The organism is Pseudomonas sp. AP42 (genome assembly GCF_001728935.1).
Taxonomy (GTDB): Bacteria; Pseudomonadota; Gammaproteobacteria; order Pseudomonadales; family Pseudomonadaceae; genus Aquipseudomonas; species Aquipseudomonas lactis.
The window spans coordinates 1-43,107 of sequence record NZ_LYSO01000048.1; the positions used below are offsets into that span (position 1 = coordinate 1).

7 protein-coding genes are annotated in these 43,107 nt (G+C 64.8%); 5 read left to right on the top strand and 2 right to left on the bottom strand.

Annotated elements, in window-relative coordinates; genetic code table 11:
* Positions 1 to 103: 103 nt before the first annotated feature.
* Both A7K61_RS17655 and A7K61_RS17660 read right to left on the bottom strand, forming a co-directional pair.
* Positions 104 to 658, bottom strand: a complete 555-nt coding sequence (locus A7K61_RS17655) for a hypothetical protein (RefSeq protein ID WP_014718107.1) — start codon at positions 656 to 658, stop codon at positions 104 to 106.
* 72 nt (positions 659 to 730) lie between these two features.
* Positions 731 to 2,542 (bottom strand): monovalent cation:proton antiporter-2 (CPA2) family protein, encoded by a 1,812-nt coding sequence (locus A7K61_RS17660; protein ID WP_032897482.1) that lies wholly within the window; start codon positions 2,540 to 2,542, stop codon positions 731 to 733.
* Positions 2,543 to 2,954: 412 nt separating this feature from the next.
* On the opposite strand from A7K61_RS17660, the gene A7K61_RS17665 reads away from it, so the two are divergent.
* From A7K61_RS17665 to A7K61_RS17685, 5 genes are all read left to right on the top strand, one after another.
* The gene (locus A7K61_RS17665) at positions 2,955 to 14,342 is read left to right on the top strand and encodes an autotransporter-associated beta strand repeat-containing protein (RefSeq protein ID WP_069558034.1); all 11,388 of its coding nucleotides are present in this window, start codon (positions 2,955 to 2,957) and stop codon (positions 14,340 to 14,342) included.
* Positions 14,343 to 14,696: 354 nt separating this feature from the next.
* Positions 14,697 to 27,620, top strand: coding sequence for a non-ribosomal peptide synthetase (locus tag A7K61_RS17670; RefSeq protein WP_069558035.1), 12,924 nt, complete (start codon positions 14,697 to 14,699; stop codon positions 27,618 to 27,620).
* Positions 27,617 to 38,944: a non-ribosomal peptide synthetase gene (locus A7K61_RS17675; RefSeq protein ID WP_069558036.1), complete on the top strand. Its 11,328-nt coding sequence runs from the start codon at positions 27,617 to 27,619 to the stop codon at positions 38,942 to 38,944. The genes A7K61_RS17670 and A7K61_RS17675 overlap by 4 nt, the downstream gene beginning before the upstream one ends.
* Positions 38,945 to 39,751: 807 nt before the next feature.
* Positions 39,752 to 40,903, top strand: a complete 1,152-nt coding sequence (gene macA, locus A7K61_RS17680; RefSeq protein ID WP_034135256.1) for a macrolide transporter subunit MacA — start codon at positions 39,752 to 39,754, stop codon at positions 40,901 to 40,903.
* 3 nt (positions 40,904 to 40,906) lie between these two features.
* Positions 40,907 to 42,865 (top strand): MacB family efflux pump subunit, encoded by a 1,959-nt coding sequence (locus A7K61_RS17685; RefSeq protein WP_047710633.1) that lies wholly within the window; start codon positions 40,907 to 40,909, stop codon positions 42,863 to 42,865.
* Positions 42,866 to 43,107 lie beyond the last annotated feature (242 nt).

A 43,107-nucleotide genomic window follows, 5' to 3' on the forward strand; every position in this document is an offset into this window, starting at 1 on the left:
GGTTACTGGTGGCTGCGGCGAACTGCACAGTTGTGTAGAGACCTATGGCCATCGCGGGCAAGCCCGCTCCCACGTGGGTTTTGTATTGGCGGGAAGAGGGGGGTTACTTGCCGCCTGTAATCTGCTTCACCAACTGTGCATGCCCCTTCACATCATCCGCCCGGGAAATCGCCTGGATCACCAGCAAATGGTTGCCCGACCCCCCCAGGAATGTGGAGTTCAAGGTCTTGCCACCACCTTGGGTGGCGCTGCTGTCCACTTGGCGCAGGCCCAGGCCCTTGTAGGTGAGTTTCTTCTCGCCCAGTTTCTTGAAGTCGGGCAGGGCAGCGCTCTGGTCCTTGACGAAATCGGCCACGGCGCCGTCGAGGAACTGCGGGTCGTTATCCTGGATCGTTGCCCCATCGTTGCGCACGGTTTCGGCGACGATCACCACACTTTTCGTCGTTGAGTTGGCGTACAGGGTGCCTTGGGTGTCGGCGGTGCCGTCTTGCGCTGTGCCGGAGGGCAGGGTGTCGGCGCTGTAGGCCTTGGGCAGTTTGAAGGTGAACTTGCCACCCAAGGTGGAGATGGTCTGGGTGGTGGGCTTGGCAGCAGCGAACACGCTGCCGGCGGTGAGCGCGAGGGCCAGCAGCATTGCGGTCTTGGTGAACGTGGCCATGAAGCACTCCGGGGATGAACGAAATTGCGGCGTATTCTGTCAGAAAATTCGCAATCTCGTTCATCGGTCCCGTCACACTTTGTCGGAAGACTCTTCCTCAAGCCTGTCCATTTCAAACAAGCGCGCCAGTTCCGCACGGGCTTCCTGGGCGGTTTGCATGACCTTGGCCGCGTCGTCGTACACCGCGTGTTGGGCGGCGAGTACCTGTTGGTCGTGGGTCTTGAAGCGGTTGATGCGCGCATCGGCCTGGGCCTGGCTCAAACCAAGGCCCACCAGGGTACGGCGGCTCATTTCCAGGCTGGAGTAGAAGGTTTCGCGCACCGGTGAAGCGTCCAGGTCCACCAAGCGGTGTACGTGCTGGCGGTTGCGCGCACGGGCGATGATCTTCATGTGCGGGTAGAGGTTGCGCACCAACTCGGCGGTCTTGATGTTGATCTCCGGGTCGTCCATGGCGATGACGAAGAATTCCGCCTGATCGACTTTGGCCGCGTGGAGGATTTCCGGGCGTTGGGGGTCGCCGTAGAACACCGGCATGCCGCCAAAGCTGCGGGTCAGCTCGATGGTTTCCACCGAGGTATCGAGGGCGATGAACGAGATGTTCTGGGCGCGCAGGATACGCGCCACGATCTGGCCCATCCGGCCCATGCCGGCGATGACCACGCGGGGCGCATCGCTTTCGATGGCGCGGTATTCCTCGGGTACTTCCACCGGCTTGACCTTGGGCTTGAACAGCTTCGGGCACACCAGCAACAGCAGCGGGGTCACGGCCATGGACAGGGTGATAGTCAGCACCAGCACGTCGTACAGCTGCGGTTCGAACAGGCCCTGGTCGCGGCCGATCTTGAACACCACGAAGGCAAATTCACCCCCCGCCGCCAGCACCACGCCCAGGCGTAAAGCGCTTTCGCGATTGAGGTCGCCCACCATCCGCCCAACGGCGTACAGCAGTGGCAGCTTCAAGCCGATCAGCAGCAGGGTCAGGCCGATCACCACCAGCGGCGTGCTGAGCAGCAAACTGAGGTTGGCGCCCATGCCCACGCTGATGAAAAACAGGCCCAGCAGCAAGCCTTTGAACGGCTCGATCTGGGATTCCAGTTCGTGGCGGTATTCCGAGTCTGCCAGCAGCAGGCCGGCGAGGAACGCGCCCAGGGCCATGGACACGCCCACCAATTCCATCAGCCAGGCGGTGCCGATCACCACCAACAGCGCGGTGGCGGTGGACACTTCGCGCAGGCCGGTCTTGGCCACGATGCGAAACACCGGGCGCAACAGGTAGCGCCCGCCGATGATCACCACGGCGATGCTGCCCAGGATCTGCAACACGTGTTGCACGCCCTGAGCCTCGGTGGTCGGGTGATCGCTGCCGGCCAGCAACGGCACCATGGCGATCAGCGGGATGGCGGCAATGTCCTGGAACAGCAGGATGGCAAAGGCCAGGCGCCCGTGGGGTTGGTTGAGCTCCTTGCGTTCGGCCAGGCTTTGCAGGCCAAACGCCGTGGAGGACAACGCCAGGCCCAGGCCCAGCACGATGGCGCTGTTCCACGACTGGCCAAACAGCCACAGCGCGACCGCACCCATCACCACGCCGGTGAGCAGGACCTGGGCCAGGCCGACGCCGAACACTGCCTTGCGCATCACCCATAAGCGTTTGGGTGACAGCTCCAGGCCGATGATGAACAGCAACAGCACCACGCCCAGTTCAGAAAACTGCGCCACGCTTTGCGGGTTGCCGATCAGGCCAAGTACCGACGGGCCGATGATCACACCGGCGAACAGATAGCCCAGCACCGCACCCAATTGCAGGCGCTTGGCCAGGGGCACGGTCAGCACGGCGGCGAACAGGAACACCACGGCTGCTTGTAACAGGTTGCCTTCATGGGGCATCACGAACTCCAGCATTTGCATCGATCAACGGTAGGAGCGAGCGTGCTCGCGAAAAACGCAAGGGCACCGCGCTGTGTCTGGTTTGTCGCGTCATCGTTGAGGATTTTCGCGAGCAAGCTCGCGCCTACGGTGGGGGAGGATAGGGCGCTATTAGAGCGCTTTTTCACATTTGGAAACTTGTATTTTTGTCGCGACAGTCAATGGGTGTTGGCTCTCATCCCATTCTTACGCCGGTCTTACGAAAGTATTAATACCATTTAATTCAATGGCTTTCGCGCAGGTCTACTAACGTTTCGAAAAACTGGATCAGTAGTCACCACGGTCAGGTGTTTCGAATTCGATGCGTGTGGATCGTTGAAACAAGGCTTACACGCAGTCACGGATGAAAGGCTTGGACCACAAGGAGTAGAACGTGGATAGAAGACTTGCGACTGCCGCTTTACCTCGTATTTCTGCGCTTTCTCTTGCGATCCGCCTGGGAGTGGCCGGGTTGGTGATGGGGCTGGCGAGCCCGGATGTGTTCGCCGCCTGTAGCCCGGCGAGTCCCACCGCTGGAGCGACGGTGACCTGTACGGGTGTGCCGTCATTGCCGCTGTTACTCAATACCTTCAGCAGTGCAGTCAACAGCCTGACGGTCAACGTCAACGCGGGGGCGCAGCTCAATGCGACGTTGGGCGGTAAAGCACTGACCCTGACCGGCAACAACACGACGTTGAACAACGCCGGCACCATTGACCCGGCACTCCTCGGATTGGTTTCGGTGCTGAGCGGTGGTGTGGTGATCGGCAACACGGCAGCCAGCGTGTTGAATATCACCAACAGCGCCACCGGCATCATGCGCGGGACTGGCGCGTTGCTGGGGCTGAACCTGGCCTCGCTGGACGGCATGGCCCTGAACGCCACTAACGGCGCAGGCGGCACCACCACGATCGTTAACAACGGTGTCATTGGTTCTTCCTCTTTGCTCGGCCTGACGCTGTTCGCCTCCGATACCCCGGTGGTGGCGGTCCAGGGTGGCGGCCAGGTCAATATGACGAATAATGGCACCCTGACCGGGCGCGTGGCGTTCGAGAGCTCCACTACAGGGAACACCTTCCGCAACACCGGCACCATCTCTGGCGGCGTGTCGATGGGGACCGCCAGTACCAACACCTTTACGGCAGTCACGGGGTCGCAAGTGACCAACGGCGGCGGCATTGGCGTAAGCCTGGGCGGACTGATCGGAGTGAACCTCACCTTTGCGCCCACCGGCCAGGTGGACGGCGGGGCAGGCGGCAGCAACTCACTGATCCTTGAAAACACGACGGGTGTCGGTGGTGGCAGTACGGGTACCGGCACGGCCTCAAGCGCCAACTATGTCAACTTCAACAACCTGGCCATCAACAGCGGTACCTGGACCTTGCTAGGGCCGCTGGTCAGCGGTAGCACCACGCTCAATGGCGGCGTGGCGCAATTCAATAACAACGCGACATTCGGCAGCGGTGTGCTCACGTCCAACGGCGGCGCTATCGAAGCCACCACTAACAACCTGACACTGGCTAACCTGATGACCCTCGGAACCGGTGGCCTGACGGTGCAGGGGGCTGCTACCGGGCTGACCTTGAACGGCCTGATCTCGGGCAGCACTGGCTTGACCAAAGTCGGTACGGGCGAATTGATCCTCAGCGGCGCCAACACCTTCCAGGGTGGTACCACCTTGAACGCCGGCACGCTTACATTGGGCAATGCCGCAGCGCTAGGTACCGGTGCCTTGACCGTGGCGGGTGCGGGTACTTTGCAGAGCAATGCTGCGCTGACAACCAGCAATGCGATTACCTTGAACGCCAATCTGACCGTCGACGGCGTGAACCCGCTGACCCTTGGCGGGGTTGTCAGCGGTGGTTCCGGGTTGATCAAGGAGGGCGTATCGAGCCTGGCGCTTACGGGCAACAATACTTACACCGGCGCCACGGCCCTCAACGCCGGTTCGCTGGTGGTTGGCTCCAATACTGCGCTCGGCGCCAGTGTGTTGAACGCCTCGGCGGGTACCACGTTGGATGCCAGTGCAGCAGTGAGCCTGGGCAATAACCTCAACCTGGGCGGTAACCTGACCCTTGGCGGCAGCAACGCGCTGACCCTTGGCGGCGTGGTGGCGGGCCTTGGCGGGTTGATCAAGAACGGCCCGGCGGATCTGATCCTCAATCAAGCGAACACTTACCTGGGCAACACGGCACTCAACAGCGGCAAGCTGGTGATTGGCGCTACCGATGCCTTGGGTGCGGGTACGTTGAATGCAGCCGCAGGCACGACCCTGGACGCCAGCACCACTGCCACGCTGACTAACGCGATCAACCTGGCCGGTAACCTTGGAATCGGCGGCAGCGCCAACCTGACCCTGGGCGGCACGGTCAACGGTGCAGGCAGCCTGACCAAAGACGGCACGGCCGGCCTGACACTCAGCGGCAGCAATAACTTCCTGGGTGGCACTACCCTGAATTCGGGCAGCCTGACCGTCGGCAGCAACACGGCGCTTGGCCTGGGCAACTTGACCGTCGGCGGCGCCGCCACCCTTAACAGCACCTCGGCGGTGGCGCTGGGCAATAACATTGTCCTCAACGCCGGGCTGACCGTCGGCGGCGCCAATGCGCTGACCCTGGGCGGTGTAGTCAGCGGCGCGGGTGCGCTGATCAAGGATGGCCTGGCCAACCTGACCCTCAACGGCACCAACACCTTCAGTGGTGGCACCAGCCTCAACGCCGGCACGCTGACCTTGGGCACGGCAGGCGCCTTGGGCGCGGGTCCCTTGACGGTCGGCGGTGCGGCAACTCTGGATACCAGCGCGACCTTCACCCTGGGCAACGGGATTGCCTTGAATGGCGACCTGACGCTCGCGGGTAACAATGACCTCAACCTCAGCGGCGTGATCAGCGGCGCCAGTGCACTGATCAAAAACGGTTTGGCTGACCTGACCTTGAGCGGCAACAACACCTTTACCGGGCCATTGAATATTGTCTCCGGCAGCGTCACCACCGGCAGCACCGGTGCATTGGGCAGCACCTCTGGCGTTGATGTCAGCGCTGGCGCTGCGCTGAACCTGGGCGTCGATTCCAGTCTGGCCGGTCTCAGCGGTGCGGGTGGCGTGGCAGTCGGCGGCGGTTTGAACCTCACGGTGGGTGGCGTCAGCACCAGCAGTACCTTTGACGGTGACCTCAGTGGCGCGGGCAGCTTGATCAAGGTCGGCACCGGCACGCTCACGCTCAACGGAATCAATGGCATCACCGGTAACACGGCGATCAACGCGGGCACCCTGGATGTCGAGGGTTCTCTGGGCAGCGCGTTGGTCGACGTGAATAGCGGCGGCACCCTTACCGGCAGTGGCTCGCTATTGGGTACGGCGAATATCAATAGTGGCGGGCACCTGGCGCTGGGCAGTGGCACGACCTTGTCGGCGGGCGGCCTGAACATGAGTGCCGGGGCCAGTCTGGATGTGGCTCTTGGCGCGCCGTCGCTGACCTCGCTGATGAATGTCGGTGGCAACGTGAACCTGGCCGGCGACCTTAATGTGAGCGACGCCGGTGGCTTCGGCGCGGGTGTGTATCGCTTGATCAACTACACCGGCGGCTTGACCGGTGCGTTGAACGTCAACACGGTGCCGCTGGGCTTCGGCCTAGGTGATCTGCTGGTACAAACCTCCGTGGGCAGCCAGGTCAACCTGGTGGTAGCGGCGCCGAATATTCGGTTCTGGGACGGCAGCAACACCATCGCCAACGGCACTGTTGACGGAGGCAACGGCACCTGGACAGCGGGCGGCACCAACTGGACCTCGGCCGACGGCCTGTCCAACCAGACCTGGGGCGGCGGCTTTGCGGTGTTCCAAGGCGCGGCGGGCACCGTCAGTGTGAATGGCGTACAAACCATCACTGGCATGCAATTCGTCACCGATGGCTACAACCTGGTCAATGGCACCGGAGGGCAGTTGAGCACCGGCAGCGGCAACTTCGCCGTGCGCGTCGACCCACTGGCGACTGCCACCCTCGGCGTCGATATCACCGGTGCGGGCGTTCTGAACAAACTCGATACCGGCACGCTGGTGCTCAATGGCGCCAACAGCTACACCGGCGGCACCTTGCTCAATGGCGGCACGTTGGTGGTCGGCAGCAACACCGCGCTGGGCGCTGGCACGCTGACCGCTGCGGCGGGCACCACACTGGTTAGTAATGCCCCGGTGACCCTGGGCAATGATGCGGCACTCAGCGGCACCCTGACGGTCGGTGGCAGCAACGCATTGGCGCTCAATGGCGCCATCAGCGGCATCGGTGGCCTGGTCAAGAATGGCACGGCAGGCCTGACACTCGGCGGCACCAACACCTTCCTGGGCCCTGTGGCCTTGAACGCAGGCGGGCTGATCCTGGCCAGCAATACGGCGCTGGGCGCGGGCGTATTGAACGCCGCAGGCGGTACCACCTTGGACGCCAGCACGGCGGTCACCACCACCAACGCGATCAACCTGGTTGGCAACCTGGGCATCGGCGGCAGCGCTGACCTGACCCTCGGCGGCGCAATCAACGGTGCGGGCAGCCTGACCAAGGAGGGCACGGCCAATCTGATCCTCAGCGGCGCCAACGCCTACCTGGGTGGCACCACCCTGAACGCCGGTACGCTGACCTTGGGCAGCGCCACCGCCCTTGGTCTGGGCAACCTCACCGTGGGCGGCGCGGCGACCCTGGATAACACGGCCGCGCTGACAGTGGGCAATGGCCTCGTGCTTGACGCCAACCTTGCCGTTGCCAATAGCAACGACCTGACCCTGGGTGGCCTGATCACCGGCACGGCTGGCCTGACTAAAGACGGCGCAGCCAACCTGACCCTCAATGGCGTCAACACCTTCCAAGGCGGCACCACGCTCAACGCCGGTACGCTGACCCTGGGCACGGCAGCGGCCCTGGGTACCGGCGCCTTGAACGTAAACGGTGCAGCTACTCTGGCCAACAGTACACCGCTGGTATTGGCCAATGCGGTCAACCTCAATGCTGGCCTGACCGTGGGCGGTCTCAACAACAACCTGACCCTGGCCGGCGTGCTGGCCGGCAGCGGTAGCCTGGTCAAAACCGGCACGGCCGATGTGAGCCTGACCGGCACTAACACCTTCAACGGCCTGTTCGATGTGCAATCGGGCAGCCTCACCACGGTGGGCAATGGTGCACTGGGTGTCGGCGCTGGGGTCAACCTGGCGAGCGGTACTTCCCTCAACCTGGGCGGCAGCGCCAGCCTGGGCGCACTCACGGGTACCGGGCTTGCAACCGTAGGGGCCGGCAGCACCTTGAGCGTGGGCAACAATAATCTGGACAGCACCTTCAACGGCGTCGTGGCAGGCCTCGGCAACCTGGCCAAAGACGGCACGGGCGCCTTGACCCTCGGCGGCCTCAGCGTGGTGACCGGGGATGCCCAGGTCAACGCCGGCAGCTTGCTCGTCAATGGTTCCCTGGCCAGCGCCAATGTGGCGGTGGGCAGTGGTGCCACCCTCGGTGGTACCGGTACTTTGTTGGGCAACGTGACCATCGCCGACGGCGGCCACCTGGCCGTCAATTCCGGCGCGACCCTCACCACCGGTTCGCTGCTGCTCAATGCCAACTCCAACCTGGATGCAGGCCTCGGCGCGCCCGCCACTGGCGGCACCGCGCTGGTTCAGGTCAACGGCAACCTGACCCTGGACGGCACCCTCAACGTCACCGATATCGGCGGCTTCGGTGCGGGCATCTACCGCCTGATCGACTACACCGGTGGCCTGACCAACAACGGCCTGCTGCTGGGCAGCCTGCCGGTGAACATCCCGGCCAGCGACCTGGACCTGCAAACTGCGATCGGCAACCAGATCAACCTGCTGGTCAACGGCAGCACCAATGTGCAGTTCTGGGACGGCAGCCAAACCACCGGCAATGGCACCATCGAAGGCGGCAGCGGCACCTGGAGTGCAGGCGGCAACCAATGGACCGGCGTCAACGGTGCATTCAATACCGCCTGGACGCCTAACAGCTTTGCCGTGTTCCAAGGCACGGCGGGCACCGTCACGGTTGACGGCGCGCAAGCCATCACCGGTTTGCAGTTCGTCACCGATGGCTACACCCTGGCGGGCGGCGCCGCAGGCGCCTTGACCCTGTTCAATGGCGTGGGTGGCAACACCGCCGTACGTGTCGATCCTGGCGTCACCGCCACCCTCGGCGTGGCGCTTAACGGCGGCGGCACCCTGGCCAAGCTCGACACCGGCACCCTGGTGCTTAACGGTGCCAACAGCTACACCGGCGGCACCGCCCTCGATGGCGGCACGCTGGTGGTCGGCAATAACAGTGCCCTGGGCAGCGGCCTCTTGACCACCGCCAACGGCACCACCCTGGACAGCAACACCGCGGTCAGCCTCGCCAATGCACTCAACGTCAACGGCAGCCTCACCCTCGGCGGCAGCAATGCCTTGACCCTGGCCGGCACCGTGGCGGGTACGGGCAGCCTGATCAAGAATGGCATCGCCAACCTGACCCTCAGTGGCAACAACACCTATGCCGGCCCAACCGCACTCAACGCAGGCGGCCTGATCCTGGCCTCCAACAGTGCCCTGGGCAGTGGCGCCCTGAACGCGGCCGCTGGCACCACCCTCGACAGCAGCACGGCGGTCGCCCTGGCCAACACGGTCAATCTGGCCGGCAACCTGGGCATTCTGGGCACCGCCGACCTGAGCTTGAACGGCCTGGTCAGCGGTAGCGGTGGGCTGACCAAAACCGGCGCGGGCAACCTGACGCTCAACGGTGCCAATGCCTACCTGGGCGGCACGCAATTGAATGCCGGCTCCTTGACCCTGGGCAATGCGTCGGCCCTGGGCAGCGGTGCCTTGGCGGTCAATGGGGCAACCACCCTGGACACCAACACGGCGTTGGCCCTGGCCAATAACACCAGCCTGAATGCAGCGCTCACGGTCGGCGGTAGCAACGACCTGAGCCTCAACGGTGTGGTGGACGGCACGGGTTCGTTGACCAAGGCCGGTGGCGCCAACCTGACCCTCAACGGCGCCAACACCTACAGCGGCGGCACGGCGCTCAATGCCGGCACGCTGACCCTCGGCAGCACCACAGCCCTGGGCTCGGGCGCGTTGACCGTCGGCGCTGCGGCGACCCTGGCCAACAGCACGCCGCTGGTGCTGGCCAATGCGGTCAATCTTAATGGCGACCTCACTGTCGCTGGCAGCAACAACCTGACCCTCGCCGGTGTACTCGCTGGCAATGCAGCGCTGATCAAAAATGGCGCGGCGGACCTGCTTCTCACCGGCAACAACAGCTTCAGCGGCCCACTGACCGTGGCGGCGGGCAGCGTGACCACGGCGGGCAATGGTGCGCTGGGCACCACCTCCGGCGTCACCGTCGGCAGCGGTTCCAGCCTCAACCTGGGTGGCAACGCCAACCTCAACAGCCTGGCCGGCAACGGCACGGTGCAGGTCGCTGGTGGCGCTACGCTGGCGGTGGGTGGCAGCAACCTGGATAACAGCTTTGGCGGTGCACTCAACGGTGCCGGCAACCTGGATAAAAACGGCAGCGGGGTGCTCAACCTGAGCGGCACCAATGCCCTCAGCGGCGCGGCCACCGTCAACGGCGGCACCTTGAATGTCACAGGCTCACTGGCCAGCGGCACGGTGGCAGTCAACAGCGGAGCGACCCTGGCCGGCAGCGGTTCATTGGCCGGCGCGGTGACCGTGGCCGACGGTGGGCACATCGGCCTGGCCTCCGGCAGCACGCTGTCGGTGGGCTCGTTGGTGCTGGGCGGCAACTCGAACCTGGATGTCGGTCTCGGCACTCCGGTGTTGGGTGGCGGCACAGGCCTGCTGAATGTCGGCGGCAATCTGACCCTGGACGGCAACCTCAATGTCACCGATATCGGCGGCTTTGGCAGCGGCGTCTATAACCTCATCAACTACACCGGAGCCTTGACCGATAACGGCCTGGCTCTTGGCACACTGCCAGGCAGCGTGGTGCCGGGCGACCTGCAAGTGCAGACCGCGATCACCAACAAGGTCAACCTGCTGGTGACCGCGCCCAACACCACCGTGCAGTTCTGGGATGGCAACAGCCTGATCGGCAACGGTGCGATTGACGGCGGCAACGGCACCTGGAACGCCGGCAATACCAACTGGACCAATGTCGACGGCACCCTCAACCAGGGCTGGGTCAACAGCTTTGCGGTGTTCCAAGGCGCGGCAGGCAACGTGACGGTGGACGGCACGCAGAACATCACCGGCATGCAGTTCGTCACCGACGGCTACACCCTGGGCGCCGGCACGGCGGGCGTGCTCAACCTGGTCAATGGCGGCACCGGCAACACCGCGGTGCGCGTTGACCCGAACGCCACCGCCACCCTGGGCGTGACCCTCAACGGCGCCGGCACCCTGGCCAAACTCGACAGCGGTACCCTGGTGCTCAACGGTAGCAATGGCTACACCGGCGGTACCGCGCTGAACGGCGGCACCCTGGTGGTGGGCAATAACAGTGCCCTGGGCACAGGCGCCCTGACGGCGGCCGGCGGCACCACCCTGGACAGCAACGCGGCGGTCAGCCTGGCCAATGCGGCCGTGCTCAACGGTGCCTTGGCGGTGGGTGGCAGCAACGCACTGACCCTCGACGGGGTTATCAGCGGCAGCGGCAGCCTGGTGAAAAACGGTGCGGCAGCGTTGACGCTCAATGGCGTCAACAGTTACAGCGGCGGCACGGGCCTGAACGCCGGTCAATTGATCCTTGGCAATAATGCTGCCCTGGGCAGTGGGGCCTTGACGGTGGGCGGCGCGGCGCAACTGGATGGCGGCACCGACCTGCAACTGGCCAATGCCCTCAACCTCGGTGGCCCGCTGACCCTGGCCGGCAGCCACGACCTGGCCCTCAACGGCGTGGTCAGCGGCAGCGGCAGCCTGGTGAAAAATGGCAACGGCGCCTTGTTGCTGACCGCTGCCAACACCTACAGCGGCGGCACCACGCTCAACGGCGGCAGCACCACGGGCAACACCACCAGCCTGCAAGGCGCTATCGCCAACAACGCGGCGTTGACCTTTGAGCAAGCCATCGACGGCACCTACACCGGCAACCTCACCGGTACCGGCGTGTTGAACAAAACCGGTACCGGCGCGTTGCTGCTCAGCGGCAACAACACCTTTACTGGCAACACCAACGTCAACACCGGCAGCCTGCTGGTCAACGGCACCTTGAATAGCGCCGTGGTGCAAGTCGCCAGCGGCGCGACCCTCGGCGGCAGCGGTACCCTGGGCGGTGCGGTGAACATGGCTGACGGCTCGGTGCTCCAGGCCGGTGCCGCGACACCACTGTCGGTGGGTTCGCTGGCCTTGTCGTCGGGCACCACCCTGGACTTCGCCCTCGGTGCGCCGGGTGCCTCCAGTACAGCGGTGAACGTGGCGGGCAACCTGACCCTGGACGGCACGCTCAACGTCAGCGACACGGGCGGCTTCGGTGTCGGTGTGTACCAGCTGTTCCGCTACGGCGGCAGCTTGACCGATAACGGCCTCACCTTTGGCACCTTGCCGGTGGCGCTGGGCAACCTGAGCCTGCAAACGGCGCTGGCCAACCAGCTCAACCTGGTGGTGCAAACCGCCCCAGGGCAGATCCAGTTCTGGAACGGCGGCACCACCAACCCCGATGGCAGCATCAGCGGCGGCAGCGGTACCTGGGGCCCAGGCACCAACTGGACCGACCCCACCGGCACCCAAGGGCAGGCGTCCACCAACCAGTTCGCCGTATTTGGCGGGCAGGGCGGCACCGTGACCGTGGTCGGCAACCAAGGCTTCACTGGCCTGCAAGTGCTGGACGCCGGCTACACGCTGGTCGCCGGCGAAGGCGGCAGCTTGAGCCCCACCAATGCGGCGGATGGCAGCCTGGCGCCGGTGCGGGTCAATTCCGGCGTGACCGCTCAGATTGATGCACCGCTGGTGGGAACCGGCGGCATCAACAAGCTGGATGCCGGCACCTTGCTGCTGACCGGCGCCAATACCTACACCGGCGGCACCACCGTCAGTGGCGGTACGCTGGCGGGCACCACCACCAGCCTGCGTGGCAGGATCCTCAACAACGCGCGGTTGTTGTTTACCCAGCGCACCAATGGCCAGTTCAGCGGCACCTTGAGCGGCACCGGTGCGCTGATCAAGCAAGGCGCAGGCGCGCTGTTGCTGACCGGCAACCAGCCGTTCAGCGGCACCGTGGCGGTGGAAGAGGGCGTGTTGCAAGTGGGCAACGCGGCCAACCCAGGCGCGGTACTTGGCGGCCAGGTCACAGTGGCCAACGGTGCAGGGCTGACCGGTAACGGCAGTGTCGGTTCGCTGGTCAACAACGGCTCGGTGACACCCGACGGCGGCAAGCTGACCGTGGCCGGCAACTTCACCAACGCCAGCACCGGTGCGCTGAACCTGGTGATCACCCCCTCCACCACCGGCTCCCTGGCCGTGGGCGGCACCGCCAACCTGGGCGGCACCTTGAATGTGGTCAACCTGGCACCCTATGCCGGCGCCACCACCTACACTCTGCTGACAGCCGGCGCGGTCAACGGCACCTTTGCCACCACCAACCTGGAGAACCTGGCGTTCCTGACTACCGCGTTGAACTACAGCCCAACCCAAGTGGCCCTGGCGGTCAGCCGCAACGACGTCAGCTATGCCAGCGTGGCGGCCACCGGTAACCAACGCGGCGTGGCGGCGGCGTTAGGCACCGGCACTGCAGTCGGTGGCGCAGCGGTGCAAAATGCACTGCTTAACGGTGATGCAGCGGCGGCACGTGCGGCCTTCGACAGCTTGTCCGGCGAAATCCACGCCAGCACCGCCAGCGCCATGCTTGAAGACTCGCGTTACGTGCGTGATGCCGTCAACGAGCGCCTGCGCCAACCGGGTTGCTACCGCGAGGACGACCCGCGCAATGCCCTGGCACCTAGCGAAAACCACCTGAGCAGCGCCGGTTGCCACGGCGAGATGGTCGGTTGGATGCGCGTGCTCGGCACCTGGGGCCATATGGGCGGTGACAGCAACAGCGCCAAGCTGGACCGCAACCTCAGCGGCTTCCTGCTTGGTACCGACAAGCAAGTGGACGACGCCTGGCGCGTGGGCGTGGCCGCCGGCTACACCCGCAGCGACCTGGACGCCAAGCGCCGCAATTCCAGCGCCGATGTGGACAGCTACCACCTGATGGCCTACACCGCCTACCAGCAAGAAGCCTTCGCCGCACGCATGGGCGTGGCGTACAGCTGGCATGACATCGAAAGCAAGCGCAACGTGGCCGTCGGTGGCGAGGGCCAACGCCTCAAAGCCGACTACAAGGCACGCAGTGCACAAGTGTTCGGTGAAGTCGGCTACACCATTCAAACCCCTACCGTGGCCCTGGAACCGTTCGCCGGCCTGGCCTACGTCAACTACGACAGTGACACCATTAAGGAGAAAGGCGGCTCGGCAGCCCTGCGCGGCGATGCCGACCAGGACATCACCTACTCGACCTTGGGCGTGCGCATTGGCCAGACCATCACCCTGGGCAACGGCTCGAAAATCACTCCACGGGGCAGCATCGGCTGGCGCCATGCCTTCGGTGACACCAAGCCCGACGCCGACCTGAGCTTTATCAATGGCGGTGGCTCGTTCAGCACCCAGGGCGTGCCGATTGCCAAAGACAGCGCGGTGGTGGAAGCGGGCCTGGATTACCAGATCAGCCAGAACGGCAGACTGGGCCTGGGCTATTCGGGCCAGCTCTCGCGCAACGACAAGGACCACGCCGTGACGGTAAGTTTCTCCCTCGGTTTCTGATCAAGGCCGAGTTTTTTTGAACCGCCCGCAAGGGCGGTTTTTTTTGCCCCATGTAGGAGCGAGCTCGCTCGCGAAAAACCTCAACGATAACGCCGGCATCCTGATTAAACGCGGCGCCTGAGATTTTTTCGCGAGCAAGCTCGCTCCTACAGGTAAGAGCCGTGCTATTCCTCTTGTCCCCGCTTCCCATGTCACCCCCCAGCCCACAGATCCCTTAATTTTCAAGCCTGCCGGAAGCCCCTCCAGGCCTACGGCTGCGCCCGCATTTTTTACAGGCGCGCGGTACTGCCGATCCAAGCGGCAAAACTGAATACGGACATTCTCGTCAACCGTGAATTATCAGGCAGGTTCCCCATGCAGTTCAGCGACTTACTGGCAGCGATCTCCACCCACGCGATCCGTCTGCAAACGGAAGAAGACGATCTGATCGTTCTGGGCGATGACCAAGCGTTGGACGACGCGCTCTGGGATCAATTGATTGCGCACAAACCCCAACTCCTGCAGTTGGTCGCCGAACATGGCGGTGACTGGCTGAGCCCGGCCTACCGCATCACCCCGGACATGCTGGCGCTGGTCAACCTCGACCAGCCGGCCATCGACCGCATCGTCGCGGCGGTCCCAGGCGGTGCGGCGAATGTGCAGGATATCTACCCGCTGGCGCCGCTCCAGGAAGGCATGCTTTATCACCATCTGTCGGCGCACCAGGGTGACCCTTACGTGCTGCACGCGCAGTTCGTGTTTGACAGCCGCGCACGTCTTGAGGCTTTTGCCGAGGCGTTGCAATGGGTCATCGACCGCCACGACATCCTGCGCACTTCGATGGTCTGGGAGCGCCTGGACGAACCGCTGCAAGTGGTGTGGCGCAAGGCTGTGCTGGCCTGCGAAGAGGCGCAGTTGGACGGTGCTGACCGCCTGGCTCAATTGCTCGCTCGCTATGATGCTCGCGCCTACCGCATGGACCTTGGCCAGGCGCCGCTGCTGCGCCTGGTGTTCGCTGACGACCCGGCCAACCAGCGGGTGGTGGCGATGTTGCTGTTCCACCACACCATCCTCGATCACACCGCCCTGGACGGCGTGCGGCATGAAATCCAGCTGTACCTGGCCGGGCAGCAAGCCCAGGCCTCTGCACCGGTAGCGTTTCGCAGCTATATCGCCCAGGTGCGCCATGGCGTCAGCGAGCAGGCTCATGAGGCGTTCTTCCGCGACATGCTGGCGGATATCGATGAACCGACCCTGCCGTTCGGCCTGCAGGATGTGCAGGGCGACGGCCAGGGGATCGACGAAGTGCGCATTCCCGTCGACAGCGCTCTGAGCCGCCGCCTGCGCAGCATGGCGCGCCCGCTGGGGGTGAGTGTGGCGAGCCTGATGCACCTGGCCTTGGCGCGGGTGCTGGGCGCAGTTTGCGGGCGGGAGGCGGTGGTATTCGGCACCGTGATGCTCGGGCGCATGGGCGCAGGCGAGGGCGGTGAGCGGGCCTTGGGCATGTTCATCAACACCTTGCCGCTGCGGGTGGATGTGGGCGAGCAGGGCGTGCGCGCTGCGGTCAAGGTCACTCATGAGCGCCTCACGCGCTTGCTCGATCACGAACATGCGTCCCTGGCGCTGGCACAACGGTGCAGCGGCGTGGCGGCGCCTACGCCGCTGTTCAGCGCGATACTCAACTACCGTCACAGCGCCGCCACCGATATGGCGGCGGTGATTGAAGTGGCCGACGGCATACAAGTGCTGGGCGCCGAGGAGCGCACCAACTACCCGCTGACGGTGAACGTCGATGACCTGGGTGAAAACTTCGCCCTTACCGTGATGGTGGATGCCTCCATTGGCGCGCAGCGGGTTGCGGGCTACCTGCATACGGCCTTGGAAAGCCTGGCCGACGCCCTTGAACAACGACCGGATATGCCGCTCTGCGGCCTGAACCTCCTGCCTGACGCTGAACGCCACCACTTGCTGCACACCTTGAACGACTGCCCCACGCACTACGCCGATACCCAGCTGATCCACCAGCACGTCGAAACCCACGCCGCCGCCCAGCCCGATGCCATTGCGTTGCGCTTCGAACAACACGCCCTGACGTACCGCCAACTCAACGAACGCGCCAACCAGGTCGCCCACGCGCTGCTGGCCCACGGCGTGCGCCCCGACGCGCGCGTGGCGATCTGCGTAGAGCGCGGCCCGCAGATGATCATCGGCCTGCTCGGCATCCTCAAGGCCGGCGCGGGCTATGTGCCCATCGACCCGGCCTATCCCCAGGAACGCATCGCCTACACCCTGGCCGACAGCCAACCGGTGGCGGTGCTGGTGCAGGCCAACACGGCGCAGCGGGTCGGCGCGCTGGCCCGGATCGACCTCGACCACCTGGGCCCGTTGCCCATCAGCAACCCCCGGCTGCACCTGAGCCCGGCCAACCTGGCCTATGTGATCTACACCTCCGGCTCCACCGGCCAGCCCAAGGGCGTGATGATCGAGCATCGCCAGGTCGCGCGCCTGTTCAGCGCTACCCACCACTGGTTCGGCTTCAACTCGCACGATGTGTGGGCGTTGTTCCATTCCTTTGCGTTCGACTTTTCCGTGTGGGAAATCTGGGGCGCGCTGATGCACGGCGGCCAGTTGCTGATCGTGCCGCAACTGGTCAGCCGCTTGCCGGATGAGTGCTACGCGCTGTTGTGCGATGCCCAGGTGAGTATTCTCAACCAGACGCCGAGCGCGTTCCGCCAGTTGATCGCGGCCCAGGGCAACAGCGCCCAGTCCCATTCCCTGCGTCAGGTGATCTTCGGCGGCGAAGCCCTGGAACCGGGCATGCTCAAACCGTGGTACGCACGGGCGGTGAATGCCGGTACGCAACTGGTGAACATGTACGGTATCACTGAGACCACCGTGCATGTGACCTACCGTGCGCTGGAAGCGGCCGACGCGCACTTGGTCGGTGTGAGCCCGATTGGTGTGCGTATTCCCGATTTGCAGTTGTACGTGCTGGATGCACGCCGTGAGCCCTTGCCTCACGGTGTGGTGGGCGAGTTATACGTGGGCGGTGCCGGGGTGGCGCGTGGTTACCTCAACCGCGAGGCGCTGAATGCCGAACGCTTCCTCGCCGACCCGGCCACCGGTTTGCGCATGTACAAGACCGGCGACCTCGGCCGCCTGCTGGCCGATGGCAGTGTCGAGTACCTGGGGCGTAACGATGACCAGGTCAAGGTCCGGGGTTTCCGTATCGAACTGGGTGAAATCCAGGCGCACCTGGCCACGGCCAGCGGCGTGCGCGATGCGGTGGTGATCGCCCGTGAAGATCAGCCGGGCGACAAGCGCCTGGTGGCCTATGTGATCAGCGATGGCGAACTCAACGTGGCCGCCCTCCGTGACCATCTGCAGCGCAGCCTGGCCGAACACATGGTGCCCAGCGCTTTCGTGCGCCTGGACACGCTGCCGCTGACCACCAACGGCAAACTCGACCGCAAGGCCTTGCCCACACCCGATGCCGACGCCGTGGCCCGGCGCGCGTATGCGGCGCCCCAGGGGGCGTTGGAAACCACCCTCGCCAGGCTCTGGCAAGACCTGCTCCACGTCGACCGTGTCGGTCGTGAGGACAATTTCTTCGAACTCGGCGGCCATTCGCTGCTGGCGGTCAAACTCATCGAACGCATGCGCCAGGTCGACCTCAGCGCCGATGTGCGCGTGCTGTTCGGCCAACCGACCTTGGCGGCGCTCGCTGCGGCCGTGGGCGGCCAGCAGAGCGTGCAGGTGCCGGCCAATCCCATTCAAGCAGACACCCAGGCCATCACCCCGGACATGCTGCCCCTGGTCGAACTGGATCAGGCTGCAATCGACCATATCCTTGAGGCCGTGCCCGGTGGCGTTGCCAACGTGCAGGACATTTATGGCCTGGCGCCGTTGCAGGCCGGCATTCTCTACCACCACCTGGCGACCACCGAGGGCGACCCCTACGTGTTGCAGGTGCAGTTGCGCTTTCACGACCAGGGCGCCGTCGACGGCTTCGTCAACGCGCTGCACACGGTGATCGAACGCAACGACATCCTGCGCACCGCCATCCTCTGGGAGGGGCTGGAGGAGCCGGTGCAAGTGGTGTTACGCCAGGCGCCCTTGGTGGTCGAACGCCTGGATACGCTGGGCGGCGAGGCACTGGCGCACCTGCAACAGCGTTTCGACCCACGCCACTATCGCCTAGACCTGTCACGCGCCTCGCTGATGCGCCTGGCGTATGCGCAGGACAGCCACGGCGTGGTCGGCATTTTGCTGCTGCACCATATCCTTCTCGACCACACCGCCCTGCAGGTGCTGGTCGAAGAAATGAGTGCCAGCCTGCATGGTCACAGTGCGCAATTGCCTGACGCGGTGCAGTACCGCAACTACGTGGCCCAGGCCCGCCTCGGTGTGACCCAGGCCCAGCACGAAGCCTTCTTCAGCCAGATGCTGGGCGACATCGATGAGCCGACCCTGGCCTTCGGTTTGCAAGATGTGAATGGTGACGGCAGCGGCATCCATGAAGCGCGCCTGCCGCTGGAGCCGGCGCTCAACCTGGGCTTGCGCGAACAGGCGCGGCAACTGGGCGTGAGCACTGCCAGCCTGGTGCACCTGGCCTGGGCCCAGGTGCTGGGCCAGGTGTCCGGCCAGCAGGAGGTGGTATTCGGCACCGTGTTGCTGGGGCGTATGCAGGGCGGCGAGGGCGCGGACCGGGCGCTGGGGATGTTCATCAACACCTTGCCGCTGCGGGTCAGCCTCGGCAGCGTCGGTGTACAGGCCGGCGTGCGCGCCACCCATGCGCGCCTGGCGCAACTGCTCGGGCACGAACATGCCTCGTTGTCCCTGGCCCAGCGTTGCAGCGGTGTGCCGGGCTCGCTGCCGTTGTTCAGCACCTTGCTCAATTACCGGCACAGCGCCGCCGATGAAGCCCCGGGGGACAACCCCTTTGCCGCCTCCGGTATCGAGATTCTCAGCTCCGAAGAACGCAGCAACTACCCACTGGTGCTCAACGTCGATGACCTCGGCACGGGCATGCGCTTGACCGTGCAAGGCGTGGCCGACCTTGATGTGCAACGGGTGGGCAACTACATGCTCACCGCACTGCGCCACCTGGTGACTGCGCTGCAACAGGCGCCGACCACCGCGTTGCACCGCGTGTCGATCGTGCCGCCGGCGGAGCGGCGCAAACTGCTGCAGGACTTCAATGCCAGCGCCCGTGAATACCCGTCGCACCTCAGCGTCGCCCAACTGTTCGAAGCCCAGGTGCTGGCCCGGCCGGAAGCCACGGCGGTGGTGCATGGCGAACGCGCCCTGAGCTACCGCGACCTTAACCGCCATGCCAACCGGCTCGCCCATCATTTACTTAACCAGGGCGTGCAGCCGGGTGAGCCGGTCGCCCTGGCGCTGCCGCGCTCCGTCGACCTGATCGTCAGCCAATTGGCGGTACTCAAGTGCGCGGCGGTCTACGTGCCGCTGGACGTCAACGCGCCGCCTGAACGCCAAGCCTTCATGGTGCAGGACAGCGGCGCCCGCCAGGTGCTGGACAACCTCACCGAGCTGAACCTGGACGTAATGCCTGCGACCAACCCCGCTGTGGCCCAGAGCTCGGACAGCGTGGCGTACATCATGTACACCTCCGGCTCCACCGGTACGCCCAAAGGCGTGTTGGTGACCCATCGCGGCATCAGCCGGCTGGTGATCAACAACGGCTACGCCGACTTCAACCCCCAAGACCGCATCGCGTTTGCCTCCAACCCGGCGTTCGACGCCAGCACCATGGATGTGTGGGGCGCGCTGCTCAACGGCGGCCAGGTCCAAGTGATCGACCACGCCACCTTGCTCGACCCGCTGGCGTTTGGCGCTGAACTCAAGGGCGCCACGGTGTTGTTCGTCACCACCGCGCTGTTCAACCAGTATGTGCAACTGATTCCACAGGCCCTGGCCGGCCTGCGCATTTTGCTGTGCGGCGGCGAACGTGCCGACCCGGCGGCCTTCCGCAGCCTGTTGGCGCAGGCTCCGGCGTTGCGTCTGGTGCATTGCTATGGGCCGACGGAAACCACCACCTACGCCGCCACCTATGAAGTGCGCGCGCTGGCCGTTGACGCCGACAGCGTGCCGGTAGGGCGGCCCATTTCCAACACGCAGATCTATGTGCTGGATGCACAGTTGCAGCCGGTGCCGCTGGGTATCACCGGTGAAATCTGTATTGGCGGGGAGGGCGTCGCCAAGGGCTACTTGAACCGTGCGCAGTTGACCGCCGAGAAGTTCGTGAGCAACCCCTTTGTCGATCAGCCTGGGGCACTGATGTATCGCACTGGCGACCTCGGGCGCTGGTCGGAGGATGGCCTGCTGGAGTGCCTGGGGCGCAATGACGACCAAGTCAAAATCCGCGGTTTCCGTATCGAACTGGGCGAGATCGAGGCACGCCTGGCCAGTTGTACGGGTATCCAGGAGGTTGCCGTGCTCGCCCGTGAAGACGTGCCGGGGGACAAGCGCCTGGTGGCCTATTTCACCTGGGCCGGCGCAGACCTGGGCATTGACCAGGTACACGCGCACCTGCAAGGCCAACTGCCGGACTACATGCTGCCGTCGGCCTATATGCCGCTGGCCAGCCTGCCGTTGACCAACAACGGCAAGCTGGACCGCAAGGCATTGCCGGCACCCGACCAGGCCGCCTTGATCAGCCGTGGCTACGAAGCCCCGCAAGGCGAGGTGGAAAGTCTGCTGGCGCAGATCTGGCAGGACGTGCTCAAGCTTGAACGCGTGGGGCGCCATGATCATTTCTTCGAATTGGGCGGGCATTCGTTGCTGGCGGTCAGCCTGATCGAACGCATGCGCCAAGTGGGCCTGAGCGCCGATGTGCGCGTGTTGTTCAGCCAGCCAAGCCTGGCCGCGCTGGCGGCCGCCGTGGGCAGTGGCAGAGAAATCGTGGTGCCCGCCAATGGCATCCCCGCCGGCTGTACACAGATCACGCCGGCGATGCTGAGCCTGGTGCAACTGACCCCAGAGGTCATAGCGCGCATTGTCGCCAGCGTGCCGGGTGGTGCGGCGAATATCCAGGATATCTACCCGCTGGCGCCGCTACAGGAAGGCATTCTCTACCACCACATCAGCGCCGAGCAGGGCGACCCGTACCTGCTGCAATCGCGCATGGCCTTTGACACCGCCGAGCGCCTGCACGCCTTTATGGGCGCGCTGCAACAGGTGGTGGCGCGCCACGATATTTTGCGTACCGCTGTGGTGTGGGAAGGGCTCGACAGCCCGGTGCAAGTGGTGTGGCGCGATGCCAAGCTGGTGGTGCAGGAGGTGATGCTCGACCCGGCCGGCGGCGATGTGATGGCGCAACTGCATGGGCGTTTCGATGCGCGTCACTACCGCCTGGACATTACCCAGGCGCCGTTGCTGCGCATGGTCTATGCCCAGGACCCGGCGCACAACCGGGTCGCGGCGATCCTGCTGTTCCACCACCTGGCGCTGGACCACACCGCCATGGAAGTGGTCGGCCAGGAAATGCGTGCCTTCATGTTCAACCAGGCCCAGGACTTGCCCGCTGCCGCGCCGTTTCGCAACTATGTGGCCCAGGCGCGGCTGGGCGTCAGTGTGGCGCAGCATGAGCAGTTTTTCCGCGACATGCTCGCCGAGGTCGACGAGCCGACCTTGCCGTTTGGTCTGCAGGATGTGCAGGGCGATGGCCGTGCCATCGAAGAAGCCCAGGTGCACCTGGAAGCGGGCCTGGCCCAGCGCGTACGCCAGCAGGCGCGCCAACTGGGGGTCAGCGCCGCCAGCCTGATGCACCTGGCCTGGGCCCAGGTGTTGGGCCTGGTCTCGGGCCGCGACGAGGTGGTGTTCGGTACGGTGCTGATGGGCCGACTGCAAGCCGGCGAGGGCGCAGACCGTGCGCTGGGGATGTTTATCAACACCTTGCCGCTGCGGGTCGACGTTGCAGCCGGTACGACGCAGGCGGTCAAAGCCACCCATGCACGCTTGAGCGCCTTGCTCGGGCATGAGCATGCGTCACTGGCCCTGGCCCAGCGTTGCAGCGGCGTGCCGACCAGCACGCCGCTGTTCAGCGCCTTGCTCAATTACCGCCACAGCAACTCAGGGGAAATGGCCCGCGACGGCCACGGCATCTGGGAAGGCGTGCAGCTACTGGGCGGCGAAGAACGCAGCAACTACCCGTTGACCCTGAGCGTGGATGACCTGGGCGCAGGCTTTGGCCTGAGCGTGCTGGCCGTGCCGCAGATTGGCGCGCAACGCCTGTGCGACTACATACTCAGTGCCGTTGAGCAACTGATTGTCACCCTGGAGACGGCGCCCAACAGTGCGCTGCGCCAGTTACCGATTCTGCCCGCCGCAGAGCGCGACACGGTACTGCGCGAGTTCAACGCCACCGCCCACGACTTCCCCCATGGCCAGACCCTGCACGGTGCGTTTGAAGTGCAGGCCGAGCGCCAACCCCATCGCATTGCCGTGCAGCAAGGCAGTGAGGCGCTGACGTATCAGCAGCTCAATCAACGCGCCAACCAGTTGGCTCATCACTTGCTGGAACTCGGCGTGCAAGCCGACGACCGCGTGGCGCTGTGCTGCCGTCGCGGCCCGCAGATGCTGGTGGGGCTGTTGGGCATTCTCAAGGCTGGCGCGGGCTATGTGCCGATCGACCCGGCGTACCCCGCCGAGCGTATCGCCTACTTGCTGCAAGACAGCGCGCCCGTGGCGGTGCTGGCCGAGACCAGTACCCAGGAGCTGCTCGGTTCGGTTGCCCTGGTCGATCTGCATGACCCCGCCTGGCAGCGCCACTCTGTGAGCAATCCGCAACTGCCCAACCTGACGCCCGCGCACCTGGCGTATGTGATCTACACCTCCGGTTCCACCGGCCAGCCCAAGGGCGTGATGGTGGAACACCGCACCGTGGAAAACCTGGTGCATTGGCACTGTGAGGCCTTTGGCCTGACGGCGGTGAGCCACACCAGCAGCGTGGCCGGCATGGGCTTTGATGCCATGGCCTGGGAGGTCTGGCCAGCCCTGTGCGTCGGCGCGACCCTGCACCTGCCGCCCGCCGAGATTGGCAACGAAAACGTCGATGAACTGTTGGCCTGGTGGCTGGCGCAGCCGTTGGACGTGAGCTTCCTGCCGACGCCGGTGGCCGAATACGCCTTCAGCCTGCCCCAGCAGCACCCCACCTTGCGCATCCTGCTGATCGGCGGTGACCGCTTGCGCCAGTTCACCCAAGAGCGGCGCTTTGCCGTGATCAACAACTACGGCCCCACCGAAGCCACGGTGGTTGCTACCTCCGGTCGCGTGCGGGCCGGGCAGGTGTTGCATATCGGCCGGCCCATCGCCAATGCCACCAGCTATGTGCTGGACGCGCACCTGCGGCCGGTACCGGTGGGCGTGGCCGGTGAACTCTATGTAGGCGGCAGCGGCGTGGCGCGGGGCTACCTCAACCGTGCCGAGCTGACGATCGAACGCTTTCTGCAAGACCCGTTCAACCCAGGGCGCATGTACCGCACCGGTGACCTGGTGCGTTGGCTGCCCGATGGCAACCTTGAATACCTGGGCCGTAACGACGACCAGGTAAAACTGCGCGGCGTGCGGGTGGAACTGGGTGAAATCGAAAGCCGCCTGGCGGCACTGGACGGTATTCGTGAGGCCGTGGTGCTGGTGCGCGAAGGCCGCCTGCTGGCCTGGTTCACCGAACAGCGCCCGTTGCAGATCGAGACCTTGCGTGCGCACCTGCAAGCCCAACTGCCCGAGGCGCTGGTACCGGTCGCCTATACGCGGCTTGACCAACTGCCCCTGACCGCCAACGGCAAACTGGACCGCAAGGCACTGCCGCAGCCAGACCAGTGCGCCTTGCTCAGCCGTGAATACCAAGCCCCCCAAGGTGACGTCGAAACCACCCTGGCGCGGCTGTGGGCCGAGGTGTTGCAGGTGGAGCAGGTGGGTCGCCTTGACCACTTCTTCGAACTGGGCGGCCATTCCTTGCTGGCCGTCAGCCTGATCGAGCGCATGCGCCAGGCCGGCCTCAGCGCGGATGTGCGCGTGCTGTTCAGCCAGCCAACCCTGGCCGCGCTGGCCGCCGCTGTCGGCAGTGGCCGCGAAGTGCAGGTGCCGGCCAATCGCATCAGTGCCGGTTGCCAGCGCATCACCCCGGACATGCTGGCCCTGGTGAGCCTCGACCAGTCGGCCATCGAGCAGGTGGTGGCTCAGGTGCCGGGAGGCGCTGCCAACGTGCAGGACATTTACCCGCTGGCGCCGTTGCAGGAAGGGATTTTCTATCACTACCTCACGGCGGCGCAGGGCGATCCTTACCTGCTGCAATCGCATCTGGCGTTTGACAGCATCGAGCGCCTGCACGCCTTTGTGCGCGCCCTGCAACAGGTGATCGACCGCCACGACATCCTGCGCACCGGGGTGGTGTGGGAGGGCCTGGCACAACCGCTGCAAGTGGTGTGGCGCCAGGCGCAGTTGTGCGTACAGGAACTGCACCTGCAAGGCGACGTACTCGCCGGCCTGCACGAGCGCTTTGATGCGCGGCGCTATCGCCTGGAAATCAGCCAGGCGCCGTTGATCCGCCTGATGTATGCCCAGGACCCGGTCAACCAGCGCGTGGTGGCGGTGCTGCTCTATCACCATATCGTGTTGGACCACACCGCCTTCGACGTGGTGTTGCGCGAAATGCAGGGCCACCTGTTGGGCCACGCCGCGCCCACCGCCGCGCCAATGCCGTATCGCAACTATGTGGCCCAGGCGCGCCTGGGTGTCAGCGAACAGGCGCATGAGCAGTTCTTCCGCCAGATGCTGGGCGATGTCGACGAGCCAACGCTGCCGTTCGGCTGGCAGGACGTGCGCGGCGACGGCAATGCCATCGACGAACATACCCTGCAACTGGACAGCCCGCTCAACCGCCGCCTGCGCAGCCAGGCGCGGTTGCTGGGGGTCAGCGCTGCCAGCCTGTTCCACCTGGCCTGGGCGCAGGTGCTGGCCGCGGTATCGGCGCGCCATACGGTGGTGTTCGGTACGGTGCTGGTGGGCCGTTTGCAAGGCGGCGAGGGCGCCGACCGCGCCCTGGGCGTGTTTATCAACACCTTGCCGCTGCGCCTGGATATCGACGACCAGGGCGCCCGCGCCGCCGTGCGCGCCACCCATGCGCGGCTGACCGAGCTGCTCGGCCATGAACACGCCTCCCTGGCCTTGGCCCAGCGTTGCAGCGGTGTCGCGGCCCCGGCGCCGTTGTTCAGCTCGATGCTCAACTATCGCCATCGCGGCGCCGCCACCCGCTCGGCGGATGCGCAGTTGGCCTGGGAAGGCATGCAGACCCTGGTCAATGACGGGCGCACCAATTACCCGCTGACCTTGAACGTGGATGACCTGGGCGACGGCTACGCGTTCACCGCCCTGGCCCAGGTGGATGCGCAACGGGTGTGCGGCTATATGCATAACGCGTTGAGCGGGCTGGTCGAGGCTCTTGAGCAGGCGCCGCACCAGGCGCTCAATCGCCTGCCGGTGCTGGGGCTGCAAGAGCGGCAACAGCTACTGGTGCAGTTCAACGCCACCGAGGTGAACTACAACCTCGACCAGACCCTGCACGGCATGTTTGAAGCCCAGGTTGTACGTACCCCACAGGCCGTGGCGGTGAAGGCCGGCGAGCACAGCTTGAGCTACCAGCAACTCAATGAGCGCGCCAACCGCCTGGCCCATCACCTGCGTGCCAGCGGCGTGCGCCCGGATGCGCGGGTGGGCATCTGCGTCGAGCGCGGCCTGGACATGGTCATCGGCCTGTTCGCCATCCTCAAGGCCGGCGGTGCGTATGTGCCGCTGGACCCGGCGTACCCGCCAGAGCGCATTGCCTACATGCTGCACGACAGCGCGCCGGTGGTGGTGCTGGCCCAAAGCGCCACCCGCGCCTTGCTGGGTGACGCGGTGGTGATCGACCTCGACCACAGCACCTGGCAGCACCAACCCATCACCAACCTGCCAGTACCGGGCCTCACTGCTCGGCACGCGGCCTATGTGATCTACACCTCCGGTTCCACCGGCCAGCCCAAGGGCGTGATCAACGAACATGCCGGGGTGGTCAACCGCCTGTTGTGGATGCAGGACGCCTATGGCCTCAAGGCCCACGATGCGGTGTTGCAGAAAACCCCGTTCAGCTTCGATGTGTCGGTGTGGGAGTTCTTCTGGCCGCTGTTCACCGGCGCACGCCTGGTGATGGCGCGCCCTGAAGGGCACAAAGACCCGGCGTACCTGTGCGAGGTGATCGCCGCGGAGCACATCACGACCCTGCACTTTGTGCCGTCGATGCTCGATGTGTTCCTGGCCCACGGCGATGTCAGCCAAGCGGCGGGGTTGGTGCGGGTGATGTGCAGCGGCGAAGCGCTGCCGGGCAGCCTGGTGCGGCGTTTCAAGCAGCAGTTGCCGGGGATTGGTTTATACAACCTGTACGGCCCCACCGAAGCGGCCGTGGACGTGACGGCCTGGAACTGCGCCCGCCCTGAGGTGCCGGACAACACGCCGATCGGCAAGCCGATTGCCAATACTCGCCTGTATGTTCTGGACGGGCAGTTGCAGCCGGTGCCGTTGGGCGTGGTCGGTGAGCTGTTTATCGCGGGCGTGCAAGTGGCGCGGGGTTACCTGAACCGCCCTGAGCTGACCGCCGAACGCTTCCTCGACGACCCGTTCACCCCGGGGCGCATGTACCGCACCGGCGACTTGGGCCGCTACTTGCCCGACGGCACGCTTGAGTACCTGGGCCGCAACGACGATCAGGTGAAGATCCGTGGTCTGCGCATCGAGCTGGGAGAAATCCAGGCGCGCTTGATCGAGCATCCGGCGGTCAAGGACGCCGTGGTCGTCGCCCGGGACCAGCGCCTGGTCGCGTATTACACCGGCGCACCCGCCGACATCGACAGCCTGCGCGCCCAGCTGTTGCAGCACCTGCCGGACTTTATGGTGCCGGCGCTGTTCATGCACCTGGACGCCTGGCCCCTGAGCCCCAACGGCAAGCTCGACCGCAAGGCTCTGCCTGCACCGGGTATGGACGCCTTGCAGGTACGTGAATACGCGGCGCCCGAAGGCGACACCGAAATCCTCCTGGCCCAGCTCTGGGCCGAGCTGCTCAAGGTGGAGCGGGTAGGGCGCCACGACAACTTCTTTGAACTGGGCGGGCACTCGCTGCTGGCCGTGAGCTTGATCGGGCGCCTGCGCCAGGAAGGCATGGAAGCCGATGTGCGGGGCTTGTTCGAACAACCGACCCTGGCCGGCTACGCCGCAATGACCGAACGAATGGAGATCGTCCTGTGAACATCCTCGAGCTGCTGGCAACCCTGAATACCAAGGATGTGCAACTGGCGCTCAAGGGCGAGCAGTTGTCGGTGAACGGCAACAAGCACGCCTTGAGCGACCCGGCGATATTGGCCGCCTTGCGTGAGCACAAGCCGGCGCTGATCGAACTGATCAAGGCCGGTGAATACGCCGCGACCAAGGCCGGTGAGGTGCAGGTGCCGGCCAATGGTATCCCGGCCACTGCCGAGCGCATCACTCCTGAAATGCTGACCCTGTCGACCCTGAACCAGGACGAGATCGAGCGCATTGTCGCCACGGTGCAGGGCGGCGTGGCGAATATCCAGGACATCTACCCACTGGCGCCGTTGCAGGAAGGCATTCTGTTCCACCATGTCAGTGCCGAGCAGGGTGACCCCTATGTGATGCAGTCGCAGTTCGCCTTTGACAACCTGGCGCGTTTCGATGCGTTTGCCCAGGCGCTGCAACGGGTGATCGACCGTCACGACATCCTGCGTACCGGGGTGGTCTGGGATGGCCTGACGCAACCCTCGCAAGTGGTGTGGCGCCAGGCACGCCTGCCGGTGCAAGCCTTGATGCTGGACCCGGCCGACGGCGATATCGCCACGCAACTGCATGACCTGTTTGATGCCCGTCACTACCGCCTTGACGTCACCCAGGCGCCGTTGCTGCGCCTGGTGCGCGCTGAAGACCCGGCCAACCAGCGCATCGTCGCCACCCTGTTGTTCCATCACATGGCGCTCGACCACAGCGCCCTGGACGTGGTGTGCCACGAAATGCAGGCGTGCCTGTTGGGCCAAGGCGCGGCCCTCGGCCAGGCCGTGCCGTTTCGCAACTATGTGGCGCAGGCGCGGCTGGGCATCAGTGAACAAGAACATGAAAGTTTCTTCCGGCGGATGCTCGGCGATATCAGCGAGCCCACCTTGCCGTTCGGTTTGCAGGATGTGCAAGGCGATGCGCGCGCTATCGCTGAAGTCAGCCTGCCGTTGGCGCCGGCACTGGCCCAGCGTTTGCGCGGACAGGCACGCCAACTGGGCGTGAGCGCCGCCAGCCTGTTTCACCTGGGTTGGGCCCAGGTGCTGGGGGTGTTGGCCGGCAAAGCCCAGGTGGTGTTCGGCACTGTGTTGATGGGGCGCATGCAGGGCAGCCATGCCACCGACCGCGCCCTGGGCATTTTCATCAATACCTTGCCGTTTCGCGTGGACGTGGACGCCCAGGACGTGCGCACCGCCGTCAAGGCCACCCACGCACGGCTGACCACGTTACTGCGCCATGAACACGCGGCGTTGGCCCTGGCCCAGCGTTGCAGTGGCGTGCTCGCGCCGACGCCGCTGTTCAGCGCGCTGCTCAACTATCGCCACAGCGCGTCCGCCGCCAGCGCCGAGGCCGTGTCGGCGTGGCACGGCATCACCGCACTGCGCGTCGAGGAACGCACCAACTACCCGCTGACCCTGAGCGTGGACGACCTGGGCGAGGGCTTTGGCCTGAGTTTGCTGGCCAGCACCCTGGTCGACCCTCAACGCGTCTGCGCCTACCTGCACACCGCGCTGGAAAACCTGGTGAGCGCACTGGAACAGGCCCCCCATACCGCGCTTGAGCAACTGTCGGTGGTGCCCGCTGCCGAACAGCGTTTGCTGCTGGAACAGTTCAACACCACCCAGACCGTCTTCCCCCAAGGCACCACCCTGCACGGCAGGGTCGAAGCCCAGGCCGCGCTCACGCCGCACGCCATCGCCGCGGTGCATCAGGGCCGGCAACTGACCTATGCCGAACTGAACCAGCAAGCCAACCTGCTGGCCCATCATCTGCTGGCATTGGGGGTCAAGCCCGACGACCGCGTGGCGATTGTGGCGCGGCGCGGCCTCGATACCCTGGCCGGGTTGCTGGCGATTCTCAAGGCCGGTGCCGGTTATGTGCCGGTGGACCCGTCCCACCCGGCCGAGCGTCTGAACTATTTGCTCAGTGACAGCGCGCCAGTGGCGGTACTCACCCAGCACGCATTGCTGGAGCGCCTGCCGGCCCTGGAAGTGCCGGTGATCAATCTGGACAGCTTCACCTGGCAGCACCATTCGGCGAGCAACCCCACAATCGCCGTCGGCCCGACGCACCTGGCCTATGTGATCTACACCTCCGGCTCCACCGGTTTGCCCAAAGGGGTGATGGTGGAACATCACACTGTCGCCAACCTGGTGGACTGGCATTGCAGCGCCTTCGACCTGCGTGCCGGGCGGCATACCGCCAGTGTTGCCGGTTTCGGCTTTGACGCGATGGCCTGGGAAGTGTGGCCGGCGCTGTGTGTGGGCGCCACCTTGCACCTGCCACCGGCCCATGAGGGCAGTGAAGATATCGACGCACTGCTGGCCTGGTGGTGCGCGCAGCCTTTGGACGTGAGCTTTCTGCCGACGCCGGTGGCGGAATACGCCTTCAGCCAGAACATCGAGCACCCGACCTTGCGCACCTTGCTGGTCGGTGGCGATCGCCTACGCCAGTTCGGGCGGGCGCAGCGCTTTGAGCTGATCAACAACTACGGGCCCACCGAAGCCACGGTGGTGGCCACTTCCGGCAAGGTCGAGGCGGGCCAGCCGTTGCATATCGGCAAGCCCATCGCCAATGCCAAGGTCTACGTGCTCGACCCACACCAGCGCCCGGTGCCGCTGGGGGTGGCGGGGGAGTTGTACGTGGGCGGCAAGGGCGTGGCACGCGGTTACCTGAACCGTCCGGAACTGACTGCCGAGCGTTTTCTGCGCGACCCGTTCAATGCAGGGCGCATGTACCGCACCGGCGACCTGGTGCGCTGGTTGCCGGACGGCACGCTCGACTACCTGGGGCGCAACGATGACCAGGTGAAAATCCGAGGCGTACGCATCGAACTGGGCGAAATCGAGACCCAGCTCAACCAATTGCCCGGCATCCTGGAAGCAGTGGCGGTGGTGCGTGAAGAGCGGCTGGTGGCCTACTTCACTGAAAACCCGCAACTGGACCCGCTGACGCTGGTCGAGATCCGCGCCCACCTGGTGGCACATCTGCCGGACTACATGGTGCCCGTCGCGTTCATGAAGCTCGACGCACTGCCACTGACCGCCAATGGCAAACTCGACCGCAAGGCCCTGCCGGCGCCGGACATGGCCGCGGTATTTAACCGCGAGTACGCCGTGCCCCAGGGCGAAATCGAAACCGTGCTGGCGCAGATCTGGTCCGAGGTGTTGCAGGTGCAGCGTGTGGGGCGTTACGACCATTTCTTTGAGCTGGGCGGGCATTCGCTGCTGGCCATGCGCATGGTGTCCCAGGTGCGCCAGCGGCTGGGCGTCGAATTGGCGCTGGGCGACCTGTTTGCCAACGCCGAACTGGCGGCGGTCGCCGAGGTGCTGGCCCAGGCCGGTCGCAGCACCTTGCCGGATATCTTGCCGGCCAACCGTGATGACGACGTGCCGCTGTCCTTCGCCCAGCAACGCCTGTGGTTCCTGGCGTTGATGGAAGGGGCCAACACCGCCTACAACATTCCCATCGGCCTGCGGTTGCGCGGGCAGTTGCATGTACAGGCGCTGCAACGGGCCCTGGCGCGCATTGTGGCGCGGCATGACACCCTGCGCAGCCGCTTCGCCCAGCAGGGTGACCAGGCCCAGGTGCTGGTCGTGCCGGCCGAAGAGGTGTTGGCGCTACAAGTGCAGGACCTGCGTCGCCACCCGCAGCCGCAACAGGCCCTGGACGCGCTGATCCACGGCGAAGCCTCGGCACCCTTCGACCTTGAACGCGGCCCGTTGCTGCGCGGGCGCCTGGTGGTGATGGCCGATGATCACCATGTGCTGTTGCTGACCCTGCACCATATCGTCTCCGACGGCTGGTCCATGGGCGTGCTGACCCGCGAGCTGATGGCGCTGTACCAGGCGTTCAGCCACGGCCACGCCGACCCGCTGCCGCCCTTGCCGATCCAGTACGCCGACTTTGCCGTGTGGCAACGCCTGTGGTTGAGCGGCGAGGTGCTGCAACGCCAAAGCAGCTTCTGGCAGCAGGCGTTGGCCGGTGCGCCAGCGTTGCTGACCTTGCCCACCGACCGCCCGCGCCCGGCGCAGCAGGACTACGCTGGCAGCAGTGTCGAAGTGCGCCTGGATGAACGCCTCACCGCCGGGCTCAAGGCCTTGAGCCAACGCCATGGCACCACCTTGTACATGACCTTGATGAGTGCCTGGGCGTCGCTGTTGGCGCGCCTGTCCGGGCAGCCCGAGTTGGTGATCGGCACGCCGGTGGCCAACCGCATGCGCACCGAAGTCGAGGGGCTGATTGGCCTGTTCGTCAACACCCTGGCGCTGCGTATCGACACCTCGGGCGAGCTGAGCACCGAGGCGTTGCTGGCGCGGGTCAAGGCGCTGACGCTGGAGGCACAGGCCCATCAGGACTTGCCCTTCGAACAGGTGGTGGAAATTACCCGGCCGCCGCGCAGCCTGGCCCACAGCCCGCTGTTCCAGACCCTGCTGAGCTGGCAGGACAGCAGCGCGCCGACCCTGGCCCTGGGCGACCTGGCTCTGGAGAGCATTGTCGAGCACAGCCATTTCGCCAAGTTCGACCTGTCGTTGAACCTGGGGGAAGTGCAGGGCAGCATCCTCGGTGCGCTGGAATATGCCGTGGCGCTGTTTGACGAGTCGACGATGCAGCGCTACGTCGGCTATTTCACCCGCGTGTTGCAGGCCATGGTCGATAACGACCAGGCGGTGCTGGCGCAGGTGCCTCTGGTGGACGCGCGCGAACGTCGGCAACTGTTGGTGGATTTCAACGCCACTGCCATTGAGTACAACCTCGACCAGACCCTGCACGGCCTGTTTGAAGCCCAGGTGCTGCGCACGCCCCATGCCATTGCCTTGAAGGCGGGCGAGCAGCAACTGAGCTATACCGAACTGAACACGCGTGCCAACCAATTGGCCCATTACCTGCAAGCCCTGGGTGTGCAGCCCCAGGCGCGGGTGGCGATCTGCGTGGAGCGTGGCCTGGACATGGTCATTGGCCTGTACGCGATCCTCAAGGCCGGCGCCGCCTATGTGCCGCTGGACCCGGCCTACCCGCTGGAACGCATCGCCTACATGCTGCACGACAGCGCGCCCACGGTAGTGCTGGCCCATGCCAGCACCCTCGGGTTGTTGGGCGAGGTGCCGGTGGTCAACCTCGATTCACCCACCTGGCAGCACCAGCCCACCCATAACCCGCAGGCGGCCAGCGTGGCGGCCTATGTGATCTACACCTCCGGTTCCACCGGCCAGCCCAAGGGTGTGATCAACGAACACCCTGGGGTGGTCAACCGCCTGCTGTGGATGCAGGACGAATACGGGCTGACGGCCAGCGATACGGTCTTGCAGAAAACCCCGTTCAGCTTCGACGTGTCGGTGTGGGAGTTCTTCTGGCCGCTGTGCACCGGCGCGCGGCTGGTCATGGCCCGCCCTGGCGGGCATAAGGACCCTGACTACCTGTGCCAGGTGATCGAGGCCGAGCGGGTCACAACGCTGCATTTTGTGCCGTCGATGCTCGACGTGTTCCTGGCTCACGGCGATGTCAGCCAGGCCGCCGGGCTGGTGCGGGTGATGTGCAGCGGCGAAGCCCTGCCGGGCAGCCTGGTGCGGCGCTTCAAACAGCAATTGCCGGAGGTTGGCTTGTACAACCTGTATGGCCCCACCGAAGCGGCGGTGGATGTCACCGCGTGGGACTGCGCGGGTGCCGTAGTGCCGGATAACACCCCCATCGGCAAGCCGATTGCCAACACGCGCCTGTATGTACTGGACGGGCAGTTACAGCCGGTGCCGTTGGGGGTGGTCGGTGAATTGTTCATCGCGGGCGTGCAGGTGGCACGGGGTTACCTCAACCGCCCTGAGCTGACCGCCGAACGCTTCCTCGACGACCCGTTCACCCCGGGGCGCATGTACCGCACCGGCGACGTGGGCCGCTACTTGCCCGACGGCACGCTCGAATACCTGGGGCGCAATGATGACCAGGTGAAAATCCGTGGCCTGCGCATCGAACTGGGGGAAATCCAGGCGCGCCTGAGCGAGCATCCGGCGGTGCAGGAAGCTGCCGTGATCGCCCGCGAGCAGCGCCTGATTGCCTATTACACCGGGGGGCCGAGCGAGGTCGAAAGCCTGCGCGCCCATCTGCTGCAACACCTGCCGGAATTCATGCTGCCGACGAGCTTTATGCACCTTCAGGCGCTGCCGCTGAGCCCCAACGGTAAACTCGACCGCAAGGCGCTGCCGGCGCCGGGCCTGGACGCGTTGAGCGTGCGCGACTATGAAGCGCCCGTGGGGGATACGGAAATCACTCTGGCCGCGCTGTGGGCCGAATTGCTCAACGTGGAGCGCGTGGGCCGGCATGACAATTTCTTTGAATTGGGTGGCCATTCCTTGCTGGCGGTCAGCCTGATCGGGCGCATGCGCCGCCTGGGCTTGTCGGCGGACGTGAAAGTGCTGTTTGGCCAACCGACCTTGTCCGCCCTGGCTGCGGCTTTGGGTGGTGGGCGTGAAGTGGCGGTGCCGGCCAATCGCATTGCGCCCGATTGCACCCGGATCACGCCGGACATGCTTGCGCTGATCACCCTGGACCCCGCTGCCATCGAGCGCATCGTCGCCAGCATCCCCGGCGGCGCGGCGAATGTGCAGGAGATCTACCCGCTGGCACCCTTGCAGGCCGGCATCCTGTATCAGCATAGCGCCGTGCAAGGTGACGACGCCTATGTGTTGCAGGCGCAGTTTGCCTTCGACAGCCGCCTGCGCCTGGACGCCTTCGCCCATGCCTTGCAGGCGGTGATCCAGCGCCATGACATCCTGCGCTCATCCTTCCATTGGGACGGGCTGGAGGAACCGGTGCAAGTGGTGTGGCGCACCGCCTCATTACGGGTTGAAAGCGGCCCGTTGCTGCCACGCCTGGACCTCGGCCAGGCACCCCTGATGCGCCTGGTGTATGCCGAGGAACCACAACGGGTAATGGCGACGTTGCTGTTTCACCATCTGGTGATGGACCACATCGCCCTGGACATCCTGCAACACGACATGCAGGCCTTCCTGTTGGGCGCGCAAGACACCTTGGCCGCGCCCGTCCCGTACCGCAACTACGTGGCCCAGACCCGTCTGGGCGCTGAGGACCACGAGACGTTTTTTCGCGAGATGCTCGCTGGGGTCGACGAACCCACTGACTTACCGCACCTGGGCACCGATGAGCGCGTGAAGGTGAGTCTCGACCTGGGGTTGAGTCGGCGCCTGCGCACTCAGGCGCGTCAAGCCGGCGTCAGCGCCGCCAGCCTTATGCACCTGGCCTGGGCCCATGTGCTGGGCACGGTCTGCGCCCGTGAACAGGTGGTGTTCGGCACGGTGATGCTCGGCCGCCTGCAAGGTGGCGAAGGCGCCGAGCGCGCCATGGGCGTATTTATCAATACCTTGCCGCTGCGAGTCGACCTGGGTGAACACTCGGTACTGACCGCGCTGCGTGCCACCCATGGGCGCCTGACCCAACTGCTCAGCCATGAACACGCGCCCTTGGCGCTGGCCCAGCGTTGCAGCGGCGTACCGATGGCCACGTCGTTGTTCAGCGTGCTGTTCAACTATCGCCACAGCGCACCCCAGGCCGGGGGTGTGGCCGAGGCGTGGCAGGGGATCGAAGTGCTCAAGACCGAAGAGCACACCCACTACGGCGTGTCGGTGAGCGTGGATGACCTGGGTGAAGGTTTCAGCCTCACGGCCATGGGGCAGGGGGCCCGACGCTTGGGCGACTACCTTCATAACGCCTTGGTGCAGGTGGTGCAGGCACTGGAAGAGCGCAGCGACATCGCGCTCAATTGCTTGTCGATCCTGCCTCAGGCCGAACGCCAGCAACTGCTTGAGGGCTTCAACGCCACAGCCCGCGCGTTCCCCCGTGAACGCAGCGTGCAACACCTGTTCGAAGCCCAGGCCCAGGCGCGCCCCGATGCGGTGGCGGTGCAACACGGCGAGCAACGGGTGAGCTACGGCGAACTCAACCGCCGCGCCAACCGCCTGGCCCATCACCTGCTCTGCCTGGGTGTGTGCCCCGGCGATAACGTGGCGATCCTGCTGCCACGCTCGGTGGCGTTGTTGGTCAGCCAACTGGCGATTCTCAAATGCGCCGCCGCCTATGTACCGCTGGACATCAACGCGCCGGCCGAACGCCAGGCTTTCATGCTGCAAGACAGCGGCGCGGCCTGGCTGTTGACCCGCAGCGACTGCAGCGTGGAGAGTGCGGTGCAGCGCCTGGACCTGGACACCCTGGCCCTCGACTCATACCCCGAGCACAACCCGGGCCTGCCGCAGTCTACGCAGAACGTGGCGTACATCATGTACACCTCCGGCTCCACCGGCATGCCCAAAGGCGTATTGGTGCCGCACCGTGGCATCACGCGCTTGGTGCTCAACAACGGCTACGCCGATTTCAATCCCGATGACCGCGTAGCCTTCGCCTCGAACCCGGCGTTCGATGCCAGCACCATGGATGTGTGGGGGGCATTGCTCAACGGCGGTCAGGTGCAGGTGATCGACCACGCCACCTTGCTCGACCCGCTGGCGTTTGGCGCGGCACTTCAGGGCGTGACGGTGCTGTTCGTCACCACCGCGCTGTTCAACCAGTATGTGCAACTGATTCCCCAGGCCCTGGCCGGCTTGCGTATTTTGCTGTGCGGCGGCGAGCGTGCCGACCCGGCGGCGTTCCGCAACCTGCTGGCATTGGCACCGGGGTTGCGCCTGGTGCATTGCTACGGGCCGACCGAAACCACCACCTACGCCACCACTTATGAAGTGCACGCGCTTACCGCTGATGCCGACAGCGTGCCGGTAGGGCGACCCATTTCCAATACGCAGGTCTACGTACTGGATGCGCAGTTGCAGCTGCTGCCTGTGGGGGCGACCGGTGAAATCTGCATCGGCGGCGACGGTGTCGCCCAGGGCTACCTGAACCGACCTGAATTGACGGCTGAAAAGTTCGTGCAGAACCCGTTCAACCCAGGCGCCTGGCTGTACCGCACCGGCGACCTCGGGCGCTGGAGCGCAGACGGCTTGCTGGAGTGCATCGGGCGCAATGACGATCAAGTGAAGATCCGCGGCTTCCGCATTGAGCTGGGTGAGATCGAAGCACGCTTGGCCACATTCGCCGGCATTCGCGAAGGGGTGGTGCTGGCCCGCGAAGACGTGCCGGGGGACAAGCGCCTGGTGGCCTACTTCACCTGGGCGGGCGAGCCGGTCGGCATCGAGCCGGTGCGCGCTTATCTGCAGGCGCACTTGCCGGCCTACATGGTGCCCTCGGCCTTTGTGGCACTGGAGCATTTGCCGTTGACGGCCAATGGCAAGGTCGATCGCAAAGCCTTGCCGACGCCGACCTGGGACGCTGCGGCCAGCGGCACATTCGAAGCGCCAACTGATGCACTGGAACAGACCTTGGCCCAGCTGTGGGCCGACGTGTTGAAGCTTGAGCAGGTGGGGCGCCATGACAGTTTCTTCGAACTGGGCGGGCATTCGTTGTTGGCGATTCGCCTGGTCAATCGGCTGGAAGAGGCCGGGTTGCCGGTGTCGCTGGCCGAGCTGTTCGAGCATGCCAGCGTGGCCTCGGTCGCGGCGCTGCTGCGCCTGCGCGGTGACGAGGCGCTGCCTGAAACGGCGGTGATCACGGTGCGCAGCCGTGGGTCGCAGGCGCCGTTATTTCTGGTGCATGAGTTCAGTGGCATGGACGTGTACTTCCCGGCGCTGGGCCAGCACCTGCCGGGCGATTACCCGATTTATGGCCTGCCGGGCCTGGCGCTGGGCGAGGCGCATCTGGACAGCATGGAAGGCTTGGCCGCGCGCATGGTTGGGCTGATTCGCCAGATCCAGCCCCACGGCCCTTACAGCCTGGCGGGGTGGTCGTTTGGTGGGGTGCTGGCCTATGAAGTTGCCATGCAGTTGCTGGGGCAGGATGAGGCCGTGGCGTTTCTCGGCTTGATCGACAGTTACGTGCCGCGCATGACCGACCAGGGCAAGGCCCGCTGGAGCGGGCCGGACGCCCTCAAGCGGCATTTGTTGTTGCAGTGCACGGCCTATTGGAAGGCACAGGGAGGTGTGGATGAGCTGGCGAGCCTGGAACAACTGGAGGCAGGCCTTGGACAGCTGGACATTGCGGCTCTGCTGCAACGCTGTCGCGATCAAGGTTTGCTATACGCGCAAATGGCAGCGGCGACGGACGCCGATCTGTTGAGCTTTTTGCAACGGGAAGTCGGGCACGGGCATGCCTTGGCCCATTACAGCCTGTTCCCGCTGCCGATCCCGGTGCACCTGTTCAGCGCCGAGCAGCGGCCCACCGAACTGTCGCGGCGCAGTGCCGCGCTGGGGTGGGACACCGCCCTGGCGCCTGGGCAACTGCGCCAGGTGCAGGTGCCGGGGGATCACCAGAGCATGATGCAGGCGCCGCATATCCAGAGCCTTGGCCAGGCCATGAGCCAAGCGCTGGCGGCGAGCACTCCGGTGAGTTGCGCGGCGCACTCACCCTTGCTGCGCATCCAGAGCGGGCGCGCCGGTTATGCACCGGTGTTCTGCGTGCCGGGCGCGGGAGACAGCGTCACCGGCTTTGTCGGCTTGAGCGAAGCTTTGGGGCGCGACTGGCCGCTGTATGGCTTGCAGCCACGCGGGCTGGATGGCGAAGCGGTGCCCCATAGCCAGGTGGAAGCGGCGGCCCAGTGTTACCTGGCGGCGCTGGAACAGGAATGCCCCGAGGGGCCGGTGCATCTGGTGGGGCATTCGTTCGGCGGCTGGGTGGCGCTGGAAATGGCGCTGCGCTTGCAGGCGATGGGGCGTGAGGTGGGCTCTTTGACGGTGATCGACAGCGAGGCGCCGGGGCGTGCGGGCAAGGCTTATACCTCGACGGCGGCGTTGTTGCGGTTGATCGAGGCGATGCAGTTGGCGGCTGGGAAGTCGCTGGGGATTGATGCGGTGGACTTTGCCGGGCGCGATGAGGTGGCGCAGCGGCAAGCGTTACACGCGGGGATGGTGAATGTGGGGTTGTTGCCGGCGCGTGCGGCGGTGGAGGCGATGGATGGGCCGGCGCGCACTTACGCGGCGGCGTTGCGCACGGTGTATCAGCCGCAAGGGCGGTATGAGGGGGTGGTGCGCCTGGTGTTGGCGCAGGACCCGGCGCTAGATGCGGCGGGGAACCAGCGGGAGCAGGGGTTGATGGTTGAGGGGTGGCGAGGGCAGGGGGGTGGGTTGCAGGTTTGGTATGGCTTGGGGAATCACTTTACGTTGCTCAAGGCGCCGAATGTTTTGGGGTTGGCCAGGTGGTGGTTGGACGTTGTTGGGGTTGGGGAGGTGGTGTCTTGACGGGTGTGTACCGATCCGAATGTGGGAGCTGGCTTGCCTGCGATAGCGGTCTGTCTGCGTACATATCCATTCCTGCGGTAACGGCCACTTATGGTTCCGCTCTGACAGCGGGTCACTTTTGGAAAGGCCCAAAAGTAACCAAAAGGCCTTCGCCCCACCACTCTGCACCTCGCCTAGGCTCGGTGTGCCCGAACGCAGGTTTTGCAGCGTGGGCCGCCGCAATGGGCCATCCCTGGCCCAGTGCGGCTAACCCGGCGTCCTGCCGGGTTACCCACGCTGCAAAACCTGCGTTCGGCCAGCGTGGTTTAACGGGGCGATTGCAGATCAAAAGCAGAGCGCGGCGGCCTTATAGCCGACCGGTTTTTGAAGGTGAACTCGGTGAGATATGTGGGGGCAGGCATGCCCCCGGTAACCACGATGCGAAGCGAGCCGCTCTTGATCTTGATCTGCTTGTGATCTTGATCTCAGGCGGCCCCCCAAATCACTGGCGGATTACGGGCACACCGAGCCTAGGCGAGGTGCCGAGTGGTGGGGCAAGAGCGTTTTGCTTACTTTTGCGCTTTTCAAAAGTGAGCCGCTGTCAGAGCGGAACCCTAAGTGGCCGTTACCGCAGCAATGGATATGTACTCATTCCAACCCAACGAAATGGTCGACCAGAAGGCCGCCTTCGCGAGCAAGCCCGCTCCCACAGGTTGATCGCGGGGTGTCAGGTAGACAGGAGTCGGCTGTCAGGCCGCCATCGCCGGCAAACCAGCTCCCACACCAAGGGCCCTAGCCACGCATTTGTACTCAATCAAGAAGCCAACCATGCAAACGTCTAAATTCCGCAAAATCGGCATTCTGGCTATAGCGGCCGTCGCAATCGGCCTGGCCATCTACACCGTAAACGCCCCCGCCGACGCCCCCCAGTACCTCACCGCCACCGCCGAACGCGGCGATATCGAAAACGCGGTATTGGCCACCGGCCTGCTCGAAGGCGTCAAACAAGTCGACGTCGGCGCCCAAGTCTCCGGCCAGCTCAAGTCGCTGAAAGTCAAAGTCGGCGACAAGGTAAAGAAGGGCCAATGGCTGGCCGAAATCGACCCGTTGATCCTGCAGAACACCCTGCGCAAAGCCCAGGTCGATGAAGAAAACCTCCAGGCCCAACGCCGCGCGACCGCCGCGCAACTCAAGCAGGCCAAGTCCGTGTATGAGCGCTACAAGGGATTGCAGGCCGACGAGTCGGTGTCACGCCAGGATTTTGAAGACGCCGAATCGACCTACCAGGTACAGCAGGCCAACCTGCTGTCCCTGGACGCGCAGATCAAAAGCGCACACATCCAGATCGACACCGCCAAGGTCAACCTGGCCTACACCCGCATCAACGCGCCCATCGACGGCGATGTGGTGGGCATCGTCACCCAGGAAGGCCAGACCGTGATCGCCAGCCAGTTGGCGCCCGTGCTGCTCAAGCTCGCAGACCTGGACACCATGACCGTCAAGGCCCAAGTGTCGGAAGCGGATGTGATTCATATCAGCCCCGGCCAGCAGGTGTACTTCACCATTCTCGGCGAGGCGGACAAGCGCTATTACGCCAAGCTGCGCGGCACTGAGCCGGCGCCGCAGAACTTTCTGGAAACCCAGACCGCTGGTACACCAAAGCAAAACACCGCAGTGTTCTACAACGCGTTGTTCGACGTGCCCAACCCCGACCACCGCCTGCGTATCGCCATGACCGCCCAGGTGCGCATCGTGCTCGACACCGCCGAGGCCGCGCTGATGGTGCCCGTGGCGGCGCTGGGCGTGCGCAATGCCGATGGCCGCTACGAAGTGCGGGTGCTGGATGCCAAGGGCAAGGCGGTCGCCCGCACGGTGAAGACCGGTATCAATAACAACGTCAAGGTGCAGATCCTTGACGGCCTGGCCGAGGGCGACACCGTGGTGATCGGCGATGCTACACCTGCCGTGGCGGGGAGTTGAGTCATGAGCCAGCCTCTGTTGGAACTCAAGGGCATCACCCGCAGCTTCATGGCCGGCGAGCGTGAATTCATCGCGCTCAAGGGCATCGACTTGAGCATCCATGCCGGGGAAATGCTGGCGATCATCGGCGCCTCCGGTTCGGGTAAATCGACCCTGATGAACATCCTCGGTGGCCTGGATTACGCCACCGCCGGCAGCTACAAGATCAATGGCATCGAAACCCGCTCCCTGGGCGATGAGCAACTGGCGGAGCTGCGGCGTGATTACTTCGGGTTTATCTTCCAGCGTTACCATTTGCTCGCGCACCTGAGCGCTTTGCATAACGTGGAAATGCCGGCGATCTACGCGGGCACCCCGCAAAGCCAGCGCCATAGCCGCGCCGGGGAATTGCTGGCACGCCTGGGCCTGTCAGGCCACACCAGCCACCGGCCCAGCCAGCTATCCGGCGGGCAACAGCAGCGGGTGAGTATTGCGCGGGCGTTGATGAACGGCGGCGAAGTGATCCTGGCCGACGAACCCACCGGCGCCCTCGACACCCACAGCGGCAAGGAGGTGATGCGCATCCTCGCCGAGCTGCACGCGGCGGGGCACACGGTGATTATCGTCACCCATGACCCCAAGGTCGCGGCGAACGCCCAACGCATTGTCGAGGTGTGTGATGGCGAGATCATCAGTGACAAGGCCAACGACAGCGTCGGCCTGGAGTTGCCCGTCGAGGCGCCGGTCGAGCCCCGACGCAGCGGGGCGCGGCGCCTGGTCGCGAGCCTGGGGCTGTTCAAGGAAGCGTTCAACATGGCGTGGGTGGCGCTGATCTCACACCGCATGCGCACCTTGCTGACCATGCTCGGGATTGTCATCGGCATCACCTCGGTGGTGTCGATCTCGGCCATCGGCGAAGGCGCCAAGCGCTATGTGCTCAAGGACATCCAGGCGATTGGCAGCAACACCATCGATATCTTTTCCGGCACCAGCTTTGGCGACAGTCGAGCCTCGGCGATCCAGACGCTGATGCCCTCGGATGTGGACGCGCTGAACCAGCTGTATTACGTCGACAGCGCCACGCCGGTGGTGGGCCGCAACCTGATGCTGCGCTTTGGCAACATCGACGTGGATGCACAGGTCAATGGTGTCAGTGACCGCTACTTCAAGGTCAAGGGTCTCAAGCTTGAAGCCGGCATTGCCTTCAGCGAAAGCGATGCGCGGCGCCAGGCCCAGGTGGTGGTGATCGACCACAATACCCGCCAGCGCCTGTTCGGGCCCAACATCGACCCGCTGGGCCAGGTGATCCTGATAGGCAACCTGCCGTGCACGGTGATCGGGGTGACGGCGGACAACAAGAACATGTTCGCCGCCAGCAAGGCCCTGAACGTGTGGGTGCCCTATGAAACCGCGGCGGGGCGTCTGCTGGGCCAGCGTCATCTGGACAGCATCACCGTGCGCATCAAGGACGGCCAGCCGAGCAAGGTGGTGGAAGACAACGTCAATAAGCTCATGCTGCAACGCCACGGCACCAAGGATTTCTTCACCAACAACCTCGACAGCATCATGCAGACGGTACAGAAAACCAGCCGCTCCCTGGCGCTGTTGCTGTCATTGATTGCGGTGATTTCTTTGCTGGTGGGGGGTATTGGCGTGATGAATATCATGCTGGTATCGGTCACCGAGCGCACCCGTGAGATCGGGATTCGCATGGCGGTGGGGGCGCGGCAATCGGATATTCGCCAACAGTTTCTGGTGGAGGCGGTGATGGTGTGCCTGATCGGCGGGATCATCGGGATCTCGCTGTCCTACGCCATCGGCTACCTGTTTTCGTTGTTTGTGAAGGAGTGGGAAATGGTGTTTTCGGTGGGCTCGATCGTTACCGCGTTTGCCTGTTCGACGTTGATCGGCATTGTGTTTGGTTTTGTACCGGCGCGGAATGCGGCGCGGTTGGACCCGATAGAGGCATTGGCAAGGGACTGATCTGTGGGAGCTTGCTCCCGTGACGGCCTGACAGCCGGCGCCTATCTCCCTGGCGCCCCAGGATCCAAATGTGGGAGCTGGCTTGCCTGCGATGGCGGCCTGACAGGCGACACAGTTGGATTGTGTACATATCCATTGCTGCGGTAACGGCTACTTAGGGTTCCGCCCTGACGGCGGCTCACTTTTGAAAAGAGCCCAAAAGTAAGCAAAAGGCTCTTGCCCCACCACTCGGCACCTCGCTT

Bases quoted from the DNA above. Each gene is read 5' to 3' on its own strand.
- A7K61_RS17655 (WP_014718107.1), bottom strand. From the start codon at position 658: ATGGCCACGTTCACCAAGACCGCAATGCTGCTGGCCCTCGCGCTCACC.
- A7K61_RS17660 (WP_032897482.1), bottom strand. From the start codon at position 2,542: ATGCCCCATGAAGGCAACCTGTTACAAGCAGCCGTGGTGTTCCTGTTC.
- A7K61_RS17670 (WP_069558035.1), top strand. From the start codon at position 14,697: ATGCAGTTCAGCGACTTACTGGCAGCGATCTCCACCCACGCGATCCGT.
- macA (WP_034135256.1), top strand. From the start codon at position 39,752: ATGCAAACGTCTAAATTCCGCAAAATCGGCATTCTGGCTATAGCGGCC.
- A7K61_RS17685 (WP_047710633.1), top strand. From the start codon at position 40,907: ATGAGCCAGCCTCTGTTGGAACTCAAGGGCATCACCCGCAGCTTCATG.